This window comes from Paenibacillus albidus, from assembly GCF_014644435.1.
GTDB lineage: Bacteria > Bacillota > Bacilli > Paenibacillales > Paenibacillaceae > Paenibacillus_AQ > Paenibacillus_AQ albidus.
Genome location: NZ_BMKR01000002.1, coordinates 1 through 57,671, shown reverse-complemented (window position 1 = coordinate 57,671; position 57,671 = coordinate 1). Strand labels below are relative to the sequence as shown.

The following is a 57,671-nucleotide window of genomic DNA, read 5'->3' as shown; positions in this document are numbered from 1 at the left end:
CCGTCATTTTGAACTCGGATATTAATGCTTGTGCGGTCGCATCCTTGGAACCGTCATTGATGACGATAATTTCGAATTGCTTGTAATTAATACTCAATAAGGACCTGACACTCCATACAATATTAAGCTCTTCGTTATATGCCGGGACCAGAATGGAGAGAGGGGGAGCAAGCTCACTGTTCAGGAGCACATCGTATTGAATCGTCTTGACATCCTTCTCCCGGAACAGCTTGCCTGCGGCTATAAAGAATAACGAGATATAGACCATAGTTACAGCTGCAACATAAATCGCCAGTACAAAGGTGAGACCTTCCAGGAATACATACAGCTTCTCAAATGAAAAATCCTTCATATCGTTTCCTTTCCAGCGTTTCTGCCGCCATTTCTCTTGCATAACGGTCGGGATGATGGTGAACGGCACGCTGCAGCTGGTCTTCTCCTGTTTTGTAGCGGGAAAGTGAATCGGCCGCGGTAAGCCGGACCTGGTAGGACTCATCCCCCAGCATGTGCTGCAGAAAAGTGATATAAGGTTCCTCGCGTATGCTGCCCATCAGACGGGCCTGGGCCTGACGCTCCATCCACGAATACCCGTGCTCCGGATGCTCCAGGGCATCCAGTAACTTCTGCTCTCCTTCGGGACTCATATAGCCGAAGTTCGCAAGTGCACTCAGCGCACGCAGACGCAGCGCGTCATCAGGAGTACTGAGCAAGGATTCCAAAAGCGCCAGCACCGCGCCTGATCGGTCATTGCGCAGACGCAGTGCGTCAATCACTGAACTTTGTACCCTGGTTGAATACATGTTGAAATCATTCAAAAGAATCTCCATTAGAGGAGGCTGGAGCGGCAGCAGCAATTGCAGCAACTGCGACTCGGACAACCAGGCGTCGTCCGCCTTCAGGAAAGGCAGAAGCTCCTTCATCTGAAAGCTGGCGAAAATTCGGAGCAGCAGGAATTTTTCCGTCTGGGACAAGCGTTGCCCCGCAAGAAGTGCAAGCAATTCATTCTGCAGCGATTTCATCTGGAACAGCTCCAGCTCCAGCAGCACATTCACTCGTGTGCTCCAGCGGCGCTTTTGCAGCAGCCTGGCATAATAATCATGGAAGTGGTTGCGGGCGTACTCATAAATCCGGGTTCTTTCCAGATCTGATCTGCTTGTCGCAAGCCGGACCCGCAGCGCTTCAAACAAGGGGGAATGACGGGTTACTTCTCTGTTTAAAGAACGCTGTATTGTACCCGTCTCCAGATATACCTGCAATGCAGAATCCGTACCCTGCAACATCTGAAGCTGTTGGTTATACCTGCTTCTGAGCTTGTTATTCATGATCTTGCGTACAGTTAAATATAGCAATAGAACAGCAAGAGACAGAAGGAGTACGATACCGGCAATCCGGGCGATAGAAAGCACAATATTGTAGCTGCCAATCATCGGATCATTCCCCGCAGAAGTCTTACCACCCGAGCCTCCAGCTCGATTAGACTAAAGGGTTTGGTTAAATAATCATCGGTCCCCGCCTGGATCGCTTCGGCAATTTCTCTTTCTTCATTGACACCCGTAAGCATCAGCACCGTATAATCTCCGCGGCCGGCACCGCTGCGGAGCTTGCGGAGAACCTCCATGCCGTTCATTCGCGGCATCATCCGGTCAAGCACAACAAGATAACGGCCGCCCATAGCGTGCCAAGGATTACTGAAGAAATCTTCACCGTCCTTAAATTTGCCGATCTCAATGTTGTAATTTCGTGAAAGATCGGAAAGCTGCTTGGCAAGCAAATTGCGGATCAGATCATCATCGTCGACGATGGCAAGACGAAGGGGTTGTTCCTGGACAACAACATCCGGCTGATGCTCACGGTATACCGTACAGATGCCTCCACCTGCAGCCTTGGAGGCGGCAGCCGCCAAGCCGACTTGCTCCAGAATTTGTTCACTGGGCAGCTCGGCGGAGAGGGAGGTCAAACCAACAGAAAAGGTTACACCCGGCAGTGCAGAATGCTCTGGCAGAGGCTGAGGAGAAACAAAGTCCTCCAGAAGGCGGTTAGCAAAGCTCTCCGCCTCAGTTTCTGTAATCCCCGGCTGCAGCAGGTAAAACCGGTCTGCACGTTCCCGGGCCCAGATATCCTGGTCCCGCAGACGGGACTGGACAAAGGAGGAGAACTCACGGAGCAGCCGGTCCCCTTCATCATAATTCCCCTCGCCGTTCGCCTTGCGGAAATGATCAATGTCCAGGAGGGCCAAACTCAGCGGTTGGCCTTCCGGCAAAGCTGCGCTGCGCCAGCGCTCCAGCTCCTGTCTGAAAAAGATACTGTTATAGGCTCCGGTAAGCTCATCCCGCATCAGTGCGGATGTCAATCTGCGGCGCCGGGAGAGCTGCCTTCCAATACGCGCGGCGAATTCCTCCAGGTCAAACGGCTTAGCGATGAAGTCATCCGCACCCGAAGCATAACTCTTCATGCGTGTCTGCTTATCGTTCCTTGCACTCATCAGTATCGTCGGAATCAGACGTTCTTCACATCTGCTGCGCAGACTGTCCAGCAGTTCAAAACCGCTGCTCTGTTCCAGTACGATATCAAGTACTACACAATCCGGCTCCAGGTCATAACACCATTCGAGCGCTTTGACAGGCAGGGGAGTCGCCATTACCATCCAACCGTATTCCTCTAAAGCCTCTTTGAGTACACGTAACAAGGCAGCATCGTCATCAACGACGACAATCAGATTCTGCTTGATAGGCTCTCCTGAGGCTGCGGCAGGAACAGCAGTTCTATTGATATTTTCCGAATATTCTTCTTCGGGATCGGCTGGTGTTGCTGGTGTTGCGGCGGCAGATTCGGGATCAGCGAGCAGGCTGAATAAAGGCTGCAGATAGCTTTTCAACTCTGACGTCGGCCATTCCCGCACGGAATCGTCAATCAAACCTTTAATCAACTGATCTGCAGCTTCCGACCAGTCCTGCAGGCCAATGGTCCCCGCCGTGCCCCGAATCGAATGGGCCAGGCGGTAGATTTCGAACTCAGGCACATGTTCTGCAGAAGACAAAACTCCCAGTTTCTCTTCCATTTGCTGTCTAAACAGGCGCTGAAACTTATCCATAACTAATGTTCACGCTCCTCGTTACCGGTATCGCTCTTGTCAGCAGGAACAAGGTTCACCTTGATGATATCTCCGGAGGAGCTCAGGTCAGTTGCAGCAATTCCGTTCTGTTCCAAAGAAGCTTTAACATGATCCTCATTTTGAACAGGCAAAATCAGATGGGGAAGCCTGGGAGCATGACTGATTAATTGTTCACCCAATTCCAGCAGCCGTTCAACAGTGAACGGTTTCTGCAAATAGGCTCCATATTGAAATTCGGTATAACTGGAGTCGGGTCGTTCAAGAACTGAAGACACGATTACGGGAGTAGCCCGGAAAAACTCATGATTCAGCAGGCCCGACACAAAATCCCAACCCGATTTCTCCCCGTTCAGCTGAACGTCAACAATGCAGAGCAGGGGAGGGCTGCCGGTAGTATAGTTCAATTGCAGCAACGCTTCTTCGGCTGTATCCATCAGAATAACCTCGTAATTTCGTTCTTCAAAGGGAGCAGAGATCAATTTGCCCAGCGTTTCGTCATCTTCAACAACCACAATTTTATGACTTAACGAGATGGGCGAAAAAGCCTTGAAGCTCACACTGAACGTGCTGCCTTTTCCCAATACGGATTGGAAGGTTACCTTGCCGCCCATGCCCTCTACCATTTCCTTAACAATGGCCAGTCCGAGACCCGTGCCCCCAATTTGGCGGCGGTCCGAATTATCCACCCTGTAGAACTTGTTAAAGAGCTGGTCCCTGGAATCTTCGGGAATACCGAGACCGTAATCCTGAACATCAATGATCCACTGCTCAGCTTCAGCACGGATTCGCAGATTGATGAGATCCGCACCTGGTGAATATTTAACCGCGTTGCTGATCAGATTGTGCAGTACCTGTATCACACGGTCGGCATCTCCCTTAATATAGCAGGACGTTTCCGGGAATTCCGTTTCAATGCGGTGGGTTGATGTATTTTTCCACTGTGCTGAGACGTTGTCTGCAACACTGCGCAGATCCAGAGGCACAGGAATATACTTCTGTTTGCCGGACTCCATACGCTGCAGATCCAAAAAGTCGGTAATCAGACTGGATAAGCGGATGGATTCTTTATGGATCGTTTCCAGATACTTGAGCCGTTTAGCCGGCACCACTTCCCGTTTTAACAAAATCTCCACAAACCCCATGATGCTGGCCAGCGGTGTACGCAGCTCATGGGAGACGATACTGACAAATTCATTTTTTACGCGTTCTGCGGCGGCTTCCTCCGTCCGGTCACGGAAGACGAAGAGAAACTGATCGTTTTCATCAAAGTCGTTCAAATTATTCATGTATAATTCAAAATGCTTGTCACTGCCGATGGAGAAATATTCGCGGAACTCTCTAAAGTCCTCGAGTGAACCACCCAGGGCCAGCTGGATTTGATTGCGGAGCACTGTACGTACACTAAGTTCTATTCCCGGATACTCATAGAGCCAGTCAATATTGGCACCGACCTTCAGCTCTGCGGAGAGCAGCTCGGTTAGCGGCCGGTTAACAAATGAAATTTCACCCGTATAATCGCAGATCAGCATCCCTTCATGGAGGGAGTCAACGATTCGCCGGAAACGGTCCCGCTGTTCGGACAGCAGCAGCTTCTCCGTGCCCAGCCGTTTATTAAGATGCTCCAGCTCATCAGCCTGATTGCGAAGCTTCTCGTTTGCAAGCTGGGCGGTATACGCCAGGAAGAATTGTTTGACAAGCCCTGAAGCTGTTTCCAGATTCTCAGGGGAGAGCTCTTTTTTTCCATAAGACGTCAGCAGCAGAAATCCTTTGATCTCCTGAGTCTGCTCGACAATAAAAGGATAATACTGGTCATGGGCATATTCATAACCACCATGAATTCCACGTTCCGCACCGGTGACAGGCCTAGTTCGGATACTTGTCGTTTGCTCTTTGACCACACGCAGGGCAGGGCCAAACAGCTCCTTTTTTCCCGTCCAGTCGCTTAGCTGCGGATAACCGATCGAATAGACGCATTCATGCTCATGATCATTGCTGCTCCTCACCAGGAGCATGGCATCCAGTTGAAGCGCTTCGACTAGGGAGGGGAGAGAGGTATTCAGAAATGAGTCCATATCTGTAAACCCTGTAAGATGCGACTGGAAGGAGGTGATAGTCTCCAATTTGGCTTCGCGTTCAGTTAGGAGATCGAGGGTTTGCTGACGTTCCAGTTGCTGGGCCATGATCTCCTCGTTCATAGCCTCCAGTTCATCATGCTGCTCAGACAGCTTGTTCAGATTATGATCCAGCTCCTCTTGACGGTTCTGCAGCTGCGAAGTCATTATATTGATTCCGGTGACCAGTCGTCCGACTTCATCTTTCCGTCCGCTCTCCTGCAGATACTTGAACTGTCCACCGCCTATTTCTCCGACAACCGCTTCCATCTCCTGAATCGGAGCGATGACAGCCGTCCGCAGATGACTGCGGAGCCGGACAACAAACACAACGGCAAAAGCCAATATAACAAAAGAAGCCCAGAGTAATAACCGGTTCAGGTCTTTGTTATTCTCAGTCAGTTCCGCCATTCTGGCCCGCTGTAAGTGGAGCAAGCTGTCGAAATGTGTATCTATAGTCTGGATCAGCGGCGTGATTTTTGCGGTGGACAAATTGTTGATTTCCCCAGTCTTTCCGGCTGCCCTGAAGGAAAGGACAGTTTGCAGCTGGTCAAAGTAATCATCCCCGAGACTCTGCAGCTCGGCGTATCTTGCCGAATCCTGCGGGTCATTTGCGCTCATGGATATTAGGCTGGACAAAGCCGCATGATAACGCTGTTTGTTGGACTCTATATCCATTAGAAATTCATCCCGTCCATAAGCCAGGTGAGCTCTGGAGTTCGATACAATGGATTGATAATTGGATTCAGCATCCTGCAGCCGGTTCAGCTCTTCGAGCCGGTTCTGCATTTCCGTCCCATTTCTTTGAACCTGATAGTTTACGAACAGGCTGGTCGAAATTATAATGAATGCTAAGGTGAACGCAAGCCAGACCACCTGGCGCGACAAATTGGCGGCAAGCCCCTTCTCCCTGGGCCGCATCATTGTCCATTTCCTTGGTGAAGCTGAATCAAAGCGTCTACCTCATCAAGCAGTTGAATGGGACTAAACGGCTTGGAGATATATTTGGTGATGCCTGCCACCTCGGCACGTATACGATCCTGCTCCTGCACCTTGGCAGTCAACAGAATCACCGGCTTGGCGGCGTTAGGCCCGCCGCCGGCCCGAAGGCGTTCACATACCTCTATACCGGTAGCTTCCGGCATCATGTAATCCACAATAATCAGATCAAAGCAGGTATCCTGGAGCCGCAAGATGGCTTCATGACCATCGGCGGCTTCTGTAATGCTGTATCCTGCATCTTCAAGGGTTTCACTTAACAAAAAGCGGAGAACTACTTCGTCCTCGGCTATCAAAATACGGGTTTCAGTCATTTTCGTCAGCTCCTAAGAAGTAAGGGATTATAGAAAACTAATATACGACAAACAAGGGTGGAATTCATGTGCATTCATACCTATTTGTCATAAATTGTAGTAAGTTTGGAATCGATTAAGAGAACTTGCTGTGAGCTTTTAAGGCTGTTTAAAGAGCTCCTGGAGGATATAATAGGACTTTTTCAATCGTTCTTGGTAGAGTGGGAGATCCCAAGTCTCCCAGGTGTAACGAGACATCTCTTCAAGAACTCCGTTTGCGGCTTGCGGAAAGCTGTCCATGACCCGAAACGGGCCTGGGTTCCCGTCAGCAGCGGCATTACCGTCAGCGTCCGGTTTATACGTCAAAACAGCGAGCTTAATCCCATCCATGCGGCTGCTGCTCTGGATGCCCTCTGACCTGAAATCGCCGATAATTTCTCTGGCACCGGGATCCTTGACGTTTAGAAGGGACCAGGGAAGCCGAAGCTCGATCATCGCCTTCTCCCGGTTCACATTGAAATCGGCAAGGGACTGATAAGCGTCTGCCTCAGGATTCCCATTGCCATGCAGCAGCTTGCCAGTCTCATAATAATGAAATGGCTTCACTTCACCGGTGGAAGGAATAACAATCTCTTTATTTAATGCGAGCCGGATCGGGTGGAAATGCCCGCTGTTTTTTTCTATCGGGTAGTCGAGCTTGGGCAGCTGTTCTTCATACTGGAACTGGAAAAAATCATAATAACTGTCCACCAGCACGCGTGAGGAATCCTCCCCTTGCAGCTGGACTACGAAATCGATGCCTTCTTTGCCCGCTGCTCCCGTGTGGTTCGGCAGGGATAGATTCCCTTGACCACCGATGGTCTGAAGGGCAATCAGCGTGTTCATATTCTTAAAAGGATCGGACTTTTCCATTTCCTCATAGTCGATTCTTAAATATAGATAACGTTCATCATGATCCACGAATACGTTTCGCAGGGTACGGCCGGCATCCTGTCCATCTCCGGCGGATTGCAGCGGGCCGTTCGTTTTGTGATAGAAAGGAGCCTGCCCCGCAGCATCCCAGTCTTCCGCATTCCCATCCACCTTAATCTTGAGCCGGTCAAAGCTGAGCAGACCAAATTGCTGTTCATTTGTCTGCGCATTGGACCAATAGGGGCGCCGGTCGGGATTATCCTGATCCATCGTATTCCAGGTGCGCTTGAACCACTCATCCTGCCAGGTAAAGACCACACCGCCCAGCATCCCTGCATGAATAATATCCTCGTACAATCTGGCATCGATGCGTCCTTGCTCTTCTTCGGAGTGGAATCCCTGGTTCCAGCCAAAAGGGTTCTCATGCGTGAGTCCTCTGGAGCTGGGGACACCGAATTCGGCAATGAGAACAGGGAGCGAGTGGGCATCTTTAAGCTCTTTCAGATAAGCGGCATAATTATTTAATTGTCCACGGTGATCTTGATAACCCAGATATGCCGGCTCGTAATTCAAAAAATCGGGGTAATAAGGATACACATGATACGAAGCGAATTGTCCGGTGTGGATCTCTTTTTTCAGATGAATCACATCAGGATCTACGGCTACAAGATCTTCCGTTTCTGAAGGCTCGGCAGGATGATCCAGCTTGTCCGTTGTCACCCAGTTGGTGAAGCTGATGGGATGCTGCCAGCGATAGTTGCTGAGCTCGTAATCCAGGGTATGGTTGAACAGACCGGCCAGCCATTTCTCAAAGGGTGCCGCTTCTGTGGTATAAATGTATTTACCGTCAAAATCGCCAATGTCCGCATTTACGAGATTGGTATGGTTAACCATGGCCGGGTCCCATTCAATTCCAAGTATCCAGCCGAGGACGTAGGGGGAAATATCTGCGTTGTAGCTCCCGCCGGCATGGCCCGGCTGCGCCGTGATCTCCGCGTTGCCATGAACAGCATCCACAATCTGTTCAATGTCGCGCTTAAAGGCGTTCTGTACGTCCGGATGGAAAGCATCCATAGTTTCTATCAGCTTCTCTTCTTCAACCCACACCCCGTGAAGAACATACAGTTTCTGCTCATGGGTCTCATTAAAGCGCTTCAGCGCATCATAAAAGCCGGGAGGATGCAGGGTATACACACGCACCACGTTGGCATTCATCTCTGAGATCCGTTCAAACCAGCGGTAGTAATCTTCCTCGGGAATCCCCGCCTCACCCGGCCACAATCCAGGTTTTGCCATACCCATGTTGACGCCTTTTATCTTGAGATCCGTCCATGCTTTATTCTCGTAGACTTGCAGCCGGTTGCCGTTAACCCGGGCATTATGCAAGACTCCGTCCTTTTCTTGAACATCAGGTGTCTTATCCCGAAAAAACATAAAGGCGGCTACAGAGATGAGCAGTAGGATCGTTCCGCTTACAGTGAGTTTTTTCAAATCTTTAGCCTCCTATGAAATCAAACAAATGTAGTATAAAGTTAAAGCTAACACGATAATGAAACGCCAGCAATACATAAAGGAGGTTCCAGGATGGAAGATACACAATATGCGCTTCAATCGATCCGAAAGCGGAGGTCCGGACCCTCCGGTGAATTGTTCAGCGGGTTTATGGAAACACACACGTTGTGGTTTGTGGTCAGCGGCTCGGGGGATCTGTATTTGGACGGGGCCAGGCATCCGCTAAAAGCAAAAACGGTAGCTTATTGTCCGCCGGGGGCGATCATCGATATTCGGCTAGCACCGGAATCGGCGGCAGGGCTGGAGGTATATGAGCTGCAAGTTCAGGTTTGGGAGCTTGAGGAACGCAGCGGGAATCGAATCCTGTTCGGCAAACGCCTGGAAGAGCTGGCTCCCCATATATTAAATGAAGGAGTAGGTCTGGAATTGCCGCTGGACAAGCTTGCAGAGTATGCCGCAGATTATATATTTGTTTCTGTGTGGGAGGAAAACGGAGGAGCCGAGTTTGCCCGGAACGTCCTGGCCAGCCGCGAATGGAAGGAGCTTCCGGCTGTACGGAACGGGAGAATCTATCCGATCGATCTGGAGCTCTTCAAGCATAATGATCCTATCGCCATCGAACAGCAGCTGATGGTTCAGACGGAGCTTCTTACAAAAGTCCATAAAAAGACCTATTATCGGTGATGGACGGGTCTGTGCTCCCTTGGTATCATGATAATGATAATCGTTATCATAATGATAGAAAATGGAGGACGGCAACGATGCAATTGCGGAAATGGCTTGCCCTGGCCTTGACCCTATGCGTGGTATTTGTGCTTAGCGCATGTGGAGCTACAGAAAAAGAAAGTCAGGACGGGGCCAATCAAACAGTGAAACAGACGGCGGCTACCCGCAAGTTCCAAACTGTGATGGGTGAGATTGAAATTCCGGCTTCGCCCAAACGGATTGTTGCGACCCAGTATCTCGGCCATCTGTTAACACTGGGTGTCAAGCCGATAGGCGCAGGGACAGCCAGCTTAAATCAGGCTATTCTCAAGGAACGTACCGAAGGAATCGAGGACATCGGAGATGATTCCGTGGCGCTGGAGAAAGTCGCTGCGCTTGAACCGGATTTGATTATCCGGCCGAATGACAAGAATTATGAGCAGTTCTCAAAGATTGCCCCTACAATCGTCATCCCGTGGGGAGCAAAAGAGCTTTATGCGGAGCTGCGGGAATTCGGGGATTTGCTGGGGAAAACAGAAGAGGCCGAACAGGCAATCAAACATTATGAAGACAAGCTGGCGGAAGCCAAAGAGAAGCTGACCGGTGTTGTAAAAGAAGGAGAGACTGTCGGAGTCTATGAAATCTGGGCTAAAAACTTCTGGGTCGTAGGGGAGAGCTTTGGCCGTGGAACGCGGAACCTCTTCGCCGGTCTTGGCTATCAGCCGCCGGAATTCGTAAAAGATAAGGTGATGAACGGAGGCCCGGGACTGGACATGTCACTGGAAACCTTGCCGGATGCCGCAGCGGATTACATGTTTGTGACCGTCTACGGTACGGAAGGGGGAGATGAACGGGCCCAGGAAATTATGGAGGGGGATCTGTGGAAATCGCTGCCTGCGTACAAGAACAACCGGATCTATCAGCTGGATATCGACCAGTTCTCGGCGGGCGACCTGATTTCACTGGAGAAACAGTTAGAGATTCAAACTGAATTGCTGTTGGGAAGCAACTGAAACACAGAACAGAAGTTTTAGGCAGGTCCGGGCATTGACTCGGCCTGCCTTGCTTTGTTTCATCCGTTACGGACTGGACATGATTACCCGGCAGCAGGCACCTCTTCTTTTTCCAGAGTATAAAAGCTCCTGAATTTATCCCCACGCTCAAGCAGCTCCTTCAGACTTCCCATTTCGGCGATAATTCCATCCTCCATATATATAATCTGATCGTATAAGCCAAGCAGTTCCTCATTCATATTGTGGGTGATCGTAATCAAGGTCAGTTCTTCAAGCTTCAATAATCTGCTCTCGATTTCATAAGCAGTCTGCATATCGATAGCCGAGGTTCCTTCATCCAGAACCAGAAGGGGTTTATTGCGGATCAAGGCCCGGGCGACGGCAATCCGCTGCCGCTGACCCCCCGACAACTGCAAACCGTTCTCTCCGACAGGGGAAAGCAGGCCATTCGGAGTATGCTGCAAAAACTTATGAATTCCGCTGGTTTGGAGTGCCCTATCCAGCATTTCATCCGGGAACTCTTCATGCAGGCATATATTATGCCTAATGTCGGAATCAAACATATACACATTCTGATGAATGGTGGAGACCATTTGCTGCAGCTGTTCCCTGTCAAGACGTTTCAGATCCGTACCGTCAAGCTCAATGATGCCGTCAAAGCTGTCATAATATCCCGTGAGCAGTTTGACCAATGTTGATTTCCCGCACCCGCTGGGACCGACCAGTGCGTATTTTTTGCCTTTTTCCAGACTCAGCGAGATATCCTTAATCACCGGTTTTCCTTGTGTGTACTTAAACTGTAGATTCCGGGCCTCCAACGAGTTGTTAAATACAGGTGTTAATCCTTCCGTAATCGGCTCATTGTTCACTTCGGCCAACAAGTCGATGCGTTCCAGAACTGGCTTGATCCCCTGGATTTTGGGGAGATTCTCCATGATGACCAGCACCGGACCCACGAAACCGCCACTCAGCTGAACCAGGGCAACCAAGCTTCCGGCGGACAGATTGCCGGTAATAATCAGATAGGCGGCAATAAAGACAACGGCAAACTGTGTCAGGATCGCCAAGGTATGGGACACACTTTCGTTAAGGGCGAACATCCGGTCAGCGGCAAAGCGGATGTTCGCAGCCCGGTGGTTCTCCTCTTTGAAGGTTTGCTCGGCATATCTGCCCATAGCATAAGATTTAATGACTTCGTAACCGGACAATAAATCCTTCAGCCTTGAGGTGAAGATTGACATTTGGCTGGAGACGGCACTTTGCTTAGTTTGCAGTGCTTTACCGAATAGAGAGGGAATTGCAAACATGAGCACCATACATCCCACCAGAATCGCTGTCACCAAAGGGCTAAGGTAGAGCAATACCACCAGAGAAGCCGCAAAAACAACTATATTCTGCAGAACCTGCAGCATAGGCTGGATATAATGATCTTCCAGCAGCTTGATATCATTGGTGAGCGCAGATAAATAATCAGCTGTATTCGATGCTGAGAAAGCTTCAGCGTTCTGCCGGAATACGCCGCGGAACACCCGCTCCCGCAGGGAAATCGTCAGATTACGGATCAAGGCTTTGCTGCTCAGCGAATAGATAAATCCGAATACCCCCAAGAGAAGCAAATAAACAAGCGAGAGCAGCAGTATTTCCCGGAAAAGTCCCAAGTCCCCTTGTAAAGCAGCGTCAATCACCTTTTGCAGGACAAGTGCGATAAGGACTCCCGCTGCTGAGGTGATGATACTGAATAATAGTGTTACTGTAAGCAGCAATTTGTGCTGACGTACCGCTTGCTTCATAACATGGCCAACTCCTCGAATTAGATTACAATATAATTCCAATTAGAATTTATCATAATAATTCGATGGATGTCAATTAAATTAGTTTGTTGTCTAATATATCTATGTAGGTTGAACAATAGAATCGCACAATCAGCATAAGCGTAACTACGGTGAATGTTCGGACTTCCGGCCGCTGTTGTCCCCAGATTTCTTCATTTGAGCGCTTTAAGCGGTTGGAAATCCGGTGACAGCATATGCTTACGAGGCCCGGTTTGTTGTACAATAGGCAAGATTATCGTCATTTGGCTTGCCTAGAGCTCACATTGTTGTACAACGTGCACAACTTTCGCCCATATAGCGTGGTTAGGACATGCATTGTTGACCATGCAATTTTGCGTGGGGCCCTCTGCGGACATGATGAGGTCCCTTCACGATCTATCCGCGGCTAATGTGGACAGGAAATCTATTGGGGAAGATTCGTCTATTTAGCAGGACAAACGGACAGAGATTCCGCTATTGGGGAGGATTCGGCTATTCAGCAGGATAATCGGACAGAGATTCCGCTAATTGTCCTATCTTCCTTCATTCTAGGCTCAATCGAACGATATAACGGCTCCTGAGTCCGAATCCCCCAGGAAAGCAGACTTTTTCGCAAAATAGGGTCTTCTCTGTCCGCTTCACTCCGCGGATGGAGCCCAATCCCCCTGCACCGCTATATCATCTGAAGCTTCCAAGATATCCAGATTTTTGGGCATTGCATCATTTCCTAAACAATAAAACAACTTCCCGCACCTGACGGGAAGTCGTTTCATTTTACAGCAGATACCGTTCCAGTTCATCAATCAAAAGCCTTAAGTTGCCCGCATCCAGATGGTAATGGACCTTGCCGTTCTTTTTGTCTATGCCAACCATTCCGCAAGCCAACAGCACGTTCATATGATGGGAGACGGTAGCAGCCGACAGTCCTAACTGTTCAGCAATCTCCAGGTTGTATTTGGGAGTTGCTTTAAGTGAAGAGAGTATTTGTAATTTGCTGTTATCGGCAAGTGCCTTTAATCTCAGCAGCAGATATTCTTTGGAATCGGCAGAGTTGTTGCCGGTAATGGGAAGCGAACCCACATACAGTCCGCAATAACACTGCGAGATGTACATCACCTGACCAAGCGGCATGATCAAGGCCGGGTGGATGGTACTATTGTGGCTGAAAAGCTCGATAAATTTTAGAAACTGTTCATCCCCATTTTTGTGAACCGATTGCACAAACTTGGGAATCAGCTTGCCAAGCGGCTTCCCGACCTCTTCACAGGCCTTCTCAAAGGCTGGCAGATTTCTGTTGACCGCACTGACAAGGGCCTGCATTTGTTTATGTGGCTGCTGCAGCAAGCTCATCAGTTTCCATTTTACGCCTTCCTCGAAAGAACACCCGTCAAGAAAGCTAATAATCTCATCCAATGAACGTACATTTACAGGCGTGTTTTCTCCGGAAGATCCTTGCTGAACATTCTCCTCCGACAACAGCACCTGAAGCAATTCCTCCCGAATCCGGTCCGCGTTCACTTTATCCAGTTCAGTGAGCCAGTTGGCATTTTCACACAGCAGGGCCAGCAGAATGGAGAAATACGTCTCATCGTTAAAAAACAGGCGATCGCTGTCCTCATGGATTTGGTACTTTTGAAAGGTCTGGATATATTTATCGATGATCTTTAGATTTTTACTATAAAAAGCCTCACCGTCTATACCGAACTTATCCAGCTCGATGATCGTTTGTTCCTTATGCTCGTCCTTGTTGCTGCTCACATAGAGCAACCCCATCGTTTCAAACAGAGGGTCCAGTTTTTCCCGAATATTGAGGTTCATAGCGCCTCCAAGTGTAAAGTGATATTTGGTGTTTATCTAATATATTATATGTCTATGAAATATCCTTTACAAGTGAAAATATGATTTCTGGGGGGAGTTTATCCTGGCAGCTTCTTAAGCAATCCCGGTACATACATCAGCAGAAACAAGGAACGCCCCAGACCAAATAAAAGGAACGAAACCCATAACCCATGGTTGCCATAGCCGGGAACCAGAAACTGCAAACCCAGCAGGAACACGGCAAGGGATAGAAGCATGGAGTTCCGAACCGGCCCTGTATAGGTTAATCCGGTAAATACACCATAGAACACCAGACCAAGGCCTGTGACTAGCGGAAACAGGAACAGCCAGCCGTCATATTGCAGCGCAATCTGCTTAATGCTCTCATTGTCGGTAAATAGCGTAAACAACTTCCCTTTTGTAAGCTGGTATAATCCGGCCAGTACTATAGAAGTCAGACCTCCCCAGATCCAGGATAGTTGCAGGGTGGCAGCCAGCAGCTTGCGGTTACCGGACCCGCGTGCCTGACCGGAATATATACTGCTGGCATTGGCCAGCCCGTCAAAAAAGTAGGCCATAATGTAGTGAATCTGCAGCAATATCGTATTCGCAGCCAGCAGCTCAGTTCCAAAGGAAGTGCTTTGGGCCGTAAAAAGATTAAACATGGCCAGCAGGCAAACGGTTCTGATCAATAAATCTCCATTGGCCCGAAACATCCGCTTCAGTTCCTTACGCTGAAATTGACCTCTCCAGCGCAGGAGGGACACCTTCATATACGGAGAGCGCAACACAAAGATCACGCCAAGAAGGAAGGCCAGACCTTCAGCGAACAGCGACGCGGCCGCCACACCTGCGACCCCCCACTGAAATCCTTGCACGAACCATAGGCAAAGGACAATATTCAATACATTCATGGAAATCTGCATCAGCAAGGTATATTTAATATGCGACATGCCCATCAGCCAGCCAAGCAGAACATAGTTCAGCAGTGTCAGCGGAGCGCCCCAGATACGAACTTGAAAATAAACCGAAGCCCACTTGGCAACATCCGCTTCCGGCTGAGTCAGGGATAAAGCGCCCTGCAGGATTGGAGTCTGCAGCGCAATAAACGCAAGCCCGATCAGACCTGCCACCATCAAAGGACGGATCAGCTCGGACATTCCCTCCGTAAGATCTTTTTTGCCCCGTGACTGGGCGGCAAAACCGGAGGTGCTGACACGCAAGAAACCAAAAAGCCAATAGAGGGTATTAAAGATCAACACTCCAATAGCCGTCCCGCCAAGATATGACGGGTCAAACAAGTGACCTACAACGGCAGTATCGACCGCGCCAAGCAGCGGGGTCGTTATTGTAGAAAGGATCAAAGGAATACTCAGCATCAGGTACGCGCGGTGCGTCGGCTTTTCCATCGATGAATTCATTTAAGAGAATACCTCCAGCAGCTTTTTCGTATACCCGTGCCTTTGCTCATCAAACAGCTGATCTTTGCTGAATTCTTCAAGCATGAGGCCGTTCTTCATCACGATGATTCGCTCGCTCATGAAATGGACGGCCGCCAGGTCATGGGAGATGAAGAGATAGGAGAGGCCAAGCGACTCCTGCAGATCCTTCAGCAGATTAAGGATCACAGATTGTGTAGTCACATCCAGACTTGCCGTCGGTTCATCCAATACAATAAAAGCCGGTTCCGTACTGATAGCCCGGGCAATGGTCACCCGCTGCTTCTCCCCGCCGCTTAACTGGTGAGGGTATTTAACCAAATATTCTGCCGGCAACCCTACGAGTTCCAGCAGCGCCCTGGCCATACCCAGCCGTCCGGCTGTTTGTTCCTTGATGAATGAAGGGATAAAGCCTTTGCGCTGATCCAGCGGCTCCATTAGACTATCCAATATCCGCAGCCGTGAATTCAGCGCAGCCGCAGGATTCTGAAACACAGCACTCATCTTGGCGCGTGCTTGGAACAGCTTTTTATTGCCCAATCCCTTCAGCTCAACTCCGTCAAATTGAATTTCGCCGCTCTGCCAATTCATCAGAGTCAGCAAGCAGCGGGCCAATGTGCTTTTGCCGCTGCCGCTTTCTCCTACTATGCCCAGACATTCACCTTCAACAAGCCGGAAGGAAATGCTGTGCAGCACAGGCTGGCCAGCGGAGTAGGATTTATGCAAATTTGTTACGCGAATAATATCTTTGGCGATCAAACCGGTCATAATAAAGCGCCTTCTTCCCTCTGCAAGCTGTTCTTGGATAGTTGTCCCAGTCTCCGAGGACCGTTCGGGGACAAGGGAGGGATAGCCGCCAGCAGCCGCGAGGTATAAGCGTGGGCAGGGGAATTCAGCACCTGGTCCTTGGCGCCTTGCTCCACAATCTCACCTTTGCGCATCACAGCTACACGGTCGGCAAATTTTCGGACATGTCTAAGATCATGGGTAATCCATAACACGGACAGATTCAGCCGTTCTTTGGCTTTAGCGATATACTTCAGCACCTTCTGGGCAGTCAGGCTGTCCAGTGCCGTCGTGGGCTCATCCGCAATGAGCAGCCCCGGATTCAACAGGAGCGCAGAGGCAATCGCTGCGCGTTGCAGTTGTCCGCCGCTGAGCTGGAACGGATAACTGGTATACACTCTGCCGCCGGGAAGATTCACATTGTCCAGCGCATCTATACACATGTTTTTTCTGCGCTGGCGTTCCAGATCCGTATGTGCCCGCAGTAGTTCATCCAGCTGTTTGCCTATAGTGATAAAGGGCGTAAAGGCCCCCTGATAATCCTGAAAAATATAACTGATCTCCTTGCCCAGTGTTTTTCTTCTCAAGGAGGGTGACAGCGACGTCAACGTGCTGCCGTTCCAGCTTATAGTGCCGCTTAGCTTAAGCTCTTTGGGCAGCAAACCTCCTATGGAGGCTGCGGTAAGACTTTTGCCGCTGCCGCTTTCACCTGCAAGCGCCAGCCATTCGCCGGGAGCAATCTCCAGATTGATACCTTTCACGAGCTCCCGGCTGCCGGAGGCAACGGTAAGATTATGAATGTTCAGCACAGACTCACGCTTCCTTCCTGGTTTTGACATCGAATTGGTCCCGCAGCTTGTCCCCCAAAAGGTTCGCCAGCAGCACTGTAATCATAATTGCCAGGCCTGGGGCAAGCATAAGATGCGGAGCGGTATTGAAATATACCCGTCCTTCATTCAGCATCGAACCCCATTCGGCAGCCGGAGGCTGGGGGCCGAGGCCGATATAGGAGAGGGAAGCGATCATAAGAATGATTTTACCCAAATCCAGTGCAGCCAGCACAAAAACATTGCCCAAAGTATGCGGAAGCATATGCTTCATAACGATCCGCAGTGGCGTAACTCCTCCCAGAATGGCCAGTGCAACATAATCCTTTTCTTTTTCCTGCAGCACTACACTTCTGACCAGCCGCGCATACCCTACCCATTTCACCGCAATCACGGCAAAGAGGAGATTGATCAAGCCCGGACCCAGCAAACCGCTTAAAACGATGGCAAAGATATAATCCGGCAGGGTCATAAAGGCATCTATAATTCTTTTGAATACGCGGTCATACAGACCGCCGAGATATCCGGACAATAAGCCAATGGTAACACCGATAAGCATGGAGAAGGTCAGAATAAGCAGGCTGGTTCCAATTGTTGCGCGGATGCCCGCAATCATTCTGGAGAACAAATCCCTCCCCAGATGATCGGTCCCCAGAAAGTGCCCGGCACCCGGGGGCTGCAGACGGTCGCTGACAATTAGCCGATAGGGATCTTGCGGAGCCAGGGCAGGAGAGATCATAACAATTACGAGCACAAGCAGGACTAGGCCGGCAGGCCAAACAGCCTGCTTCTTGAACAGATGTCTTCCGGATGGCTGCCCGGCAGCAATGATGGATCTCATGATTCTATCTTTCCCTTCAACGCAATTTCAGGATTAATCCAGCGATAGGACATCTCCACAAGGATATTGATGCTCACAATGAACACACTCATGAACAGGGTATACCCCTGAATAATCGGATAATCCCGGGCAGCTATGGCATCTACAATCCATTTTCCGAGACCCGGATACGCAAATAACACCTCAACAACGACCGTTCCTCCCAACAGGCTGCCTATACTTTCGCTGAAAATAGTAATGAGCGGAATCAGACTGTGCCGGAAGGTATGAAACAGGAATACCCGCGCCGGATGGATGCCGCGCGCCTTGGCAGAAGTTACGAAATCCTGGCCCGCACTCTCAATCAGACTGGAACGGACCAGCCTGACATAGATCGCAGACATGGCCAGGCCCAGAGTTAACGACGGGAGGATCAAATGACGCCAGCTTCCTTCACCCATAGGCGGCAGCAGCTGCAGCCGGACCGCAAAAAACTGAATAAGCACAAGGCCCAGCCAAAAGCTGGGGACCGATGAGCCTATCAATGAAAAAATCCGGCTAAACTGGTCGATCCAGCGATTACGGTACAAAGCGGAAAGTATTCCAAGAGGTATGGAAATCAGCAGCATTACAACAAGTGAACCGGCAGTGAGCAGCAGGGTATAGGGAAGTTTCTCGGTGAACTCACTGAACACAGGTCTGCTGGTTAGATAAGAATCGCCTAAATTAAATTGCACCAGTTGTTTCAGCCATAGCCCGTATTGTACAAACAGGGGTTTATCCAGCCCCAGCTGCGTACGCATGGCTTCAATTTGTTCACTCGTGACAGCAACATCATCTACCCGCAGAATACTCCGGACGGGATCACCCGGAACGATCTTCAGGAGACAGAAGCTGACAAAGGATAACAGCAGAAAAAATAACAGCAGCTCCAGCAGTCGTTTGCCTATGGAACGGAGCATCTTATTCAATGTCCAAATCTTTGGTCAATAAATAGTATTCGCTTTTGCTGGTCACCCAGTTCTTGACATGACTGCTGTACACAACAAAGTTATTCGGATGAATGATAAAGGAGTTCAGTCTGTGCTCATCAATATAAGCAACAGCTTGTTGAGCAAGGTTATTCCGCTCATCTTCCGCTATGGCAGTATTAAGCTGTTCGATTAAGGCCTCCAGCTCCGGCTGCCGAACATAACCATAATTAAGAGCGCCTTCCGAAGTGTACGCGGCATTCAGGAAATAGCTGGCGTCTCCGCGGGGTGCAGTGATATTACTGTAAGTCGCCAGATCCCAGTCATCATTCGCAGCCAGATATTCATCGATGTTATCCACTAGACGAATGTCCACCGTGATGCCCAGCTCCTTGGCATTGGCCTGAATCAGCTGAGAGATCAGCGGAAGCTCCGCTCTGGATTGGTACGTAAGAAGACGGAAGGTTAGAGGTTTGCCCCCCTTGGATACAAGACCGTTATCGACATCATACCCCGCCGTTCTGAAGAACTGCCGGGCGACTTCCAGATCAAAGGTTTTGGGCGTATATTCGGGTGAAAAAGGGGCTTCCGCCAGGAAAGGTCCTGCTGCAGCGGTAGCTTGACCGGTCATGATGCTGCTCACAATGGCTTCCCGGTCAATTAATGCATCAAACGCTTTACGGACCTCTTCTTGCCCAAGCTCCGCATTGTTCATATTATATAGAAGCTGATGGGCACGCAGTCCTGTCAGGGAGTCCAGTGTAAGCGAAGCGTCCGCCTTAAGCTGGTCAAAGCTTTCAATCGGCGGGCGATAGACAATGTCAGCACTCTTGGCCTGGATCGCAAGCAGGCGGGCATTTGCATCCTCATTAAAGGAGAATTTAGCCTTGGCCAGCTTCACGGTCCCGCCCCAGTATTGGCTGTTGCGCTCTACATTAAGTTCGCTGCCGGGCTTAAAGGAGGCCAGCATGAATGGGCCTGTCCCAATAGGCGCCTCCTCCGTAGATTCTGCGGCGAGTATTGCAGTATTCGGATGTACCAGATCGGAGGGGAGCTGCGGGAAAGGTTGTTCCGTCACGATCGTCAGCACCTGCCCGGCCGACTTCATCTCCCGGATGTGCAGGGAGTTCTTGACGGAGGGATTCAGCTGCTGTGCCCGTTCCAGAGAAGCTTGTACAGCTGCCGCATCTACGGATTTGCCATTCTGAAAGGTGAGACCCTTGCGGATATTAAATATCCAGTTTTGCCCGTCTTCGCTGCTCCAGGATTCGGCCACGGCCGGCTGCAGCTTCAGATCATTGCCGATGGTGAGCAGTGTCTCGGCGATTCCGGCACGGACAGCAGTATAATTCACATCCGTATGGGGATCTATGCTGTTGCTCTGCACGTTGAACAATAGAGTGATGCTTTTTTCTTCACTATTATGTGTTACTGTGGAATCGGGCGAAGCAGGCTCCTGTGAAGTACAGGCTGCAAGCAACAGCACCAGCAGTAAGGGTACGGCTTTGAGGGATTTAATGAATGACACGAGGTTTCCTCCTTGACACTTATGTAAGTGTTAATAGTATTAATTACGATTTAGGCAATGCTTACCCATTATAGCGAAGGAAGAACTATATGTAAATATTACGAATAAGCTTATTTTCTCCAAAATCAATCGTTTTTCTTCTCACGGGCGTCTTTACATAGAGAACTTTGAATATAGAAGACTTCCTCCGAATACCGGCACGAATAAAGAGAGGAAGCGGTGAATGGTGGGGATTGCAATGGAAGAAGAAGAGTTTTTTGAACGTCTGTATGTCGAACACCGCAAAATGTACGCGATTGCCTTCAGTTACCTGCGGACGGAAGCCGACGCCCTGGAGGTGGTGCAGGAGGCGTCCTGCCGCGCCTGGATGAAGCGCAAAAAGCTGAAGGAAAAGCAGTATTTTACCACCTGGCTGATCCGCATTACCATCAACTGCTGCATCGATGAACTCCGACGCAAAAAGCGTGTAATTCCGGCAGAGCAGCTGGCGGAGGGGATGGTACAGGAAATGAAAAGCCATGAACGGATTGATCTGGAACGGGCGATGGAGCGAATGAAGCCGAAATACCGGCATGCTGTGATTCTGAAATACTATCAGGACATGACCATTGCCCAGATCGCCAAAGTGCTGGAAAAACCCGAAGGTACCATCAAAACCTGGCTGCGGGAAGGCCTGAGACAGTTAAGGAACACTCTGTAGAGATCAGGAGGGATTAGTTATGACCGAAAAGGAAGAGCACATGCTGCGTCAGAATGCCCAGGAAGTGCAGCAGCAAGCTGAATCATTGCAGGAAATGAAAATCTACAATGCCATGAAAGAAGGGATTGAGCAAGGGAAGCGGCGTGAGAAGCGTCGCCGTTATTCCTATGGCCTGGGGGGAGCTGTGGCCGCGGCAGCAGCAGTGCTGCTCACATTCTCACTCCTCGAAACTCCGATATCGAATGTGGCGCAAGAAGGGGTTGTCCAGGAGCCCGGAATAACCCGGGAAATGACAGGGGAAAAGGCATCACAGAACTGGAGCGATTCTGAGTTATTCCGAACGCCATCCATTAAAGACCCGTCATTTGTCACTGCACTGGACCGGAACCTCATCCAACCTGTTTACAAAAGTGTGGAAAAGAACGGGCTTGAGGTTGAAGTGCTGGGTGCAGTTACGGACGGACGAAAAGTGTTTGTCCTGCATAGCATCCGCAATAATACGGATCAAGAGGTAAGCCGTGCGGATGCCACACTGGATAACGGAGCATTTGAAGTACCTTCTATAGGCGCGTGGCTGGACATCATTGGGCGGGATTACGAAATCCCTGCAGGCCAAACCTCCTATTATGTATACTATGCCAATCTCGATCCTGCGGTTTCCTATACCAAAGAGATGAAATTTCAAGTCATTCTTACCGGCACCTCGCCAGAGGCGCTCGCTTCGAGCAGCAATAAGTACCGGACGAGCCTGGATATTGGGTTTGAGCTGGACCCGCTAATGTTTGAAGATCAGAAGCATACTTTTTATCCGGACCGCACACTTACCTTAGGCGGGCAACATATCAATGTCCATCAAGTGCTGTATACTCCTATTAGCACCTATGTGGACCTGGAGTATGATCCAGCCAATTCCAAATATATTTCCGAATTGATTAATCCCGTCCTGATCAACAAAAGAGCGGAGACTATCGGAAAGCTGTATTACCCCGGCAAGATCTATACTTATAATTCCGTGGGGGAGCGGGACAAAACCAAAGCTACACTTGTGTTCAAAGCCAGCGAATACAATCCGCTAAACTCACTCTCGCTGAAAGCCTTCGGAATCTCGGCTTCGGATAAAGCGCAAATGCAGATCGTCATCGATCTTAACAAGAGAGAAATTCTGGAATCACCGGAGAACGGTCTTGTTATTGCCGGGCAAGAAAAGGGGATAGGAGCGGGAGATATTTTGTTCCGCAAGGAGATAGGAAATGCGCAATGGTTAATCCATAGAACTGAAGTGGACGACAGCTTTATCGATGCCAAAGGACAAATTCATAAACGACAAGAAAGCAGGCACTCCGGCGGTTATACCATCACGAATAAAAGCGGTGCCGCGACGGACGAAATCCCCTACAATTTTGGTGAAGAAGCCCAGGATTATCCTCAGCCTCTAACTCTGAAGGTTCTGAAGTATGATACCCCCATAATGGATACACAAGCTGTAGAGCTGCCAGAGAAGAAATAAGGTTTCTACTTAAAACAGTCACTCCCCAGTCTTTTGGAGAATGGCTGTTTTTTGGTTCTTCACTCCGGAACCGTAACCCAATCGCTTCTTTCCCGTATAAAGCTATGAACATGATCCGGCGCATGAAGCGGGAACAGAATTTCTCTTTATGCTCAGCCGTGTGGAACCATGTTAAACACTAATAGAAGTTGAGGTCATCCATCCTATGAATGAAGAATTCACCAATCATGCCGACACCTGGTACCGTCAAGCCGAGCAGAAGGCAGCTCAGTATTTCGCCGACCTGGCAACGCAGGTTAAGGAACAATCTTATGCACCTGCCTTGATCAAAGATCTTCAGGGATGGAAAAGAAACCATGTGCACCGTTTTGCATGGTTGTCCTTTTTATCGCAGGGCAAGAAAAAACCGGATTCCAGAGATTATCACAGATATATAGACTGGCTGAATTACACAGGTAAGCTGGATGATTATTTGGATCGAAGCATTTCCTATATTTACATGAGAGATCTCGGCAAAACGCTCGGTTCGTCTGACACCCGGCAACGGATTCAGTCTGTAGTGACCGATGTTAAAAGATTCTTAACCCGTTCGACGAAAGTATCTGGGGGGAAACAGCCTGAATACATGAGCTTGGCCGGACTATACCGGTGGGCTCAAAAGGAACACATCGAATCTGCCGTCATTTGGGTCATCGACAAGCTTAAGGGCGTCTCGTCCAATATCCCGGAGCAAATGAACGCCGAACATGCCCAGCGTAAATTGATCAAGATTATTGTTGGTGTAGTACTGCATGCGATTGAGGAGATGGGCGACTCTGCTCTGCCTGCGGAACGTGCCCAAAGACTGGATGAAGCGATCAGGCATGGTTATTCTTATGGCCTCACCTACCCGTATATTGACGATTTGCTTGATTCGGGAGTCTTGAACGCCGGGGAGAAAGAACAATATTCACAAATGATACGCACCGCACTGCTTACCGGGACTGTTCCTGAACTGGGAGAATGGTCGGGAGACAATCAGGAAATGATTCAATACATCCATGCGGAGCTCCGGGAGGCTTTTGAATATATTAAAGATTATCAGCAGCCCGATACCAAGGGAATGTTCTTCGAGCAGTCCTATGTGTTTTTTCATGCCCAGGATATGGACCGTAAAAAAAATCTGGCCCATGCCCATTACAGCAACGAAGAGCTCTATCTCCCTGTCATTCTGAAATCATCTTCTTCGCGGTTAATTGTCCGTTCAGTCATCAGTGCTCCCCGGGATGAGGGCTTTGATCGGCGTACCTTCTTTTATGGCATATATAATCAACTGGCCGATGATTTTGCCGATATGTTTGACGATCTAAGTGAGGGAACCGTCACTCCCTATACCTATTATTTACAGTACCGTGACCAGCGTACAGATCTGATTAATCCTTTTGAATTATACTGGACGGTCATCTCCTATTTGATCCACCAGGTCTATCAATCCGACGCCAAGACGACAGAGGTCATTCTGGATCGTGCCATCAACGGTCTGAAGCGCTGCAAAGAACGCCTCGGTACGGAGAAATATCATGAGCTTATGGGGATATTTGCTTCCGGGCATACCGAATTCAGCCGACTTATGGAATGGATGGTTCGGAAAGCGGACGATGTGGATTTCTTCGACAAGCTGCTGCGCGACCATATGGTTACCATGCTTAAGAACGACGCGAAGGAAAAGGAAGAATTTCTCGCCACAGTTAAAACGGTGCGCCAGCAGATTAACGATCAGCTGCAGATCGCCAAACCGGACGGAATTCCGGCCATGAAAGAAACGCTGATAGACGCAGCCAATTATAGCCTTAAAGGGGATGGAAAGCGGATTCGGCCCATATTAACCTGGGTCATGGGTGTAAATGAATATGGATTGGAACCCTCGGCCATCGTGCCGCTTCTGAAATCATTGGAATATATGCATACGGCATCCCTAATCTTCGATGATCTGCCTTCCCAGGATAATGCGTCCACGCGCAGAGGCCGTCCCACCCTGCATCAGGTTCATAATAGCGCTACGGCGGAGTTGACCGGTCTGTTTCTGATTCAAAAAGCGATTGAAGAGCAGGCTTCCCTGGAGAGCTTTGATGCCAAAACCGTGCTTGCCTTAATGCAGTATTCCGCCCAAAAAGCTGAAGATACCTGTATGGGGCAGGCGATGGATTTGCAGGCCAAAGGGAAAGCATTGACACTGAATGAATTGAATATGATTTGTTTTTATAAGACTGGAGTTGCCTTTGAAGCCTCATTGGTTATGCCTGCCATTCTCGCCCGGGTGAATGGACAAGAGATCGCTTCACTGAAGCAGTTTGCCTATCATGCAGGCATTGCTTTTCAGATTAAAGATGATTTGCTTGATTCTGAAGGCGATGTGATTCTCCTCGGCAAGCCCACCGGTCAGGATGACCTGAACAACAATTCGACGTTTGTATCCATCCTTGGCCGGGAAGGGGCCAGAAAAGCGATGTGGGAACACTACTGCCAGGCTATGGAAACCTTGGATAGTCTGCCTCGAAATACCGCTTTCCTGAAGCATTTAATGAACTATATGGTGAACCGGGACCGGTAAAAAATGAATTATGGCAAAAGAGGAACGACTTCCAGGCAAATGCCGGCGGTCGTTCCTCTGAAGACACCTTTGATTACACGGTACGAAAGTGGGGCTGTATTGCCCCTTTTAGGAGGAGGGCGTGAATTTTATCCAGTCGTAATACGCTTTTACAGGCGTCCCTGTATAATTGAACTGACCTGTCCAGCCAACATTATCGCCGGCCCCAGGCCACAGATTGACCATAATTTGCCCCGGCCGGGAGGGGAGCTCGCCACGTGAACCATTCTCCGTATGCACCAGATTGCCGTCGACGTACCATTTAATGGCCGATGGCGACCATTCAAACGCATAAGTATGGTAACCCGCAGCAGCATCGAAGCCCAGATCAATCACGGTTTCATGAGAACCGACTCCGTTTGTATAATAATTCATTTCAAGTTTGGTCGTATCTTTCCCCAGAATTTCAATATCAATCTCGTCATTACGTTCCGGCAGCTGAGGATTCGTCTCCCGGTTCGCATACGTGAATAAGGAGGTCACGAGTCCCGTGCCCTTCGCCACTTTCAACCTTCCTTCTACGCGGCCGTATCCATAAGTATCGTGGGTTGCATATTCACCCGAGGCGAAAGATTTGCCTTCACAGCTGCCGGGGCAGCCGGCATTGTCCAGCCTGAGCGCCATGATGCCCGAGTTAAACTCGACATGGTCCTGCTTCCAGAAGGCTCCGAAGTCGTCTCCATTGTCCCATCCATCGGACTTGTACCACATACTGCTGTTATAGCTGTTCAGATTCTCCGTGAATCCTGCGGCAGCAGCGCTTTGGGTTTCGGCAAAGGCAGGTTGCGGAAATACCCCCACAATAAATAGGGCAACAGCTACTTTCATCGTCTTCCAAAGGGCAGCATTCTTGTGAATAATTCTCACAGTCCAATCACCTCACTGACAGATTAGGGATCGATTGTGGTATCCGAGTCCTTTTACCATTATATGGTATATAATTACGGGTTACAAACTTTTTTATACCTATTTCTGTAGTCATTGTTGAGATCAGGATAGGAGCATGATAAGATAGGTTTAATTTCATGATGGGAGTTGAAAAGTATAATGTAGGCTTTCTTGCTGAACATATAAACCTGATAAAACATTGTAAGCGAACCCTGGGTTTCGTATGTTTTATTCTTTATATGCAAGAAAGTTACTGCTTCTTTTCACTCGAATAACAGATCCTTCTCTAGCCCGGGGTGCCGGGTTAGGTTAGCTGTATCTATTTGAGCTGCAAGAAAGTAACTTTCTTGCAGCTTTTATATTTTTCGCACAGGAGGATCATTACATGTCATTAATCAACGTTTCCAACCTTACGTTTGCCTACGAGGACAGTTACGATAACATCTTTGAAGAGATCAGCTTTCAAATCGATACCGATTGGAGGTTGGGATTTACAGGGAGGAACGGCAGAGGCAAGACAACTTTCCTAAGTCTGCTGCTGGGGAAACATGAATTCAGCGGCAAGATAACTGCCTCTGTCGATTTTGAGTATTTCCCTTTTCATGTGGAGAATAAAAGTGATATTACCCTTGATGTAATCAACGAGATTACCCCTGATTACCTTCACTGGGAACTCATGCGGGAGTTTTCTCTGCTCCAGGTGACAGAGGACGTGCTTTATCGGCCTTTTGATACCTTGTCAAACGGAGAGCAGACGAAAGTGCTGCTTGCCGCCTTATTTCTGAAGGACAATCGCTTTCTCTTAATTGATGAACCCACCAATCATCTTGACCTGAATGCAAGACAACTGGTCAGTGATTATCTCAAGACTAAAAGTGGATTTATTCTGGTGTCACACGACAGAGCCTTTCTGGATAACTGTGTAGATCACATTCTTTCCATCAATAAGACCAACGTTGAGATTCAAAAGGGCAATTTCTCCGAGTGGTGGGAAAACAAAAGAAGACAAGACAGCTTTGAGCTTGCAGAGAACGACAAGCTTAGAAAAGACATTAAACGCCTATCGGATGCGGCAAAACGAACGGGCAGCTGGTCACACGAAGTGGAGAAAACAAAAAATGGCACTAGAAACTCCGGTTCGAAGGTTGATAAAGGGTATATTGGCCACAAGGCCGCTAAAATGATGAAACGCTCCAAAGCTATGGAACAGCGCCAGCAATCGGCTATGGATGAAAAGAGCAGGCTGCTTAAAAATATTGAAAGCTCTGACAGCTTAAAAATATCACAGCTTGCCTATCCCAAAAAACAGCTTGTTGAGCTTGAACATGTCTCCATTTACTACGGTGAGAAGCTAGTTTGCCAGGATATCGGCTTTACCATAGAGCAGGGGGAACGCATTGCGCTCTCAGGTATTAACGGTTCCGGGAAATCCAGCATTATCAGGCTCATTTGCGGCGAGGATATCCACTATACGGGCACTTTCCGAAAGGGGAGCCAGCTCCAGATCTCTTATGTTTCACAGGATACCTCACATTTGCGAGGGACTTTAACGGAATACGCCAGAAGCAACGGGATAGATGAAAGCCTGTTTAAAGCCATCCTAAGAAAACTGGATTTCTCCAGAGTCCAGTTCGAGAAGGATATGTCCGCGTATAGCGGCGGGCAGAAGAAAAAAGTGCTGATCGCCAAAAGCCTTTCTGAGCAAGTACATTTGCTGATATGGGATGAACCGCTTAACTTTATTGATGTAATATCCCGCATGCAAATTGAAGAGCTGCTGCTTGAATACTCGCCGACGATACTTTTTGTTGAACATGATCGTGAGTTCTGCAGCAATATAGCTACCACGATTATTGAACTCTAACCCATTTACCCTAACATCGTTTTGAGTTCATTTAATCTTTCGGTTGCTTCCATCGCTTCTTCAAGCTCCGAACCAGTCAATGATAAATGGTCTGCTTGTTGAATGAAACTTCGCATAAGTTCGATCTCGTCCATGGATGATGCGATATCGGCACGTAAGACAAAAGCCTTGTACTGGAGTATTGAAGCCGCTTCTTCATTTTTCGAGAACACAAGGTCAAGGACTTTCGCTGCGTCAGCGGGCGCATCTTTGGCATAGGCCAATCGGTATGCAGTTTCAAAGGCATTGGCAAATCTTGACGGAGGTATTACAACGGATGAGTCATGTGCGGCTGGTTCGGCTACGGTATGCTTTTGTCCAATTAACAATCGATTGCCGGCAGGGTCGATGAGGTTGAATCTTCGATCCTCGGCTAGATTATTAAGTTTGGTGATCCTGGGAAACCCTTTGGAAGGAACCCTGTTATAAGTTCTTTTTAGATTCCCGCACAACTCCTTATACACAGCATCCACGTCTGGAACACTTATATAGCACATGCTGTAGGAGTTTGCGGGTTCCAATTTTTTGAGCACAAAAAAGTGTAATTCCGCAATACGGTGACGGACACAGGCGTAAAGATTTGGTTTGGCTTGCCGGTAAGTAATTTCAAAACCTAAGGCTTGGTAGAAATCCAACTGCTCGTCTATGGAGCTGCAAGGAAATATAGGGATTGTTGCCCCTTTCGTGACTATTGACATGTTACTAACCTCCTTTAAATGTTTTTCTTGAAATCAGCTTACTCCCTTATCCTACAACATTCGTGCAAATGATAAGGTTTGATCGAATATCTCCTAATAGTTATAATGAAAATCAATATAAACCCGTCTACAACTTTAAGGATCAACGTCAATCAATATCCGCAGCAGAGGAGACGCAATACCATGAAGAAAGTCATCGTCATTGGGGCCGGAATTCTAGGCACATCAACAGCCTATCAATTGGCCAAACAGGGGGCGGAGGTTGTTCTTGTCGACCGTCAGGATAAAGGCCAGGCTACGGATGCTGCTGCCGGCATCATTTGCCCCTGGCTCTCTCAGCGGCGCAATCAGGCCTGGTACCGGCTGGCAAGAGCAGGTGCAGCTTTTTATCCGGGATTAATTGAAGAACTAGAGCGGGAGGGCGAAACCGAAACAGGTTATGCCCAAGTCGGTGCCCTAAGTATCCATTCTGAATTGGAGAAGCTCGGCAAGCTGGAGGAACGGGCTCACCTGCGCAAAGCGGAGGCACCGGAAATCGGTGAAATTACCCGGCTGGATGTACAAGAAACCCAATCGCGTTTTCCGCTGTTAGCAGAAGATTATCCTTCTATACATATCAGCGGCGCCGCCCGGATAGATGGCCGTGCGCTGCGGGATGCCTTACTCCGGTCCGCACAGCGAAATGGGGCTGTGGTCATCCAAGGGGATGCCAAGCTCCAATGTCAGGCGAACCGGGTAACCGGAATCACTGTCGAGGACACAAGCTTCACTGCCGACGGGGTCATTGTATGCGCGGGTGCTTGGGCCAACCAACTGCTGCTGCCATTGGGGATTGACTTTAAGGTCCATTTTCAAAAAGCGCAAATTATGCATGTTCAGGTTCCGGACCGGGAAGATACGGGAAGCTGGCCTGTAGTTATGCCGCCGTCTGACCAATATTTGCTCGCTTTTGATCATCAGCGAATCGTTATCGGCGCAACACATGAAAATGAAATCGAAGGCTACGACACAAGAATAACAGCTGGCGGGATGCAGGAGATTCTGAATAAAGGCTTGGAATGGGCTCCCGGATTGGCAAACAGCACTTTTCAGGAAATTAGAGTGGGCTTTCGTCCGTTTACCCCCGGGTTTCTTCCGGTGATGGGCAATGTTCCCGGCTGGAATAGCCTTATCGTAGCCAATGGACTAGGAGCATCCGGATTGACGATGGGTCCCTTTATTGGAAGCCAGCTGGCCAAGCTGGCCATGGGCATGGAGCTGGATATCGATATTCAGGATTATGATATTCGAAATGCAATGTAATCAACCAAATGAAATGGAAGGGAAGGGATACATAACTATGTATGAGCAAATAGCAGATAAATTGGACAAAACAGCAGCCTTGAAATGGTACCCCGGTCACGGTGCGCAAGAGGAGTGGATGGCTCAGGCAGAAGCGGAGCTGGGATTCAGTCTGCCGCCTTCCTATCGCTGGTGGCTCAAGAACTACGGAAATGCACGGCTTAACGGTGCGGAGATTCTCTCCCTAGCTCCTCCAGACATGAGGGATTATGCCGATAGTGATATTCTATACATACATCGGCTGAATCTGGCTGATGAGGAGTGGCGGAAGCAGTATCCTCACAGGCTGGATCTGTTTGTCCCCTACTCGGATGAGCTTTATTATTTTGATACATCATCCAGAGATGAAGAGGGCGAGTTCAAGATTATGTGTTATGACCTGATGAACGGACTGATCTATGTGTATGCCCCGTCGTTTGCAGGTTTTCTAGAGCAATTGATCGACGAGCGCAGTTAGTGCTATTTGGAATTTTAAGGAGATCTCATTGATGGAAACGAAACAACGTAAAGTGATCATGACAATTACAATACTGTATACCCTTTTTATTTTGTATTTTTTGTTTCTGGCTTTCGGTAGAATAGAAACATCAGCACGGATTACAGACTACACGTTTATCATCATTCCAAATGAATTTTATTACTTTCCGAGCATGTCAGACCTTCTGCATTTTAGTCTGATGGATGTAGTCGGTTTTGGGAATTTTGCAGCGTTTATACCTTTTGGTATTTTAATACCCATGCTGTATCGAACCGGTTTTGTTCGATTTATAACCTTGTTCTTCTTGTCCATTATTGTGATCGAGCTCATCCAAATGGTAACTTTCCTGGGCAGCTTTGATATTAATGACGCCATTCAGAACACATTAGGTGCTGCAGCCGGATATGGTGCCTATACAATCGGATCTCATGCCAAAAATACCTGGAGGAAATTTTTTGTTACAGGCATCTCCAGTGTACTTCTATTACTGGCGATATGGGGTTTTTGTGAGCTCCTGGAGAAAGCGTTCACCAAAGCAGAAGGTCCGCTTGTGGCCTTAAATGAGCTGGAAGATCACACCAAAAACACTGCATGGGGAGCAGGGAAACACAGTTTCCAGATAGGTGGCCAACAAATAACCCCCCAACTCAACGTATACAGTAGTGAAGGGAAGGAAGTTGAAACCTACACCTATCATTTTGAGGATGAAGAAATTGTGCTTTACGGGAACTATGGTATTCCCGATGAAGCGGATTTCGAGGGTGAGATCACGATTTCCGCCGATGGGAATGAGGTATTATCCACTTCTGCACAATATCAGATGCATCAACCAGACGTTTTCGAAATTCCTTTTCAAAAGATAAAGGAGCTTAAGATAACAATTGAAGGCAATGAAAAACTATGGGATGTTTCCTTTAAGAAAATGGACTACTTCTGGAACTGACATTGTTTATACTTGAATCAGCGGCAACTAGAAGCCTTATAGTGCGGTATGATATACTTTGGGCGATGATAAATCTCGAAAGGGATGTACCTATGCCCAACTATAAGAAGAACCCGGTTAAAGGGATTCCAATCGGAATCATCGGTCCGGATGCGCTGGTTAAAAAAATGCTGAAGGTGATTCAGAACTTTCCCTCTTTTTATCCGATACCGAAAGTATACCAGATGGAAGATGAAGCGCCCGGATTAGCAGAGACAGTTGCAGCTGAAGTCGAGGTGTTGATCCTGTCCGGACCCATGCCTTACCGGAGAGTAAGGGAAGAGACGCGCTTGAATGTGCCTATCCATTATGTGCCCCTTACGGATACGGGGTTGTTCCGGGCCTTGTACCGGTTAAAAAACCGGCACGGACTGAATAAACCGATCCAATTGACCATAGATACGATAAGCAAACCCATGGTGGAGAATGCGTTGAAAGAAATCGAAGAGACTTCCGTGACCGCTGTTTATTTCGACGGCTCCCCTTATGCTTTAAGGGAAGAGTTGATCCGGTTTCACAGGGAGCATTACGAGAATGGTCACAGTCATGCAGCGTTAACGGCGGAAGAGTCTGTTTCGTTAGCACTAACGGACCTGGGTGTTCCGAATGAATGGGTCATTCCGACAGACCAAAATATTACAGTTACCTTGGAAAGAGCCCTTCTGTCGACAGAGACGCGGAAAAGCAAAGAATCGCAGATTGTAGTAGGTATGGTGAATGTCGATAATTTCGGTAAATCTGTTCAACAACATTCGACCGAGCATGAAATCCAAAAATTTAAATTGGATATTCACCGCACACTTCTCGATTATGTGGAATCCTTGGACGGATACTTGACGCATATGGGTGGGGACGAATATTTGTTTTTTACGACCCGGGGTATCTTTGAGCGGGAAACCGGCGGCTATAAGTCCATTCCATTGGCCCGCAACGCGAACAAGAGATGGGGGCTGACCTTAAGCATGGGGATCGGCTTCGGACGTTCGGCTAACGAAGCGGGGACACTTGCAAGAAGCGCCTTGCGCAAGTCCAAGGAGGCAGGAGGAAATGCCTGCTTTATTTTGCGGGAAGACCTTTCCATTATCGGCCCGCTCGAAATGGCTGACTCTGTAGAGCAAGCGCTGGCCATGACGGATATGGATGTAATCCGTAAAGCCGAGCAAGCGGGGATGACGTCGGCTTATTTGAGCAAGCTGATGAATCAGTTTGCAAGGACCGGAAAAACCGATTATAAAGTGCATGAATTGGCGAATATATTGGACATCACGATTCGAAGCATGCACAGATTGCTTTTGCAATGGGTGGAAGGCGGACTTGTGGAGATTGCCGGGATGGAAAAAGTGCCGAAGGGACGACCTAGACAGATTTATAGGTTGGCTATATTTACTGGGGAAGTTCATAAATGATTTTATAGAGGGGAAGTCCTGATCAATATAGGACATCCCCTTTTATTATGTTATTTAAAGACGATTTAAAGTCCTGTCTTTAAATAAAAACAGCGGCTATAATGAATTTGATCCTACCCGGAACCTGGACCAAAAGAAGGAGACCAAGAACATGAACACAATAGCGGAATTGGAAGCACAACTGGCGGAGCCCTCGGAAAAGCTTATTGCCGAGTTATCCGTATTGGATGGAGATATTATGCTGCTCGGCGTCGGCGGCAAGATGGGGCCTAGCCTTGCGAGGCTGGCTGTTCATGCGATTCATAGGGCGGGAATCCGTAAACGGGTGATCGGTGTATCCCGGTTTTCGGATGATGAGTCCAGACGCGAACTGGAGGAGGCGGGTGTTGAAACCATTTCCTGCGACCTCTCGAACGAAGGCGATCTGCAAAGTTTGCCGGAAGTGCGAAACATCATTTATATGGCCGGCAATAAATTCGGCACCACAGGAAATGAGCATTTCACGTGGGCTATGAATTCTTATTTGCCCGGCAGAGTGGCCGAGAAGTTTAGAAACTCACGTATTGTTGTCTTTTCATCAGGCAATGTGTATCCTTTTTCTACTGTCGGGCTCGGAGGGGTGACGGAATCGGTCATGCCTGAGCCGAAGGGAGAATACGCGCAGTCGTGTTTGGGGCGTGAGCGTGTATTTGAACATTTCTCCCATAAATATGGTATTCCGATGGTGATTTACCGGCTGAATTATGCTATTGATATGCGCTACGGGGTATTATTGGAGATCGCGAGGTCGGTCTACGAAGGGCATCCGGTCCATCTGGCGATGGGGCATGCCAATGTCATCTGGCAGGGAGACGCCAACGAGATGGCGCTGCGATGTTTGACCGTCTGTAAGCATCCGCCGAACATCGTGAATATCACCGGGCCGGAAACAATGTCCATCCGCTGGGCTGCTGAGGAGATGGGCAAGCGGCTCGGGAAAACGCCGGTGTTTGAAGGAACGGAATCGGATACGGCTTTGCTTAGCAATGCCTCCAAGTCCCACCAATTGTTTGGATATCCGCGGGTTTCCCTTCTACAAATGATCGATTGGACGGCAGATTGGATCCTGCATGGGGGAAAGACCTGGAATAAACCTACTCATTTTCAGGAAAGAAAGGGGAATTTTTAGATGAGTGCCAAACCTCTGTCACCTGAATTGAGCAGAGCGCTCCATGAGGGTCTTGTCATTCCGGCTCACCCGCTGGCATTGAACGAACAGCGCAGGTTGGATGAACGCCACCAACGGGCGTTGACGCGTTATTATGTCGCCTCCGGTGCGGGAGGTATTGCCGTTGGAGTCCACTCCACCCAGTTTGAAATTCGGGACAAACAGATTAATCTGTATGAGCCGGTATTGCGGTTGGCGGCGGAAGAGGTCGATCGGGCACGGCTGGCGCGTCCCTTCATCAAGGTGGCTGGATTGTGCGGACCTGCCGGGCAGGTGCTGGATGAAGCAGAAACCGCTGCCTCGATCGGCTATGACGCCGGTCTCTTGAGCATGGGTGGACTCGACAATTGGAGCGAAACAGACCTGCTGAAGCGAACGGAAAGGGTAGCGGCGGTTATTCCGGTGATCGGTTTTTATATGCAGCCATCCGTAGGCGGAAGAACCTTTACCTACTACTTCTGGAAATCGTTCGCAGAAATCCCGAATGTGGTCGCCATCAAGATGGCTCCGTTTAACCGCTACCAGACCCTTGATGTGGTTAGGGCTGTATGCAGTTCCAGACGCCGGGATGAAATCGCTTTATATACGGGAAATGACGATAATATTGTGGCGGACTTACTGACATCGTATCGTTTTATGATAGACGGTTCCCCTGTGGAAAAAAGGATCGTTGGCGGATTGCTCGGCCACTGGGCGGTATGGACAAGGAAAGCGGTTGAGCTGTTGGAGGAGATCAAGCAGCAGAGGGGGAACGAAAGTATCTCCAGGGAATGGCTGACGCGAAGCGTGCAAGTGACGGATACCAACGCTGCATTCTTTGATCCCGCCCATCATTTCGCAGGCTGTATTCCCGGCATTCACGAGGTGCTGCGCAGACAAGGACTGATGGAGGGGACATGGTGCCTGAATCCACAGGAAGAACTGTCTCCCGGGCAAGCTGACGAAATTGATCGGGTCTATCAAGAATATCCGCAGCTGAACGACGATGATTTTGTCAGGACACATCTTAAAGAATGGCTGGATCAATAAAGGGTATAGCCTAACAGCTTGTGGGGGGAGCAACCATGGCCTATAAATTATCGCAGATTAACAAGTCGGGGATTCCCCCGCTGTTAAAAGGAATAGAAAGCTATGAGCAGTGGGTAGAGAAGCTCACAGAAATCCGGAAGACCTGGTTGGATTACATCGGCGGGCTTCCTGCAAGTGTACCCGTACGATTGAAAATCAACTCCCAAAGTAAAAGTCAGGGTCATGACCGGTTTCATGTTCAATACGATACAGTCTACGGAGACAAAGTTACCGCTTACCTGCTAATTCCAAATGGAAATGAAGGCAATCATACGCCTGGACGTAGGTTTCCAGCAGTTATTGCCATGCATCCTACAATTGAGCAAGGAAAAGATGATATTGCCCTTTCTGCAGGGAGAAAGAACCGTAAGTATGCAATCGAGCTGGTTGAACGTGGATATGTGGTGCTTGCGCCTGATGCGCTGACTGCCGGTGAACGAATTTATCCGGGCCATGCGGCATTTAACAGTGAGCTTTTTTACGGGCAGCATCCGGGATGGTCAACTGTAGCCAAGAATATTACAGATCATAGGCAGGGTATTGATGTGTTATGCTCACTGGAAGATGTTAATCCAAATGCGATCGGGGCCATTGGACATTCATTTGGCGCATACAATGCTTATTTTCTTGCCGGTGCAGATGATCGAATTCAGGCTGTTGTATCCAGCTGCGGTTTTAGTCCTTTTACCGGTGACCCTAACCCTGAGCATTGGACCCATCGGAGTTACCCCTACACCCATATTCCTAAGATTTCCGCAGATTTAAAACAGGATCAGGTTCCATTTGATTTTCATGAAATTATCGCTTTATGCGCACCTACACCTTTTTTCAGCTATGCAGGTCAGGATGATCATATCTTCCCTCATTGGAAGTCCATTGGGGAGGGTAATCAGGAACTTAAGAAGCTCTACCGCAGGTTAGGGAAAGACGACAACTTCCAGTCATTCATTGGAGCAGGCGGGCATGACTTTCCTAAGGAGATACGGATGCTGGCCTATTTATTTTTGGATCAATGGCTTGCGAATAAAGGAGAACCTAATCAAGCCGGGGAGAGGGTCAAATGAAAATGCTGGATATAGTTATGGTTCAAGGTATAGATTATACCGAGCGGGTATTCAATAAGAATCAATTGGGACAACTGCGACAGCTCGGCAACTTGCGTATTAACCCTAATAAGGGCGTTCCAACTAAAGAAGAAGTTGCGGAACTGCTTGCAGGGGCAGATATCGCGATTACTTCTTGGGGATGTCCCCCGCTTGATGCAGAAATTCTTTGTCGTTGCCCTGAATTAAAATTGATCGCTCACGCGGCGGGTACGGTCAAACCTATTCTGAGTCCAGCTGTAATCTCAATGGGAATCCGCGTCTGCAGTGCGAACGACGCTTTAGCGCAGGGAGTAGCGGAAACAACGCTGGGTCTAACCATCGTGTCGCTCAAAAATATATGGCAGCTTGCCCGCAATACCCGGGAGGGTGAGTGGGAAAAGCAGCGCGAACATGTACGTGAGCTCTATGAGGTCACTATTGGGGTCATAGGTGCAGGAATGTCGGGAGCTCATTTTATCCGCTTGCTGAAACCGTTTGACGTCACAGTTTTGGTATACGATCCATTTGTTTCCGAAGAGAAAATTACCGGAATGGGGGCTGTAAAGGTCGAACTGGAGCAGCTTCTTATGGAATCAGATGTTGTCTCAATCCATGCGCCCTCCATACCAGAAACCCATCATATGTTGAACGAACGGACTTTGAAATTGATGAAGGATAATGCAATATTAATAAATACAGCCAGAGGATCGCTGATTGATGAGGATGCTCTTGTGACGGAATTACAGAAAGGGCGATTGTGGGCTTGCCTGGATGTGACTCAGCCTGAGCCGCCGGATAGGAGTCATCCATTCCGTTCGCTGGCTAATGTTACGTTAATCCCACATATTGCTGGAGCAACAAACAACGGGCTGTTCAGAGTCGGCAATTATGTTATTCGTGAGTTAGAACGGTTTGTACAAGGAAAAGAAATGTTGGGAGAAGTGGGTCTATCCAGACTCCATGTGATCGCATAACCATCAAATTTGCTATTTGACATGTTGTATGACACTACTTAGTATGAGTATAAGTGTGAATCTGAATGCTCTGCACCGGGATGAGCGGAGCTTATCCGGGAGCCTGCAAGAAGGACGGGGGTATAATGAAGAAGATAGAGCGACTGCGCTACATCCGATTGAAATTAGACTCTTTATTTCTGCAGCTGGTAGCGGGATTTCTATGTATTATTGTACTTCTGGCTTCCTTGACCTACTATGCCGTTTCAGTGTCCAAAGATAATATCAGGCAAGAAATCGTCAAATACAATACACTCATGCTGCACAATACGATGGAAAACTATGAGAACCATTTGGAAATGATCAAAAAGCAAATGGTGCTGTTCTATTACAGTGAACCTGTTCAACGTTTGCAGCGGGAACCTCACTATTCCACCTACCCCGAGGTCATCAAAGATATTCAATCCTGGGTGACAAATCCCTATTTATATATCGATAACATCATTTTTTATTCCAGACAACATAACTTTGTGCTGGAGAAGGGTACGAGTACGATACCCGATACCATGTTTAACGTATTTATGAGAAGCAACAAATATCCAATCGAATTTTGGAACCAACAATTTGAAGGCGCTTACTCGAACCGGGTTTTTCCAGCCGAATCTTTTTTCAGCAACTCTTTTCCGGATCGGAAAGGTGAGCTTGGCGAGTATATACCAATCATTTTTAAAATCAATAATAATCAGGATTTTTACATGGCCGTGTTTCTGGATGCCGGTAAAATGTATGAAGCATTCCACCAGACCATCGAAGAGGATCTCATCATTTATAATGCAATGGGAGAGACGATGTTTAAGCGTTCATCATCGGATCCTTTTATTCCTCTGAACAATCTGAAGCAACATGGGGGAAATGACTTCATACTGGATCATAAATATCATTTCTACACCACTGGAACAGGCAGCGGGATGACCTATATCCACCGGCTTCCCGTGGAACAGCTGACCTCTCAGACGCGGCTCAACTTTACGATGGTCGCGGTCATTGTGGCAGTGATCTTCTTTAGTATCCTTATATCCTTTTTCTTAGCGGCCCGAATCAATAATCCGTTAAAAAAGCTGATTCATTCCATGCGGAGTACGAACGATGATAAGCCTTACCGTTCGAAAATCCCTGAGTTCGAAATGATCAGCGGCCAGCTTAACGACAAGGACAAAATCCTGAAGCAATGGGCCTTTTTTAATTATTTGAAAGATATCAGGAGTCATGAGAGCGATATTGCAAAACTCAAATTTTCTGATAAATCCTTCGTGTTTCTTCTCTTTCATGTCTTAGAAAAGAAACATGCATCCTGGGTGCACGGTTCCTTTCAGAGCTGGCTGTATTACATAAAGGTGTTCATTGAAGTGAAATTGAACCGGACTTTCCAGGAAGCTTTGACGATCCAGATTGAACATAATCAAATTCTGAGTATGGTATTTATCGATGAAGTGGAGGATTTACAAGATTTACTCTCCAACATGAAGTCAGTATTCGATCATGACTTGGACAGTGGTACCATTACTATCGCAATGACCTCGAAATTCAATCATTTCAATCAGGTTCCTGAAGCTTATAAACAAGTCCATGAGCGGATCGGAAACCGCAGGCTGATCGACGAAACGGAGATTGTGGATTCTTTTTCTGTTAGACCGGTTGTCTGCGGATTCACGAAGGAGCAGGATAAAGCGTTTCAAGCTAATATGAAAGAGGGGAACCTCGAAGATTTAATGCTTTTAATGGAGCGTTTTTTTGCGAAATGGAGCAGTCAAGCTGTCTCGGCTGCGGCCTGGATGCGTTTCGCCGATGCTGTGGTGGACAGAATCCGTCAAGCCACTCCTTCCGACATCATAAGTCCAAGAACGTTAAACGAGATTCTGGAGAACTCGGAAGAAAAGATACGTGAATGTGTAACAACGAAGGAACTGGAGATCCTGCTCCTTCAATGGCTGAAGAAGATCTCCGAAGTGATCCAGGAGAAGAAAGAAAAGAAGGATGGGATAACCTCCTTCGTGATGGAATATATAAATGAAAATTTAGCCGATGAAATCTATTTGGACACATTGGCCGAAAAGCTGAATATCAGCAGCGGTTATTTATCAACCTATTTCAAGGAAAAAACGGGAATCAATATGGTCGAGTACATCAATGAGGTACGGATCCGCGAAGCGACTGTTCTTCTGGTGGAAAGTCAATTGAAGATCCTAGAAGTAGCGGAGACTGTGGGGTACCGTAATATAACCTCATTCAATCGAATGTTCAAGAAATATACAGGTCTCACACCAAATGATTACCGGAGAAGTCGGGTTTCTCACTCAGATAACACCGGTTGATATCCAGGCGATGGCAGGTTTGAGGGGTTCCTTTCCCCAACCTCCCATCGTTTTTTAGTTACTGCTCTTAGCTTTTTTACTGAAACATGGTATTAATTAAAGATTTCGAAGAAAGTTTAGGTTTTGGTGATAACAGCTTATGTACGGGCATCCGAACATTACGTATGATAAGCCTATTAAATAATGAGAAAAAGGTGGGATGTGTGTGAAAAAGGCTAAATATTCATTGATTACATGTACGCTTATGGTTCTGATGGCTACTGCTTGTTCGAAAGACACAGTCGAAACATCTTCAAGTCCTTCTAATTCTATTCAACCCAACACGACAGCTAGTTCCGCTCCAACACTTCCTGAAGAAGCTACGATTAAGATATATACAGAAAATAATACGGGATGGCCTGCTAAAAAAGACTGGGATGTGTGGAAATGGGTCAAGGAAGAGACGAACATTACGGTTGAGCAAGTTCTGGCTACAGGACCTGAGTCACTGGCACTTGCGGTGTCATCAGGAAGTATGCCCGACATTCTGTCTGTCTTCCCTGAAGAAGTGCAGAAATTCGGTCCGCAAGGAGCTTTTCTTGATCTGTCCAAACACATGGATAAAATACCGAATGTGAAAGCCTACTTGGATAGTAAGCCGGATGTGAAGGCGAGGGTGACTACCCCGACAGGCGAAATCCTGAGTATCATCAACGATGGTGCGGGTGAAGGCAATCAAGCGGTATGGTTCTACAGGGAAGATATATTCAAGAAAAATAATCTCGCGGAACCAAAGACGTGGGATGAGTTATATACGACGGCAAAAAAGCTCAAACAGCTTTATCCGGATAGTTATCCCTTCGTTGTCCGTCATGGATTAGCCACATTAAATTACATCGGACCCTCTTTCGGGTTATATCCCGAACTTCACCGGGACCCTAAAGATCCAACCCAAATGAAATTTGGCTTGCAAGACCCGGCTGCCAAAACGATGGTAGAGATGCTGAACAAATTTGTTAAAGAAGGCTTGATGCCTCCGGATTGGCTGACGATGGACTATAAGGCTTGGACACAGTTCATCTCAACGAACAAGTCGTTCATTACGATACAGTTTATCGGTCAGATCGAAATCATGAATAATCAGCTCACAGAAGGAAACCTCAAGTTTATGGCCCCTCCTGTTGGTGCCGGAACCCAGCCTTATTTGCCTAAAGGCGGAGCTGAGATATACGGATTAGCCGTAGCTTCCACAACAAAAAATTTGGACGCATCTTTACGTTATCTAGATTACATCTTCTCTAAGGAAGGAAGAGACATTCAGAGCTGGGGGAAAGAAGGAGAAACCTATACAGTGGAAGGCGGTAAGCGGAAGTTTAATGCGAATTACAAAGAAGCCAGTGATTTACGGGTAATCTCCGGTATTCAAACCGCGGGTACCTATGGATGGTTCGATTTTGACGCATGGATGGCGCTGGTGAAAGAAAAGGAACAACTCGCTTACCTACAAGCTCCTAAATACCGCCTGCCGGTTTCCAGCGATCTGCCCATGCTGACAACGGAAGAGGGAGCCGCCATCGGTCCGGCTAACGACCAGATCTGGAAATACTGGACCACTGAAACTACTAAATTTATATTTGGTGATAAGCCGATGTCAGAATGGGATGCCTTCGTAAAGGGACTAGACAAATATGAAGTGGAAAAAATTAAAACCACGTATCAAAAAGCTTTAGATCGGCAGATCGCTAACATGAAATAAAAAATAAGTGACAGGGCATAAACATGATCAGGGGATGCCCTGTTGCAACATCAGGAGGAGAACTATTTTTGAAACCAACTGTCTTCAAGCGATTGAAGCGAGACCGCATATATCTTCTGCTATTAGCTCCTGTGTTGCTCTACTATATCCTATTTAAGTATGTACCGATGTTCGGGATCGTGATTTCTTTTAAGGATTACAATCTGTTCAAAGGCGTATGGGCAAGTGAGTGGGTCGGACTGAAGTATTATAGGTGGTTTCTCCAAAATCCGGATGCATGGAATATCATCCGAAATACGCTTCTACTGGGAATGTATCGATTTTTATTTTTATACCCGACCCCAATTATGTTGGCTGTATTGTTCTATTTAATGCGCTGGAAAAGGTACAGAAGGTTTGTGCAAACCGTTAGTTACATGCCTTTTTTCATGTCCCAAGTCGTCATATCGAGTATTTTAATCATGCTATTGTCACCAAGCACCGGTTGGATCAATCAAATGATCAAATGGCTGGGAGTTGAACCCATCTATTTTCTGCAAAAAGCGGAATGGTTCCGCACCATCTACATTGCTTCGGATATTTGGCAGCAAGTAGGCTTTAGTACGATCATCTATCTGGCAGCTTTGGCCTCGATTGATCCCCAACTGTATGAGGCAGCGAGGATGGACGGAGCGGGAAGGTGGAAGCAGACGATTCATGTTACGCTGCCCGGCATTGTACCCGCTATGGTTATTGTATTTATTTTACAGCTTGGCGGTATCCTGGAGCTAAGCTTCGATAAGGCATTTCTTCTTGGTAACGTGGCTACCCTTGAAACGTCGGATATTATCTCTACTTATGTGTACCGCACCGGTATCATTGGAGGCAGCTACAGTTATGCTTCGGCTATCGACCTATCGATGGCTGTCATTTCTTTAATATTAATTTACACCGCGAACAAAGTCAGCCGTAAAGTGGGTGAGACTAGCTTATGGTAAAACGTGGCCAGATCAGATTCTTTGATATTGTCAACTTTCTCTTGCTGGGGTTTGTTGCGTTCGCATCGTTGTTTCCCTTTATTCATATGGCGTCAGTCGTTCTAAGTTCACCTGAACATGTAATTCGGAACGAAGTCGGATTATGGCCAAGAGGTTTGCAATGGGATGCGATAGGGGCTGCAATTGGTGATGAAAGGTTGTGGATTGGCTATCGAAACACCTTGCTGTATCTCGTGCTCGGATGCTGTATATCGATGATCCTCACCATCTTGGGCGCTTACGCGTTATCCAGAAAATCACTGATATTCGGGAAACCCGTCATGCTGATCATCGTTTTCACCATCATGTTCAATGGCGGGATGATTCCCTTTTATCTGGTCATGAAGTCTTACGGTTTAATGGATACTATATGGGCCATGGTGCTGCCGAGTGCCATCAATACGTATAATTTAATCGTTATGCGCACCTTTTTTCAGGGTATTCCGGTTGAAATAGAGGAGTCTGGACGAATTGACGGTTTATCGGATTTCGGACTGCTTCCTTACATTATTATTCCATTATCCAAACCTGTGCTTATGACAGTAGGGCTCTTCTATGCAGTGGAAATATGGAATAGTTTTTCTGCAGCGCTTCTGTTATTACGGGATTCGAACTTGTTTCCGCTACAGTTGATGATCCGTAATCTGGTGGTCGTAGGTCAAAGCGGGGACGTTCTTGAAACTTCCGTGGCTTCAGGACGGACGGTTGTGCTGGAGTCTCTAAAGTATGCCCTCATTCTGCTGGGCAGCTTGCCTATTATAATGGTGTACCCTTTCATTCAAAAGCATTTTGAGCAAGGAGCGTTGCTTGGATCGGTCAAAGGTTGATATGAATAAGGGATTTTATTCTAAGGGAAGAGGTGAACCTGAGATGATAAAGGGTAAAAAAATCGTCAACTATCTTCTGATGTTCCTTATCGTTTGTTCTGGTTATTCCTGGATTATAACGCCTTCAACTGCCAGAGCTGACAGCAATACGTTCACTGACAGTTTCAACACTGAACCGACCGGACCCAAAACAACCGGAGGGGGTTGGGCCGTTGATTCACGTTTTGGGACCGTAGAAATTGCCGAAGATCCTGCACCGGAGAATAAGAGTATGAAGCTTACGGATAACGACTATGATCCGAGTGATGTATACCGGCCGGCCGCCACGGCTACTCGAACGATTAGCCCACAGACCGGAAAGTTCACACTGGAGACGAAGCTTCGTATTGAAAAATATGAAGATACTTCGGACCAGCATTTCAATATTGCCGTGACTGACGACAAAATGAATATCGCTGCCAAACTTGCTTATACAGGCGGCGTATGGAGAAATATCACAGATTCTACCGCTGTGATCAACATGCCTTCCGCCAATTTGATTGGCCAATGGGTGACCATAAGGCTGGATTTTGATGTAAGTCTAGGGAAATATGACATGACGGTCATAAGCGATGCTTATAAATCAAGTGGAAGCGGAGACACCAATCTTAATAAGGCAACGGGTACTTACACCCTAAAGGGATTAAATATCAAAGCGGGGGCAGGTGAACTAACCAAAGTACTTTATCTTCCCCAAAACAATAAGGGAATTTATTATATCGATTACCTTACTCTGAATAATACAGCACCTATTTGGTCGGACGGGACATTGACCGCAACAAATTTAACTTCAGAGAGTGTAAAGCTCACTTGGCCGGATGCAACGGACGATCTAGGCACCATAACGGAATATGGGATTTACGAGGGGAATGTCAAGGTTGGTTCAACCACAGGGGATATTCACACGATTACCCTTAGCAATCTCACCAAAGGGGTGCATAAGTACAACGTGGAGGCGATGGACAACGAGGGTAACCAATCTACGGGCGGACCTTCTGAAACCGTGGAAATTGGGAACCCGGTATCGCTGCTGAAGCCGCCTCCGGAGCATCCCCGTTTATTGATAAGGGCACAGGATATCCCTGCACTGAAGGTGAAGCTTGCCAAGCCGGAGATGGCTTCTTACTGGGAAAAGGTAGACAATGCGAGCAAAGAAGTACACAGTGGTGTATTGCCCCCCACGGCTGGAACAGGATTTGGAAATTATGATGAAAAAATTCTGTTGTCCATCAAAGCCAAAGCGCTTCTGTCCGTACTTAACCAGGATGATGCCAATGGCAAAGAAGCCATCAAAATGATGATAAACTTTTTCGCTTCCTTTGAATCAAAAGACATTTCAAAAACATCCGGACATGCAGGCGAGACGATAACTGCAGGCGCGATGGTCTATGACTGGTGCTACAACCTGCTGACTGCCGATGATAAGGATACTTTTATCTCGGAATTTGAAAGAATGGCCACAGATCATACGCTAACTAAATACCCTTTGGTTCCAGACGTTGGCGGTTCCATTACCGGGAATCGGGCTGAAAGTCACATCTTGAGGGATTTGCTCAGTGCAGGCGTAGCGATTTATGACGAGAAAACCTCCATGTATAATGATGCTACTCAAATCCTGTTGAAGGAGTTTGTACCTTCGCGGGCAGAGTTGTTTAAAGCCGGCATGCACTATCAAGGGGACTCGTACGGGCAAGGCAGGTATGCTTTTGAAGCGATAGCAAATCTGATATACGCCCGAATGGGATACCCTGATGTCTTTAATAGAAATATGGGGGATGTTCCGTACAGAACCATATACACCCGCACTCCGGACGGTGATTTGCTCAGGGACGGAGATTCGTGGGTAGTTCGTAACAGGGGGGAATTTGTAGGGCAACCGAGCACATTCCTGTATACGGCGGACTATTACAAAGATCCATACTTCAAGGAAGCATTCAAGATGGAATATTCTCAGGAAGATTGGAATGTAGATCCAGTCCTTGTACTTTTGTTCAACGACCCTGATCTCCCAAGCAAGCCACTGAGTGAGCTCTCACTCACCCGGTATTTCGGTACCCCGATAGGCTCCATGGTAGCAAGAACCGGCTGGAATACGGGAATTGACTCACCCGACGTGGTGGCAGAGATGAAAGTTGGCGAATACCACACCAATAATCATGACCATCTGGATCAGGGAGCCTTCCAAATTTATTACAAAGGTTCGCTTGCGGTCGATTCCGGAGTCTATGGAGGCTATGGCTCTGAGCATGATTTAAATTACTATAAACGGACGATAGCGCATAACTCCATGCTGATCTATGACCCCAATGAAAAATGGGATCTGTGGGCACAATCGCTTTCCAATGATGGCGGAGTACAATGGCCTAACCTTGGGAAAGAGCCAAAAGATTTAGGAGAACTGCTCACCGAGGAGTACAAGATGGCGGATATTAAGGGACATCAATTCGGCCCTGATCCGATAAAACCTGACTTCACTTATCTGAAAGGAGATTTGACAAAAGCATATAATAAAGATAAAGACAGAGACAATGACAAGGTTTCGAAATATATGCGCTCTTTTGTATTCCTAAATCTCAAAGATAACACCCACCCGGCGGCGATGATCGTATACGACAGGGTTCATTCGACGAACAAGGATTTCAAGAAATACTGGCTGCTGCACAGCGAAGAGAAACCAGAGGTGAATGAGAATGTCACCACCATTACAAGGAGTGTGTATGGTTATAACGGGAAACTGGTCAACACCACCCTGCTTCCTCTGAAGGATAACCTCACTATTGAAAAAGTAGGCGGACCAGGCAATGAGTATTCCGTATCCGGTAAAAATCATCCGAGTACGGAGTCAGGTAAAAGCGGTCTTGAACCCGGTGCATGGAGAGTACAAATCTCCCCAAGCAATGCGGAAGAGAATGATAGTTTCTTGAATGTCATGCAGGTTATGGACAATGTGGGAGGTCCTTCACCGCTTGCTACGGAAATGATTGACTCCGGAGATATGGTGGGCGTCAAAATTGCAGATAGAGTTGCATTATTCAGCAAGAGCGGTGAGCGTTTAAATGGCGAGGTCACCCTAAATATCAGCGGAGATGAAGATCATCTCCAATATGTGGTAACCGATCTCGTGGCAGGTTACTGGACTGTTAAGAGAGGCGATCAAACCGCAGAGTCACAGATCCTAGTCTCCGAAGAGGGCGGCGTTCTAAGCTTTAATGGTCCTGCCGGAACCTATACACTGGAGTGGAAGGCTAATCAAGAACTTCCGCTCATGCAGCGGCCTGTATGGACGAACGGGAATCTTGCCGCATCCGATATCACGTTAGATACGGTAACCCTGAACTGGTCAGGAGTGGAATCAAACGATACGGTTGCCGAATACAAAATCTTCGATAGCGGTAAGTTCGTAAAATCAGTGCCAGGTAGCAAAAACAGCATTACTTTGAACCCTATGGCATCGGGGTTGCACAACTTCCGGATCGAGGCAGTGGATAAATCCGGCACTTTGTCCGATACCGGACCTTCGGTTACGGTTACCTTGCAGAATTTATATCAAATAAGCGGCACCGTCAGCAAGGAAGGCGGCGATCCTGCGGCCCATGCGACCGTAGCAGTAAGAACGGCCGAAGGTTTTCTCGTCAAGTCTGTGATTTCAGACGTGGAAGGGCGCTATACAGCGGATAAGCTGCCAAGCGGGAATTATCTCATAACTGTTGCTTATGACAGGACAGATAAATTTTCGCAATCTGTCCATCTTTCAGACAGAGACTTGGTGAGTGACATTGTCCTGATACCCATGCTCGATATCTCAGCTGTTACCTCCAGCGATGAAAGCGGCGGCCCAGCGACAAGGACCATCGACGGGAACTTGACTACGTCATGGGCAGCGGAGGGAATAGGTATCTGGGCAAAGTATGATCTGGGTGATATCAAAAGTGTCGACAGAGTCGACCTATTATTCGCTAACGGGGCGGTTCGGAAGAATTACTTCGATATTGCGGTATCGACTGACGGTATTAATTTTACAACAGTATATAGCGGGTCAAGCAGCGGTGCGTCTGGGGATATGCAGCAATTCCGCTTCGATCCGGTGCCTGCACGGTATGTGAAATTTATTGGAAAAGGCAACAACGGTCCGTACAGTACATGGACCACCCTCATTGAATTGGCCCTATATGGTAAAAAGACATCCATCGTCAGCTTCCAGCCGGTAGTGGTTTCCACAAGTGCAGGTACGGCGCCGGTCATGCCGTCAGTGGTAACGGCGGTTTATAGCAATCAATCCTTGGCGGAGGTCAACGTTGATTGGGACAGCATCAGCCCTTCGCAATATGCTGCGGAGAATACCTTTACGGTACAAGGAACGGTTGCGGGTACATCCATTCGTCCACAGGCAGAAGTTACGGTTAATGCCCTTCCTTCTGCAACAGGAGTTCCGGGCAAACCCGTGCTTTCGAGTGATAGCGGCTACGCCACAGGACTGAAAGACGGGGACTACCTCATCACGATGAACATGTGGTCGGGGAACAATGGCACACGGTTTCAGCTTTACGAGAATGGTGTCCTGATCACCTCGGAGAAGCTGACCGATGCTTCTCCGGATGCTCAGGTCACGAGGACGGCTGTTTCGGGCAAGGCTAACGGAACCTACACGTATTCGTGCGAGCTGACCAATAGCTTTGGCACAACCAAATGCGATCCGCTTGCCGTTGTTATTACGGATGCATCTCCGGGCCACCCAGTGTTGTCCCATAACAACTGGGACGGAGACGGGAATTACGACGTAACCATGAACATGTGGTGGGGGACGAATGCAACCGCATATCGGTTGTATGAGAACGGGGTGCTGATAGATTCGCAGAATTTAAACGCAGCTTCTCCGAATACGCAGAAGGCAGTGACAGCAATTTCAGGAAAAGTTGCCGGCACCTATGAATACTACTGCGAATTGGTGAATACGGCAGGCGTTACTTCCAGCTCGAGTATGACCCTTCAACTGAAGTGATCAATCTAAATTTAGTTATCCTGGGGAGGAACATCCATTGTCCAAAATAAAAGTTGCCATCATCGGATGCGGCAGCATTGCCAACGCTTCGCATATTCCATCCTATCTGGCCAACCCCAACGCCGAAATTAAGTATTTCTGCGATATCATTAAAGAAAAGGCGGATAAAGCCGTGCTTGACTACAGCTGCGGGGAAGCGATTGAGGATTACCGCATTGCCCTGAATGACCCGGAGATTGAAGCGGTATCCGTCTGTACACCGAATGATGGACATGCGGCTATCTCCATTAATTGCTTACGTGCCGGCAAGAACGTACTTTGTGAGAAACCTGCTGCAAGAACTTATGCTGAAGCGTTAGAGATGCAGAAGGTCCAGCATGAAACCGGACGTGTGTTGAATATAGGTGTTGTGAACCGATTTAATACGGGCGTTAATCTGATCAAAAAGTTGATCACAAATGGAGAGCTTGGCGAGGTCTACCATGTTTACGTCAGCTTCAGGTCCCAACGTTCGATTCCGGGACTGGGGGGTGCATTCACGACCAAATCTATCGCAGGGGGCGGTGCACTGATAGACTGGGGCGTTCATTTCCTCGATATTGTCATGTATTGCTTGGGTGACCCGCTGCCGATGACGGTATCCGGACAGACATACAGTAAATTAGGTTTGGATATACCGGATTATTCCTATATCAACATGTGGGCCGGTCCTCCGAACTATTCCGGGACTTATGACGTGGACGATTTCGTGACGGCCCTGATCAGAACGGAAGGTCCGACGATTTCATTAAATGGCGCTTGGGCGCAAAATATCGGCTCAGAAGAAATGTACATCGACCTACTCGGGAGCAAGGCTGGAATTCGTCTGCAATATGGCAAAGGCTTTAAAGTGTACGGAGCGAAGGATGGTGTATTGCTTGAGACAACGCCTACCTACAAATCAGATGAGATGTTCCAAGACGAGATTGACTCCTTCCTGGAGTGTATCCGTACCGGTGAGAAGCTGGCTTCCCATATCGATACCGTGATTCTCTCCTCACGTATTATCCAGGGCATATATGATTCATCCGAATTAAATAGAGAGATTGTATACGAAAGCGCCATGGAGGATGCGAAATGAAAAAAATTGGTTTTATCGACTATTTTCTCGATGAATGGCATGCCAACCAGTACCCGGATTGGATCGAGCGGTCATCCGGTGGAACGATGAAGGTAACCTGTGCTTACGGTAAAGTGGATGCACCGAACGGGAGGGCAAATGCCGTATGGTGCCGCGACATGAATATCGAGCTGCTGCCTACGATTCAAGCGGTCATAGACAACAGCGATTATTTAATTGTGTTGTCACCCGATCACCCGGAATTCCATGAAGAACTGTCCTTACTTCCTTTGCAGTCCGGCAAACCCACATACGTGGATAAAACCTTCGCTCCCGATCGGGAGACCGCGATAAAAATGTTCGAAAGGGCAGCGAAACATCACACGCCGCTTTATTCTTCTTCAGCTTTGCGGTTTGCTCCTGAATATGCGGAGGCCCGCGGTATGGGGATTGATACGTTATTCAGTCAAGGACCAGGCCAATATTCCAATTATGCCGTTCATCAGATTGAGCCGGTTGTATCACTGATGGGTGTCGGCGCGAAACGGGTGATGTCCGTTGGTACGGTACTGGCACCTTCCTTGTTGATCGAGTTCACGCATGGACGGCAAGCCACTTTTCTGCATATTCAAAACAGCCCGTTTCTACTAACCCTGCAATATGGGAGCGGTCAATCTGCCAGAATTACGGCGGAAGCGGACTTCTTTGCAGCTTTTATCGATGATTTGGTACTTTTTTTCAATACCGGTACACCCACGGTCCAAGCTGAGGAGACGATTCTAGTCATTACTTTGATTGAGTATGGATATAAAGCCATGCAAACGCCCTATCGATGGATTGAATTGCCTGGCTCGGGGGGAAAAGGATGAGAATTGGAGTTGTCGGATACGGGCAGAGGGCCAGCAGTCTGATGGGCTATCTGCCAAAATTGGATCCTGATAGTCAGTTCGTTGCTATTGCGGATCACAGGAAAGAACAAATCAGAGCGCAGCTGAAAGAAGAATCAGCACCTATACTATTTTATGACACTGTGGAAGAAATGCTTGATTCCGCCCAATTAGACGGTGTTGTAGTCGGTACCCGGTGTGATCTGCATACGGAAATGGCGCTTAAAGTACTGGAACGCAACTTAACGTTATTTCTTGAAAAACCGGTTGCAACAACTTACGCAGATTTATTCAGATTAAAAGCGGGATACGAAGCTTCTCAATCCCAGGTTGTTGTCTCGTTTCCGCTAAGGAATACTCCGCTGATTAAATTGGCTAAAGAAATTATTGATTCGGGGAAAATAGGCACTGTTGAGCATGTTCAAGCCGTGAATGATGTCCCCTACGGAACGGTCTATTATCAGAGCTGGTACAGAGACGAGAGCATTACAGGAGGACTGTTTCTTCAGAAAGCGACACATGATTTCGATTATATTAACTACTTAGTCGGTCTTAAGCCTGTTTCCATATGTGCAATGAAATCAAAGCAGATTTTTAAAGGGAACAAACCCGCTCAGCTCATGTGCAGGAATTGTGAGGAGAAACATACTTGTCCGGACAGTGCGCTCCATCATGATTTGGGCGAATACTGCTGCTTTGCTGAAGACACCGGCAACGAGGATTCCGGGAGCGCACTGATACGGTATGAGTCGGGTATGCATGTGAACTATTCGCAAAATTTCTTCGCCCGCCGGGGAGCAGCGAGAAGGGGAGCAAGACTGCTGGGATACAAAGGAACTCTTGAATTTGACTGGTATACAGGCGAGCTGAAGGTATTTATGCATCATGAACCCCGGGTGGAGACGCATAAGCTTGATTTGGATGCTTATGACGGTCATGGCGGAGGGGATCAACAGCTGATAAGTAATTATCTGAAGGTTATACGCGGGGAAGAGAAGTCTGCAACCCCGTTGGATGATGGTCTGCTTAGTGCATTATTATGTTTGAAAGCGAATGAATCCGCTGAAAAGGGAAGCTTTTGTAATATTGCTTGGGATTAAAAAAATAGGTAATCCGAAAAAGTCCTTGATAATCAAGGACTTTTTTATTTGGGCTACAGCACGCGTGACAGCTTCCGGTACCCCCGCGGTGAGATGCCTTCGGTAGCGGTAAACACCCGGCTGAAATAGTGGATATCAGGGTACCCCACTAGTTCCCCTATACGTTCAATGGGCCAATCGGTCTCTTGCAGCAGCTTGCGGGCTTCCCGGTGCCGGATGGAACGCAAATATTCGCCGGGTGGAATGCCTGCGATCTGCCGGAACAGCTTGGAGGTATAGTCCCCGCTCATCCCCAGACGCTCCGCGATGATAGAATTGGTCCAAGCTGCGGCGGGAACCTTCTCCATATCAAGCATAAGCTCCTTGACCTTCTGACCATGTACCGACGCGCCGCTGATTCTCCGGTATACCTGGGATCGGATCAGATAAGCCAGAATATTCAGCATAAGCCCTCTGCACACCAACTGGTAGCCCAGGGGGCGCATCGAAAACTCGTGGATCAGGTTCTCCATGGACTGGACGCATTCGTGAGAAGCGTTGTACACCGGCTCCTCCGTCAGAGGCGAGCAGGTCTGGTCTACTGCTTCCACCGCAAACTTCTCTCCCATCACTTCTTCCTCATTGACGACCATATCTTCCTCCCTGTTGATGTTCAATTCTCCGAGAAAGTCAAAATGGATCCCGATCAGCTTGGTTGTAGGAACGGCAAGCGTAACATTCTCGTGGTACACGCCGGAAGGCAAAACGATGAGCTGACCCGGAGATAACGTATACGTTATATGCTCCATCGCAACGGACAATGTGCCATGGCAAACATATAAAATTTCAAAGTCATACAGCCTCCTTCCCGGAAACAAGCGGGGCGCGACAGTCTGGAACTGCGCGTAATGAATGGCGGGGGACCACTCTTGAAACGGAACAAGCTTGCGAACCGGAAGAGGGATGGGCCTATGATTCACTGCTGGCAGCTCCTTTGCTAATAAGTTATTCAAATAACGGAATCGTGCAAAAAGTGACTTCCTTTGCTAAATAAACTATCTCATTAATCCTATATAATACAGGTAACAAGGAATAGTAACAACCCAAAGTTTATATCGTTGGATTACGGAATAACACAAATTAGTTGGAGGGATGGATATGAAGAAGGGGATTAACATTTGGTCATTTCCGGACGGAAAGCCGGTTTTGGAATGTGCGAAGTTGGCTAAAAAGGCAGGATTCGACGGCATTGAACTTTCGCTGAATGAGTCTGGAGAGTTGGGGCTGGAGACCACGGGACAGGAAGCGTTGGCGCTTCGCCATCAAATCATGGACCTGGGATTGGAGATCAGCGGTTTGGCTACAGGCCTGTATTGGGCCCATTGGATGACCAGCGAATCGGAAGCGACCCGAACGAAGGCCATGGATATTTGCAAAAAACAGCTGGAGACGGCAGCGGTTTTGGGAGCGGATACGATCCTGGTCATTCCGGGTGCAGTCGGCGTGGATTTTATCCCGGGCTGCGGTGTGATCGAATACGACAAAGCATATGAACGCGCCCAGGAATCCATCAGCAGGCTGGCTCCCTTTGCGGAGCAGACCGGCGTATCCATCGGCATCGAGAACGTTTGGAACAAGTTCCTGCTCTCACCGCTAGAGCTGCGCCAATTTATCGATTCCATCGGCTCCCCGTTCATTGGCTCTTACTTTGATGTGGGCAACGTCGTGCATTCCGGCTATCCGGAGCATTGGATCCGCATCCTGGGCAGTCGCATCAAGAAGGTTCATTTCAAGGATTACCGACGTCAAGCGGGTGGACTACACGGGTTTGTCGATTTGCTCGCAGGCGATGTGGATTACCCCGCGGTGATGGCGGCCTTCAGGGAAATCGGCTATGACGGATACGCGGCGGCCGAGATGATACCGAACTACACGTATCATACGGAGCAGATCATTTATAATACCTCCGCTTCAATGGATGTTATCCTGGGCCGGAACGCACTATAACTTTCTTAGGAGGATTCCAACCTATGTTGAAAATTGGATTAATCGGATTCGGGTTTATGGGGCGTATGCATTTCGACAACTATATCCGTCTGATTTCGGAAGGATATCCCATTGGACTGAAAGCGATCTGCGACATTCGGATCGACGAGCTAAAGGACGGTAAAGCGAGCGGCAACATGTCTACGTCGCAGGAAGTGTATGATCTGACCCCTTACAATCTGTATGACCATTTTGAGAAAATGATCGCAGCCGAAGAACTGGACATGATCGATCTGGCTGTGCCTACCTACCTGCATGCCGAGATGAGCTGCTTTTTGCTGGAAAAAGGTTACCATGTGATGTGTGAGAAGCCAATGGCCCTGAACGCGGAGGATGCCGGGAAAATGGCCGAGACCGCCGTCAGGACCGGCAATAAGCTGATGATTGGGCAGTGCCTGCGCTTTTGGCCAGGTTATGAGTACCTGAAGCAGTGCGTCGAAGACCGCCGTTACGGCGCCGTTACCGAAGGTTATTTCTACAGGGGCTCAGGTTCCCCGCAGGGGTGGTTCCTGGATGAGACGTTGAGCGGAGGGTGTTTGCTGGATATGCATATCCACGACACTGATATGATTCAATACCTGTTTGGCAAGCCATCCAAGGTGTCAACTTTAGGCCGGAATGTGATTCCAGGGGCAGGCCAAGACCTGGTATCAAGCCACTACTATTACCTGGACGGCAAAGTGATCAACGCCCAAGCGGACTGGACGCTAGAAGGGGATTTCGGCTTCTATATGGGTTATCGGGTGAATTTTGAACGCGGCAATATCACCTTTGACGGTTCCACAGTAAAGGTCAACCCCAATGATGCCCCCGGGTTCGTACCGGAGCTTTCCTCCGACAGCGGCTACTACGGAGAACTGGTCTATTTCCTGAACGCCGTTATCAAAGATCAACCGATCCAGGTTTGTACACCGGAGAGCACTGCTGCTACGTTGGCTGTAGTCCAGGCAGAAGCGAAATCCGCAGCCCAGGCAGGAGCTTGGATTTCAGTAGAATAGGAGGGTGTCCGGTGGCATTATCACTGACGAATAAAATCGGCGTCATCATTGACTGCTTCGGGGCCGGAGTAAGAGAAGGCCTTAACAAGGCGCAGGAAACAGGGGCAGAAGGTGTTCAAATATGGGCGGTTTCCGGTGAAATGGATCCGGGTAACCTCTCTTTCAATAGCCGTAAGGAGTTGAAAGGAACCATCGCTGGTATGGGTCTGGAGGTTTCGGCATTGTGCGGGGACCTGGGAGGTCATGGTTTCCAGGATCACGTTGAGAATCCGTCCAAGATCGAGAAGTCCAAACGTATTCTGGATCTTGCTATGGATTTGGGATGTAATGTCGTTACGACCCATATCGGAATCGTACCGGAAGACCCGACGGATCCGGTGTATAGGATTATGCAAGAGGCTTGTGCGGAGCTTTGTGAATACGCTTCGAAGGTGAAAGGTTATTTTGCAGTGGAGACGGGACCTGAAACAGCTGCTCAGCTCAAAACATTTCTTGATACGCTGGGAGGTAAAGGTGTAGCTGTAAATTTTGATCCTGCTAATATGGTCATGGTTACTGGGGATGATCCGGTGAAAGGTGTACACCTTTTGAAAGACTATATTGTACACACACATGTGAAGGATGGAATCCGGCTTCAGTCTGTAGATCCGCGGGTTATTTATGGAGCGATAGGGTACAAACCTTTGGATCATCAAAATATTGCGAAACTTGTTAGTACAGGCGAGTTATTCCGGGAACTTCCGTTAGGGGAGGGCGAAGTGGATTTTGATGCTTATTTCGCTGCTTTGCAGGACATCGGATATGGTGGTTATCTTACCGTCGAAAGGGAGGTTGGAGATGATCCTGAGAGGGATATCCTCAGAGCGGTGTCATTCATTCGTAAGTATAGAAAAGGAGCGGCGAATCAATGATACCTAAGGGTACAAAACTGATCATGATCGGTGACTCGATTACCGATTGTGAACGGGTTCGCCCATTTGGTGAAGGCAAAGGTGATGCATTGGGGAATGGCTATGTCTCCCACATCAATGCTCTGCTTGAATCGACTTATCCGGAACAAGATGTACGGACGATCAACATGGGGATAAGCGGAGATACTATAAGAGAGCTTCGGGTGCGCTGGCAGACTGACGTGATAGACCTGCAGCCCGACTGGGTTTCGGTCATGATTGGCATTAACGATATTATGCGGCACTATAATCGTAGACATATCAAAGAATGCCATGTTTCGCTCGAAGAATATGAGCAGACGCTTGAAGCACTAGTCGCGGAAACAAAGGCGTCCGGCGTCCAAGAGGTGATTTTGATGACGCCGTTCTTCATCGAGAGCAGCTCCGGTGACCCGCTTCGAAGCATGATATTGCAGTACGGAGCGGCCGTGAAGCGGATCAGTGAACGACAAGGCACTCGTTTGATCGATGTTCAATCTGCTTTCGATAGGCATCTGAAGCATCATTATTCCCTTGAGCTAGCTGCAGATCGGGTCCATCCGACGCAAACCGGACACATGATCATTGCCCGCGAATGGCTGAAGGCTATCGGCTACCATTGGCTGTAAGCGTATGAAATTTGAAAAAAATCACACATCACCCTGCGTCTTGAGAAAGAAGGGAGAGCTCAAGACCAGATTGACTGTTAAAACATTTGCCGACACAAACTTCGGTAAGTGTTTTTTCCTTTATCACGCAACTTTACAGTTGCTTATGCTTGACAAGCAACCTTGGGGTTGCTTATACTCGAGATATGAATTGGGACAAAGACGCTATATTCAAAGCCCTTGGCGACTCGACTCGGCGGCTTATATTAGACGAACTATCCGAACGCAACGAGCTGACGTTGTATGAACTTACGGTACGTCTCATTACGAAGCACGACCTTGCCATTTCGCGACAGGCGATCGCTAAACATCTTTCTGCATTGGAAGATGCAGGACTTGTAAATTCAAAACGAAAGGGAAAATATCGTGTGCTTATCTTCAACAACGAACCACTCAAAAATTTGCTGAAAGGATGGGTGGAGTAATTTTATAGAATCGGAACAGGACTACTATATCAAAGGAGGCAAAAATAGTATGAAAATCATTGTTACCAGTCTATTCGTACAAGATCAAGACAAGGCATTGAAGTTTTATTCAGAAACACTGGGGTTTGTGAAAAAGGAGGACGTTCCCATGGGGAAATTCAGGTGGATAACGCTTGTTTCTCCCGATGATCAAGACGGTACCGAGCTTTTACTCGAACCGAATGAACATCCGGCCGCCAAAGAGTATCAAAAGAAAATAGTTGCCGAAGGTATCCCGGCAACAATGTTTGGCGTTGCAGATATTCATAAAGAGTATAAACAATTGTTGGAAAACGGCGTGAAGTTTACTATGGAACCGACAAAAATGGGGGAGTTCACCATAGCTGTCTTCGACGATACTTGCGGCAACCTTATTCAGATAATTCAGAAGTAACTTCATAAGCGTCAAATAGCCCACACCTTGACATCAAGATGTGGGCTGCACTTTACTTGCTAAATTCAGCAATTAATATATTTTTAAAAGGATTAGGACTGTTATCTCTACCCAAACTGTTCAAACTGACGACCAACGTATGCTTGCCTCCAAGTGTACCTCCAACAATAGTAGAAAACCCTAGAATGCCACCGGTATGTCCCCATATCGAGACACCGTTTGGAAGTTTAGTTTCAAAGATCCCAAGACCATATCCATCGATTCCTGCTCTTCCTGTAGGAACTGTAGTAAGCATTTGTTTGAGTAGCTGTTCCTTCAGTAATTTGCCACCGAGCAGGGAAGAGAAGAATTTATTTAAGTCGTCAGCAGTAGAAATCATATCTCCAGCCGAGCTACCTGCACTTGGGTTATAATAAGTAACGTCTTTTATCTCACTTGCTTCGTCTGGTTGGGAATATCCCCGGGCATGTTTGGTGCCTGGAATAACGCTTGAATTGCCAGGTAGGAATGTTTCCGACAATCCAAGCGGTTCAATAATCCGATTTTCAATTTCTTCTGCGTAGCTGTTTCCGGTTAATTTTTCAATAAGAATACCCAGTAATACGTATCCTGTGTTT

Annotated in this window: 46 protein-coding genes (1 of these 46 running past the window's edge); 28 read left to right on the top strand and 18 right to left on the bottom strand. The window is 48.0% G+C overall.

Annotated features, from left to right (window positions below; genetic code table 11):
* From IEY53_RS01985 to IEY53_RS01960, 6 genes are all read right to left on the bottom strand, one after another.
* Positions 1 to 268, bottom strand: the beginning of a protein-coding gene (locus tag IEY53_RS01985; RefSeq protein WP_373293783.1) for a glycosyltransferase family 2 protein. 1,109 nt of this gene lie to the left of the window's left edge; the window shows 268 of its 1,377 coding nt (coding positions 1-268); it begins with the start codon at positions 266 to 268; the stop codon falls past the left edge of the window.
* A gap of 64 nt (positions 269 to 332) precedes the next feature.
* A complete protein-coding gene (locus IEY53_RS01980; RefSeq protein ID WP_189021938.1) occupies positions 333 to 1,427 on the bottom strand; it encodes a HEAT repeat domain-containing protein in 1,095 nt (364 codons plus the stop codon).
* Positions 1,424 to 3,091 (bottom strand): response regulator, encoded by a 1,668-nt coding sequence (locus IEY53_RS01975; protein ID WP_189021937.1) that lies wholly within the window; start codon positions 3,089 to 3,091, stop codon positions 1,424 to 1,426. Before IEY53_RS01975 ends, IEY53_RS01980 begins: the two co-directional genes overlap by 4 nt.
* Positions 3,092 to 3,093: 2 nt before the next feature.
* Complete coding sequence (locus IEY53_RS01970) at positions 3,094 to 6,147, bottom strand: ATP-binding response regulator (RefSeq protein WP_189021936.1); 3,054 nt, start codon at positions 6,145 to 6,147, stop codon at positions 3,094 to 3,096.
* Complete coding sequence (locus IEY53_RS01965) at positions 6,144 to 6,536, bottom strand: response regulator transcription factor (RefSeq protein ID WP_189021935.1); 393 nt, start codon at positions 6,534 to 6,536, stop codon at positions 6,144 to 6,146. The genes IEY53_RS01970 and IEY53_RS01965 overlap by 4 nt, the downstream gene beginning before the upstream one ends.
* Positions 6,537 to 6,674: 138 nt before the next feature.
* Positions 6,675 to 8,918, bottom strand: a complete 2,244-nt coding sequence (locus IEY53_RS01960; protein WP_189021934.1) for a glycoside hydrolase family 113 protein — start codon at positions 8,916 to 8,918, stop codon at positions 6,675 to 6,677.
* 93 nt (positions 8,919 to 9,011) lie between these two features.
* On the opposite strand from IEY53_RS01960, the gene IEY53_RS01955 reads away from it, so the two are divergent.
* Positions 9,012 to 9,623 carry an ABC transporter substrate-binding protein gene (locus IEY53_RS01955; RefSeq protein WP_189021933.1) on the top strand — a complete coding sequence of 204 codons (612 nt, stop codon included), beginning with the start codon at positions 9,012 to 9,014 and terminating at the stop codon, positions 9,621 to 9,623.
* A 77-nt stretch (positions 9,624 to 9,700) separates the two neighbouring features.
* Complete coding sequence (locus tag IEY53_RS01950; RefSeq protein WP_189021932.1) at positions 9,701 to 10,657, top strand: ABC transporter substrate-binding protein; 957 nt, start codon at positions 9,701 to 9,703, stop codon at positions 10,655 to 10,657.
* A gap of 83 nt (positions 10,658 to 10,740) precedes the next feature.
* Here IEY53_RS01950 and IEY53_RS01945 read toward each other — a convergent pair whose 3' ends face one another.
* From IEY53_RS01945 to nikA, 8 genes are all read right to left on the bottom strand, one after another.
* Positions 10,741 to 12,447, bottom strand: a complete 1,707-nt coding sequence (locus IEY53_RS01945) for an ABC transporter ATP-binding protein (protein WP_189021931.1) — start codon at positions 12,445 to 12,447, stop codon at positions 10,741 to 10,743.
* Between the two features lie 795 nt (positions 12,448 to 13,242).
* The gene (locus IEY53_RS01940; protein WP_189021930.1) at positions 13,243 to 14,286 is read right to left on the bottom strand and encodes an ArsR/SmtB family transcription factor; all 1,044 of its coding nucleotides are present in this window, start codon (positions 14,284 to 14,286) and stop codon (positions 13,243 to 13,245) included.
* A gap of 98 nt (positions 14,287 to 14,384) precedes the next feature.
* On the bottom strand, positions 14,385 to 15,707 hold the full coding sequence (locus IEY53_RS01935) for an MATE family efflux transporter (RefSeq protein WP_229695919.1): 1,323 nt from the start codon (positions 15,705 to 15,707) through the stop codon (positions 14,385 to 14,387).
* Positions 15,708 to 16,493, bottom strand: a complete 786-nt coding sequence (locus IEY53_RS01930) for an ABC transporter ATP-binding protein (protein WP_189021929.1) — start codon at positions 16,491 to 16,493, stop codon at positions 15,708 to 15,710.
* The gene (locus tag IEY53_RS01925; protein ID WP_229695918.1) at positions 16,490 to 17,320 is read right to left on the bottom strand and encodes an ABC transporter ATP-binding protein; all 831 of its coding nucleotides are present in this window, start codon (positions 17,318 to 17,320) and stop codon (positions 16,490 to 16,492) included. Before IEY53_RS01925 ends, IEY53_RS01930 begins: the two co-directional genes overlap by 4 nt.
* 4 nt (positions 17,321 to 17,324) lie before the next feature.
* Positions 17,325 to 18,077: a nickel transporter permease gene (gene nikC / locus IEY53_RS01920; RefSeq protein ID WP_229695946.1), complete on the bottom strand. Its 753-nt coding sequence runs from the start codon at positions 18,075 to 18,077 to the stop codon at positions 17,325 to 17,327.
* A gap of 98 nt (positions 18,078 to 18,175) precedes the next feature.
* On the bottom strand, positions 18,176 to 19,120 hold the full coding sequence (gene nikB, locus IEY53_RS01915; protein ID WP_189022193.1) for a nickel ABC transporter permease: 945 nt from the start codon (positions 19,118 to 19,120) through the stop codon (positions 18,176 to 18,178).
* Between the two features lies 1 nt (position 19,121).
* Positions 19,122 to 20,657 carry a nickel ABC transporter substrate-binding protein gene (gene nikA / locus IEY53_RS01910; protein WP_189021926.1) on the bottom strand — a complete coding sequence of 512 codons (1,536 nt, stop codon included), beginning with the start codon at positions 20,655 to 20,657 and terminating at the stop codon, positions 19,122 to 19,124.
* 238 nt (positions 20,658 to 20,895) lie between these two features.
* Here nikA and IEY53_RS01905 point away from each other — a divergent pair, with 238 nt between their 5' ends.
* From IEY53_RS01905 to IEY53_RS01895, 3 genes are all read left to right on the top strand, one after another.
* Positions 20,896 to 21,357 (top strand): sigma-70 family RNA polymerase sigma factor, encoded by a 462-nt coding sequence (locus tag IEY53_RS01905; protein ID WP_229695917.1) that lies wholly within the window; start codon positions 20,896 to 20,898, stop codon positions 21,355 to 21,357.
* Between the two features lie 19 nt (positions 21,358 to 21,376).
* Positions 21,377 to 22,864: a DUF4179 domain-containing protein gene (locus tag IEY53_RS01900; protein WP_189021924.1), complete on the top strand. Its 1,488-nt coding sequence runs from the start codon at positions 21,377 to 21,379 to the stop codon at positions 22,862 to 22,864.
* Positions 22,865 to 23,069: 205 nt separating this feature from the next.
* Positions 23,070 to 25,454, top strand: coding sequence for a polyprenyl synthetase family protein (locus IEY53_RS01895; RefSeq protein ID WP_189021923.1), 2,385 nt, complete (start codon positions 23,070 to 23,072; stop codon positions 25,452 to 25,454).
* A 108-nt stretch (positions 25,455 to 25,562) separates the two neighbouring features.
* Here the strand turns inward: IEY53_RS01895 and bglS are convergent, their stop codons facing one another.
* Positions 25,563 to 26,360, bottom strand: coding sequence for a beta-glucanase (gene bglS / locus IEY53_RS01890; RefSeq protein ID WP_229695916.1), 798 nt, complete (start codon positions 26,358 to 26,360; stop codon positions 25,563 to 25,565).
* Positions 26,361 to 26,766: 406 nt separating this feature from the next.
* Here bglS and IEY53_RS01885 point away from each other — a divergent pair, with 406 nt between their 5' ends.
* The gene (locus IEY53_RS01885; RefSeq protein WP_189021922.1) at positions 26,767 to 28,245 is read left to right on the top strand and encodes an Lsa family ABC-F type ribosomal protection protein; all 1,479 of its coding nucleotides are present in this window, start codon (positions 26,767 to 26,769) and stop codon (positions 28,243 to 28,245) included.
* Positions 28,246 to 28,250: 5 nt separating this feature from the next.
* Here IEY53_RS01885 and IEY53_RS01880 read toward each other — a convergent pair whose 3' ends face one another.
* Positions 28,251 to 28,982: a bleomycin resistance protein gene (locus tag IEY53_RS01880; RefSeq protein ID WP_189021921.1), complete on the bottom strand. Its 732-nt coding sequence runs from the start codon at positions 28,980 to 28,982 to the stop codon at positions 28,251 to 28,253.
* A gap of 183 nt (positions 28,983 to 29,165) precedes the next feature.
* On the opposite strand from IEY53_RS01880, the gene IEY53_RS01875 reads away from it, so the two are divergent.
* The 16 genes from IEY53_RS01875 (at position 29,166) to IEY53_RS01800 (ending at position 51,576) form a co-directional block, all read left to right on the top strand.
* Entirely contained in the window at positions 29,166 to 30,284 is a 1,119-nt protein-coding gene (locus IEY53_RS01875; protein ID WP_189021920.1) for an NAD(P)/FAD-dependent oxidoreductase, read from the top strand.
* A gap of 37 nt (positions 30,285 to 30,321) precedes the next feature.
* Entirely contained in the window at positions 30,322 to 30,780 is a 459-nt protein-coding gene (locus IEY53_RS01870) for an SMI1/KNR4 family protein (RefSeq protein WP_189021919.1), read from the top strand.
* Positions 30,781 to 30,811: 31 nt separating this feature from the next.
* Complete coding sequence (locus tag IEY53_RS01865) at positions 30,812 to 31,744, top strand: VanZ family protein (protein WP_189021918.1); 933 nt, start codon at positions 30,812 to 30,814, stop codon at positions 31,742 to 31,744.
* A gap of 92 nt (positions 31,745 to 31,836) precedes the next feature.
* Complete coding sequence (locus IEY53_RS01860; protein WP_189021917.1) at positions 31,837 to 33,189, top strand: GGDEF domain-containing protein; 1,353 nt, start codon at positions 31,837 to 31,839, stop codon at positions 33,187 to 33,189.
* Between the two features lie 151 nt (positions 33,190 to 33,340).
* Positions 33,341 to 34,357, top strand: a complete 1,017-nt coding sequence (locus IEY53_RS01855; RefSeq protein WP_189021916.1) for an NAD-dependent epimerase/dehydratase family protein — start codon at positions 33,341 to 33,343, stop codon at positions 34,355 to 34,357.
* Positions 34,358 to 35,425, top strand: a complete 1,068-nt coding sequence (locus IEY53_RS01850; protein ID WP_189021915.1) for a dihydrodipicolinate synthase family protein — start codon at positions 34,358 to 34,360, stop codon at positions 35,423 to 35,425.
* A 146-nt stretch (positions 35,426 to 35,571) separates the two neighbouring features.
* Positions 35,572 to 36,528: an alpha/beta hydrolase family protein gene (locus tag IEY53_RS01845; protein WP_189021914.1), complete on the top strand. Its 957-nt coding sequence runs from the start codon at positions 35,572 to 35,574 to the stop codon at positions 36,526 to 36,528.
* Positions 36,525 to 37,523, top strand: a complete 999-nt coding sequence (locus tag IEY53_RS01840) for a hydroxyacid dehydrogenase (protein ID WP_189021913.1) — start codon at positions 36,525 to 36,527, stop codon at positions 37,521 to 37,523. Before IEY53_RS01845 ends, IEY53_RS01840 begins: the two co-directional genes overlap by 4 nt.
* Before the next feature lie 125 nt (positions 37,524 to 37,648).
* Positions 37,649 to 39,874, top strand: coding sequence for a helix-turn-helix domain-containing protein (locus IEY53_RS01835; RefSeq protein ID WP_189021912.1), 2,226 nt, complete (start codon positions 37,649 to 37,651; stop codon positions 39,872 to 39,874).
* A 205-nt stretch (positions 39,875 to 40,079) separates the two neighbouring features.
* A complete protein-coding gene (locus tag IEY53_RS01830; protein ID WP_189021911.1) occupies positions 40,080 to 41,609 on the top strand; it encodes an extracellular solute-binding protein in 1,530 nt (509 codons plus the stop codon).
* Positions 41,610 to 41,632: 23 nt separating this feature from the next.
* A complete protein-coding gene (locus IEY53_RS34885) occupies positions 41,633 to 42,586 on the top strand; it encodes an ABC transporter permease (protein ID WP_189021910.1) in 954 nt (317 codons plus the stop codon).
* Positions 42,580 to 43,452 carry a carbohydrate ABC transporter permease gene (locus tag IEY53_RS01820; RefSeq protein WP_189021909.1) on the top strand — a complete coding sequence of 291 codons (873 nt, stop codon included), beginning with the start codon at positions 42,580 to 42,582 and terminating at the stop codon, positions 43,450 to 43,452. The genes IEY53_RS34885 and IEY53_RS01820 overlap by 7 nt, the downstream gene beginning before the upstream one ends.
* Positions 43,453 to 43,495: 43 nt before the next feature.
* On the top strand, positions 43,496 to 48,490 hold the full coding sequence (hepB, locus tag IEY53_RS01815) for a heparin/heparin-sulfate lyase HepB (protein WP_189021908.1): 4,995 nt from the start codon (positions 43,496 to 43,498) through the stop codon (positions 48,488 to 48,490).
* Positions 48,491 to 48,527: 37 nt separating this feature from the next.
* Entirely contained in the window at positions 48,528 to 49,610 is a 1,083-nt protein-coding gene (locus IEY53_RS01810; RefSeq protein WP_189021907.1) for a Gfo/Idh/MocA family protein, read from the top strand.
* Positions 49,607 to 50,458, top strand: a complete 852-nt coding sequence (locus IEY53_RS01805) for a Gfo/Idh/MocA family oxidoreductase (protein ID WP_189021906.1) — start codon at positions 49,607 to 49,609, stop codon at positions 50,456 to 50,458. Before IEY53_RS01810 ends, IEY53_RS01805 begins: the two co-directional genes overlap by 4 nt.
* Positions 50,455 to 51,576 carry a Gfo/Idh/MocA family protein gene (locus IEY53_RS01800; protein WP_189021905.1) on the top strand — a complete coding sequence of 374 codons (1,122 nt, stop codon included), beginning with the start codon at positions 50,455 to 50,457 and terminating at the stop codon, positions 51,574 to 51,576. Before IEY53_RS01805 ends, IEY53_RS01800 begins: the two co-directional genes overlap by 4 nt.
* A gap of 53 nt (positions 51,577 to 51,629) precedes the next feature.
* Here the strand turns inward: IEY53_RS01800 and IEY53_RS01795 are convergent, their stop codons facing one another.
* Entirely contained in the window at positions 51,630 to 52,535 is a 906-nt protein-coding gene (locus IEY53_RS01795; protein WP_189021904.1) for an AraC family transcriptional regulator, read from the bottom strand.
* 178 nt (positions 52,536 to 52,713) lie between these two features.
* On the opposite strand from IEY53_RS01795, the gene IEY53_RS01790 reads away from it, so the two are divergent.
* The 6 genes from IEY53_RS01790 (at position 52,714) to glxB (ending at position 57,054) form a co-directional block, all read left to right on the top strand.
* The gene (locus IEY53_RS01790; protein ID WP_189021903.1) at positions 52,714 to 53,562 is read left to right on the top strand and encodes a sugar phosphate isomerase/epimerase family protein; all 849 of its coding nucleotides are present in this window, start codon (positions 52,714 to 52,716) and stop codon (positions 53,560 to 53,562) included.
* 23 nt (positions 53,563 to 53,585) lie between these two features.
* Positions 53,586 to 54,599: a Gfo/Idh/MocA family protein gene (locus IEY53_RS01785; RefSeq protein WP_189021902.1), complete on the top strand. Its 1,014-nt coding sequence runs from the start codon at positions 53,586 to 53,588 to the stop codon at positions 54,597 to 54,599.
* Positions 54,600 to 54,610: 11 nt separating this feature from the next.
* The gene (locus tag IEY53_RS01780) at positions 54,611 to 55,510 is read left to right on the top strand and encodes a sugar phosphate isomerase/epimerase family protein (RefSeq protein WP_189021901.1); all 900 of its coding nucleotides are present in this window, start codon (positions 54,611 to 54,613) and stop codon (positions 55,508 to 55,510) included.
* A complete protein-coding gene (locus IEY53_RS01775; protein ID WP_189021900.1) occupies positions 55,507 to 56,157 on the top strand; it encodes an SGNH/GDSL hydrolase family protein in 651 nt (216 codons plus the stop codon). The genes IEY53_RS01780 and IEY53_RS01775 overlap by 4 nt, the downstream gene beginning before the upstream one ends.
* A 185-nt stretch (positions 56,158 to 56,342) precedes the next feature.
* Entirely contained in the window at positions 56,343 to 56,621 is a 279-nt protein-coding gene (locus IEY53_RS01770; RefSeq protein ID WP_189021899.1) for an ArsR/SmtB family transcription factor, read from the top strand.
* A 49-nt stretch (positions 56,622 to 56,670) separates the two neighbouring features.
* Complete coding sequence (gene glxB, locus IEY53_RS01765) at positions 56,671 to 57,054, top strand: methylglyoxalase (RefSeq protein ID WP_189021898.1); 384 nt, start codon at positions 56,671 to 56,673, stop codon at positions 57,052 to 57,054.
* Positions 57,055 to 57,106: 52 nt separating this feature from the next.
* Here glxB and IEY53_RS01760 read toward each other — a convergent pair.
* The coding region (locus IEY53_RS01760) for a serine hydrolase domain-containing protein (protein WP_189021897.1) at positions 57,107 to 57,671 on the bottom strand (565 nt) is incomplete at its 5' end.

Bases quoted from the DNA above. Each gene is read 5' to 3' on its own strand.
- IEY53_RS01980 (WP_189021938.1), bottom strand. From the start codon at position 1,427: ATGATTGGCAGCTACAATATTGTGCTTTCTATCGCCCGGATTGCCGGT.
- IEY53_RS01975 (WP_189021937.1), bottom strand. From the start codon at position 3,091: ATGGATAAGTTTCAGCGCCTGTTTAGACAGCAAATGGAAGAGAAACTG.
- IEY53_RS01970 (WP_189021936.1), bottom strand. From the start codon at position 6,147: ATGATGCGGCCCAGGGAGAAGGGGCTTGCCGCCAATTTGTCGCGCCAG.
- IEY53_RS01965 (WP_189021935.1), bottom strand. From the start codon at position 6,536: ATGACTGAAACCCGTATTTTGATAGCCGAGGACGAAGTAGTTCTCCGC.
- IEY53_RS01955 (WP_189021933.1), top strand. From the start codon at position 9,012: ATGGAAGATACACAATATGCGCTTCAATCGATCCGAAAGCGGAGGTCC.
- IEY53_RS01950 (WP_189021932.1), top strand. From the start codon at position 9,701: ATGCAATTGCGGAAATGGCTTGCCCTGGCCTTGACCCTATGCGTGGTA.
- IEY53_RS01945 (WP_189021931.1), bottom strand. From the start codon at position 12,447: ATGAAGCAAGCGGTACGTCAGCACAAATTGCTGCTTACAGTAACACTA.
- IEY53_RS01940 (WP_189021930.1), bottom strand. From the start codon at position 14,286: ATGAACCTCAATATTCGGGAAAAACTGGACCCTCTGTTTGAAACGATG.
- IEY53_RS01935 (WP_229695919.1), bottom strand. From the start codon at position 15,707: ATGAATTCATCGATGGAAAAGCCGACGCACCGCGCGTACCTGATGCTG.
- IEY53_RS01930 (WP_189021929.1), bottom strand. From the start codon at position 16,493: ATGACCGGTTTGATCGCCAAAGATATTATTCGCGTAACAAATTTGCAT.
- nikC (WP_229695946.1), bottom strand. From the start codon at position 18,077: ATGATCTCTCCTGCCCTGGCTCCGCAAGATCCCTATCGGCTAATTGTC.
- nikB (WP_189022193.1), bottom strand. From the start codon at position 19,120: ATGCTCCGTTCCATAGGCAAACGACTGCTGGAGCTGCTGTTATTTTTT.
- IEY53_RS01905 (WP_229695917.1), top strand. From the start codon at position 20,896: ATGGAAGAAGAAGAGTTTTTTGAACGTCTGTATGTCGAACACCGCAAA.
- IEY53_RS01900 (WP_189021924.1), top strand. From the start codon at position 21,377: ATGACCGAAAAGGAAGAGCACATGCTGCGTCAGAATGCCCAGGAAGTG.
- IEY53_RS01895 (WP_189021923.1), top strand. From the start codon at position 23,070: ATGAATGAAGAATTCACCAATCATGCCGACACCTGGTACCGTCAAGCC.
- IEY53_RS01885 (WP_189021922.1), top strand. From the start codon at position 26,767: ATGTCATTAATCAACGTTTCCAACCTTACGTTTGCCTACGAGGACAGT.
- IEY53_RS01880 (WP_189021921.1), bottom strand. From the start codon at position 28,982: ATGTCAATAGTCACGAAAGGGGCAACAATCCCTATATTTCCTTGCAGC.
- IEY53_RS01875 (WP_189021920.1), top strand. From the start codon at position 29,166: ATGAAGAAAGTCATCGTCATTGGGGCCGGAATTCTAGGCACATCAACA.
- IEY53_RS01870 (WP_189021919.1), top strand. From the start codon at position 30,322: ATGTATGAGCAAATAGCAGATAAATTGGACAAAACAGCAGCCTTGAAA.
- IEY53_RS01865 (WP_189021918.1), top strand. From the start codon at position 30,812: ATGGAAACGAAACAACGTAAAGTGATCATGACAATTACAATACTGTAT.
- IEY53_RS01860 (WP_189021917.1), top strand. From the start codon at position 31,837: ATGCCCAACTATAAGAAGAACCCGGTTAAAGGGATTCCAATCGGAATC.
- IEY53_RS01855 (WP_189021916.1), top strand. From the start codon at position 33,341: ATGAACACAATAGCGGAATTGGAAGCACAACTGGCGGAGCCCTCGGAA.
- IEY53_RS01850 (WP_189021915.1), top strand. From the start codon at position 34,358: ATGAGTGCCAAACCTCTGTCACCTGAATTGAGCAGAGCGCTCCATGAG.
- IEY53_RS01840 (WP_189021913.1), top strand. From the start codon at position 36,525: ATGAAAATGCTGGATATAGTTATGGTTCAAGGTATAGATTATACCGAG.
- IEY53_RS01835 (WP_189021912.1), top strand. From the start codon at position 37,649: ATGAAGAAGATAGAGCGACTGCGCTACATCCGATTGAAATTAGACTCT.
- IEY53_RS34885 (WP_189021910.1), top strand. From the start codon at position 41,633: ATGATCAGGGGATGCCCTGTTGCAACATCAGGAGGAGAACTATTTTTG.
- IEY53_RS01820 (WP_189021909.1), top strand. From the start codon at position 42,580: ATGGTAAAACGTGGCCAGATCAGATTCTTTGATATTGTCAACTTTCTC.
- hepB (WP_189021908.1), top strand. From the start codon at position 43,496: ATGATAAAGGGTAAAAAAATCGTCAACTATCTTCTGATGTTCCTTATC.
- IEY53_RS01805 (WP_189021906.1), top strand. From the start codon at position 49,607: ATGAAAAAAATTGGTTTTATCGACTATTTTCTCGATGAATGGCATGCC.
- IEY53_RS01800 (WP_189021905.1), top strand. From the start codon at position 50,455: ATGAGAATTGGAGTTGTCGGATACGGGCAGAGGGCCAGCAGTCTGATG.
- IEY53_RS01790 (WP_189021903.1), top strand. From the start codon at position 52,714: ATGAAGAAGGGGATTAACATTTGGTCATTTCCGGACGGAAAGCCGGTT.
- IEY53_RS01785 (WP_189021902.1), top strand. From the start codon at position 53,586: ATGTTGAAAATTGGATTAATCGGATTCGGGTTTATGGGGCGTATGCAT.
- IEY53_RS01775 (WP_189021900.1), top strand. From the start codon at position 55,507: ATGATACCTAAGGGTACAAAACTGATCATGATCGGTGACTCGATTACC.
- IEY53_RS01770 (WP_189021899.1), top strand. From the start codon at position 56,343: ATGAATTGGGACAAAGACGCTATATTCAAAGCCCTTGGCGACTCGACT.
- glxB (WP_189021898.1), top strand. From the start codon at position 56,671: ATGAAAATCATTGTTACCAGTCTATTCGTACAAGATCAAGACAAGGCA.